We start from the raw sequence: 57,671 nt of genomic DNA on the forward strand, positions 1-57,671 counted from the left end.
AGCCGATAAATTTAAGGGTCGAAAGCGTTCGCCCGCTGTTAATCCAAAGATGACTAATATTATCTCTTCCGGCTCTAAGAGCGTAGATGTTAGCAGGATAGAATCTTTATGCGAGATAAATGTAGCTTGCGACGATCCGACCTCATCAGTCATGAATGCTGTATCCGAGGCTGCTGATGCCATCGTACTGGATTTTACAGCATGGGATGGCAGCGAAAGCGATGTCTATGAACTGTTGAACGATATAACGTCTCTATGCAGGATACCGCTGATATTTAAAAATGCACGTTATGATATATTGGCTTGGCTATTGAGATATTATGGAGGTGTAGCCGGTGTCATAGGGGATGCGGATAGAGCGCTGGTCAATAGATATAAGGCCGTGATAATGTGATGGTGAGATGAGTATGGTAGATGTAGGACAGCTTGACTATATATTGAAGAACGTTGTAAATACGATAAAGCAAAGCCAGCAGCAAATAAATTATATAAACGAAGAGGCGTTGAAAGAATGGAACGAACTACAGCAGCGCTTGGTCGATATACAATGCCAGATAAGGCTTATTATAGATGAAGTGGACAGCCTGGAGAAGTTGCTGCGCAAAAGCCGGCAGCGTCTGGCCCAAGTCAGTAAGAATTTTCAGATATTCAGTGAAGAAGAGGTAAAGGCCGCCTACGATGAAGCTAGTGAACTCCAGTTGAAGCTGGCATTAAAAAGACAGCTCGAAAAGCAGCTTCAGGAGCAGAGAAAGGATATAGAACAGCGGGTAAAAAGGGTTAAAGATACGCTGGAAAAGGCCGATAGAATAAGCAGCCAGATCGCTGCGGCCCTTGCCTTGATAACCAGCGATCTAAGTGATATCGCTAACGAACTGCAGGATATGCAGTTTAAGGAATTTATGAACAACCGCATAATAATGGCTCAAGAAGAGGAGAGGCAGCGCCTGGCCCGGGATATACATGACGGGCCTGCGCAATCCATGAGCAACCTGCTATTAAAAGCAGAGCTGTGCGATAGACTGCTGGATACCGATGTTCGAGCGGCTCATAATGAGCTTTCGGAATTGAAAAATATGATACGCAACAGCCTCAGCGAAATACGCAAGGTTATATTCGATCTTCGTCCCATGTCATTGGACGATCTAGGCCTTATACCCACACTTATGCAATACGTCGAAGATTTTGAGAAAGAAAGCGGTATAACGGTGGATCTGAAGATTAAGGGCAATCATACCGTTGCGTTGAAATCGATTGTAGAAGTGGCAGTTTTCCGTGTGATACAGGAAGCTTTGAATAATGTAAGAAAGCATTCCCATGCTAAGAATGTTCTTATATACCTAGAATTTTTAGATAAAATGCTGAATATAAGGATAAACGATGATGGCGTGGGGTTTGATTCAAAAACCATATTAAAGACAGAGGAGAGGGAACATGCTGCGGGTTTTGGGCTTTACAGTATGAAAGAGAGGGTTACGTTGCTAAACGGTAAATTTGATATAATAACCTCTCCGGGAGAAGGTACGACTATTTTTGCATCTATACCGATAGAAAGGGAGCACAAAACCAATGGATAAAATAAAGGTTATGATAGCAGATGACCACCCGCTTATGCGGCAGGGCCTGGAACGCATATTGTCTTTGGAGCCTGATATAGATGTCATAGCGCAAGCCGCCAACGGCTCTGAGGTTATCGAAAAAACGAAATCCATAATACCAGATGTTATACTTATGGATATAAATATGCCGGTTATGAACGGATTAGAGACTATTAAAGTGCTAAAAAGCAATAAATGTCCGTCTCGCATTATAATGCTTACTGTTCATAATGATAAGCAGTATCTTTTGGAAAGCCTTAAATTAGGGGCTTGTGGATATATCCTAAAGGATGCCGAAGTCGATCAGCTTGTAGAGGCTATACATAAAGCATATCGAGGGCAGCTATATGTACAGACCGAGATGGCCAATCCTGTTTTAAAAGAGGATCAAGCCAGCCCGCTATATGGCTTCAATGTAGGGATACGATATGATGACGACCTGACGCAAAGGGAACGGGAGGTTTTGGCCCTTGTTGCAAAGGGATTGAGCAATGGAGAGATAGCCAAAAAGCTGTTTATAAGTGAGAAAACTGTAAAAAACCATCTTTCCAGCATATTCAGAAAGCTCAATGTATCGGACAGAACCCAAGCCGCGGTATATGCCATAAAACATGGCTATAATTAACTTGAACGATAAGGGGCTATTGAAGCAACGAGATGGATTATTTTACATTTATATTGACTAATAATGTATTGCCTATATTTTTGATAGTAGGCGTCGGAGCGATGCTTAATTATTTCTTTAATTTGGATGTTAGAAGCTTATCGCGATTACACCTATACATAATGGTTCCGGCTTTTATGTTCAATCAGCTCTATAAGACTGAGATTTCAATGCAATTATTAGGCAGCGTTATTCTTTTTATAATTGTATTTTTGTTTTTATTATACATAACAGGCCATGGCGTAGGCAAGCTTCTCAAAGATGGCAAAAGTATGGAAAATGCCTTTGCCAATTCGATTATGTTTTATAACAGCGGCAATTACGGTATACCCTTAATAACGCTGGCATTTAAAAACGATCCCATTGCTATATCTATACAAGTTATAGTGATGATTGCGCAAAATATAAGCAATTTTACTTTGGGAGCATTTCAGGCAAGCGATAAAGGGGATGGATTTAAGCAAACGTTAAAAGGGATAGCAAAGCTGCCGTCTATATATGCGCTCATATTAGCTCTAAGTTTGAGGTTGTTACATATAGATATATGGCAGCCGGTTGCGACATCCTTGGATTATCTGAGTCAAGCTATGATAGCGGTGGCGTTGCTTACCCTCGGCGCCCAATTGATATCCACCAAACTTGATTTTGAATGGAGCGTATTGCTCTCCAATGCTATAAGGCTTATAGGTGGGCCTGCTATAGCTTTGTTAATAATAAAACTGCTTGGCTTTCATGGATTGCTGGCTCAGGTTCTTTTTGTATCGTCAGGGTTGCCTACAGCTGTCAATACAGTAGTATTGTCGTTGGAGTATGATTCTAATCCTGACTTTGCATCAAAGACGGTTTTTTCGGCTACGCTGTTGAGCGCTTTTACTGAAACCATTCTCATATATGTAGCACAAAATTTCATAAAATAGATGTGGCTTATACAATATGGCTAAAAAGAATCGACAAAATTTTGTGAACAATATATATGGCTTAAAGCGGTATATACAGTTATAATAATAGCGTTAAATTATTGTGCCAGCCCGTAATCGATACGGGAAATAAAAAGGACGGAGGGGTCTTAATGGCAAGTGTTGTATTAAAGGACATAAGCAAGGTATACGCTGGCGGTGTTACAGCAGTAAGCCACTTCAATTTGGATATTGAAGACAAAGAGTTTATTGTATTGGTAGGACCGTCTGGCTGTGGCAAGACTACGACTTTAAGAATGATAGCTGGCTTGGAAGAGATCACCGAAGGTGAACTGTATATCGGTGAGCGTCTGGTTAATGATGTAGCCCCTAAGGACCGTGATATAGCCATGGTGTTCCAGAACTATGCTTTGTATCCTCATATGACCGTATATGAGAATATGGCATTTGGTTTAAAACTAAGGAAGACGCCTAAGGCTGAAATAGACAGGCGTGTTAAAGAGGCTGCCAGAATATTGGATATCGAGCATCTGCTAAACCGTAAGCCAAAGGCTTTGTCCGGTGGTCAGAGACAGAGGGTGGCATTAGGCCGTGCTATAGTTCGTGAGCCGCGCGTGTTCTTGATGGACGAACCGTTATCCAACCTTGATGCTAAATTGAGGGTTCAGATGAGAACCGAGCTGACTAAGCTACATCAAAGATTAGGTACGACGTTTGTATATGTTACGCACGATCAGACCGAGGCTATGACTATGGGTAGTAGGATAGTGGTTATGAAAGATGGCTTTATACAGCAGGTCGATTCTCCTCAGAATCTTTACGATTATCCAGCCAATCTGTTTGTTGCCGGTTTCATAGGCAGCCCAGAAATGAATTTTATCGATGTTACGCTTATATCGGAAGGCGGCGCCGTGTACGCTGCGTTCAATGACCATAAGGTAAGGATACCTGAGGGTAAGCTCAAGAAATTGATCGATGATTCATATATAGGCAAAGAGGTAGTATTGGGTATCAGACCGGAAGATTTGCACGATGAAGAGGTATTTATAGACAGCGTGCCCGATGCCGTAGTGACAGCTACCGTCGATGTGGTGGAGCTGTTGGGTGCTGAGACGTTGCTTTATTTGACAGTAGCGGGCAACAATATGATAGCGCGCGTCGATCCTCGCAGCACTGCAAGAGCCGGTGATACGATAAAGATAGCATTGGATCCGAATAGGATACATTTATTTGATAAAGAGACCGAAAAGACCATATTGAATAAATAAGACTTTTTAGCACAAAATAAAAAAAGCAGAAAATATCCCCAAGGATAATTTTTCTGCTTTTTTTATTTACAGGTTTATGATATAATACGCGTAAGGGTGATGTAATGTTAACTAATAAGCAAATGCAGCAGCTTGTCGAGGATGCGGCCTTTAATCTTTCTATACCGATAAGCCTGATAGAAACCGGAGGCAATATCCTGGCGAGCAGCAGAAAGGATCAAATAAGGGCTATAGATGATATCGTGCAGGCAGAAGGCGATATTATAGCCAAGGCTGGGTTTATGGTAAAGGATGGCGTATCTTATTATGCTGTTTCTTTGTCAAACTATAAGCCATTATACATACGCATGGACGGTCAAGGCGAGGTTGTGCGCCGATATTGCTATTTGTTTAAGGCTTTATTAGAACTGTATGATAAAATGCCTGAGCAGCATCTTACAAAGGAGCAGTTCATACATAGGCTTTTGTTGGACCAGGTTCCTCCGGCTGATGTGCCTGTATATCTCGACGATTTTAGAGTGGAACGCAAGCTTAAACGCTGCGTATACCTGATAATGGCCGATGACAAAGAGGACGAGGTGTATAGTGTATTGTCCAAAGCCTTTCCTCGCTCGCATAAAGATATAATAATCCGCATGGATACCAAGAATATAGTGCTTGTAAAAGCTATTGAGGATGAAGAGGATGAGGCTACGACTGCTGACGATCTTATACAGATGGGATTGGCCATATCCGAGAGCATGCTCAATGAGCTTTCTGTAAATGTAATAGTAGGCGTTGGCTCTATAAAAGATGATATCATGCAGATAAGGCAATCATATATCGAGGCGCAAAAAGCCATAGATATAGGCAGAGCTTTCGATAACGGTAAGAAGGGTTTATATGTGTATGATAAACTCTTTATAGAGAAGCTGCTGTTCAATATATCGCCCGAAAAATGCCAGGAGTTTTACGATAGGGTTTTTAAAGGGGAGGAATTTGACTTCTTAAACGAAGCCATGATTCAAACAGTTCAAAAACTCTTTGAAAATAGCCTAAATTTAAGTGAGACGTCCAGGCAATTGTATATACATAGAAATACCTTGGTTTACAGGTTGGACAAGATTCAGAAATATACCGGTTTGGATCTGCGCAATTTCGATGACGCAGTGACATTCAAACTGGGGCTGATGATAGGAAGGTATTTGGGATATATTAAAAATTAAGGGGCTATTTTAGTTGATGATCCGATTGGTTAATGTTTCTAAGGTTTATGATAACGGCGTTACAGCATTGTCGAATGTTAATATAAATATAAAAGCAGGAGATTTTGTATTTTTGGTGGGCCCAAGCGGGGCCGGCAAAACTACTATAATAAAATTGTTGCTAAAAGAAATAGAGCCTACAAGCGGAGATATATTTGTAAACGATAAAAATATTACTGTTTTGAAACGTCGGGAAATACCATATTTTCGCAGGAATATAGGCGTGGTATTCCAGGATTTCCGCTTGTTACCCGACAGGAATGTATACGATAATATAGCTTTTGCTATGCAAGTAGTGGGTACACCTTCGAAAGAGATCAGGCGCAGGGTGCCGCTTATGTTAAGCTTGGTCAATCTCAGCAGTAAAGCTTATGCTTATCCCAACGAGCTTTCGGGCGGTGAGCAGCAGCGGGTGGCATTAGCTCGCGCCATAGCCAATAATCCGCCTGTATTGATAGCTGATGAGCCGACCGGTAATCTGGATCCAGATACCGGATGGGATATAGTCAACCTTTTGAGCGAAATAAACCGCAGAGGTACAACGGTTATAATGGCCACACATGCCAAAGAAATAGTCGATGCGATGCGCAAGCGCGTTATAATCTTAAAGAAAGGAACGGTGATAAGCGATCAGGAAAAAGGGGTGTATTTAGATGAGGTTAAGTAACATAGGCTATTATATTAAAGAGGGATTTAACGGTATTTTTAGGCATAAAGCCATGAGCCTGGCCGCTATTATATCCATCGTTATAGCCCTCTTTATGTTGGGCAGTATTATAGTATTTGGTTTAAATGTGAGTAATATCATAGGCGATATGGAATCAAGTTTGGAAGTAATAATATTTTTGAAGGATGACATGCCTGATCAAGCGATCGAGCAGCTGGATAGTGATCTTAGAAATATGGAAGGCATCGTAGATGTAAGATATATTTCTAAAGCCGATGCTTTTGAAAAGTGGAAAGAGCAGTTTGGAGAACAGAGCGATTATCTGGAGGGCTACACCGCTGAGGATAATCCGCTGCCAAGGTCGTACGAGGTAAGGCTTAAAGAACCGTCTTATGCAGATAACGTGGTGAATGCTCTAAATGGAAGGGAAGGGATAGAGAAGGTTCAATATAATAGCGAAGTCGCCGATACGTTGAACAGATTAGTCACCGCAGTCCGTTGGATGGGCTTGATTATAGTAGGTATATTATTGGTAATCGCTGTAGTTATCATAATGAATACCGTCCGTTTAGCGGTATTCGCCAGGCGCAATGAGATAAATATTATGAAATACATAGGAGCGACCAATTGGTTTATACGCTGGCCTTTCATCATTGAAGGCGCAGTTATAGGCCTGATAGGCTCTGTACTTTCGCTGGCGCTTTTAAAAATACTTTATGATTTTGCTATGGATAAACTGAGCGGTATATTGAACATGGTGAAGCTCATACCAGTAAATGATGCCATGAATATAGCAATGCTTATTATAATGGTTACTGGCATTGTAGCCGGTATAATAGGCAGTGCTGTTTCGATAAGGCGTTATCTAAAAGTTTAAGAAGGAGAGATTTACAGGAGGATTTGAATGATGCGAAGGGTTATAGCTATCCTTATAGCGATGGTCTTAATTTTGGGAGTGACGGTGCCGGCTATGGCTGTCGGGTTGGACGATAAAAAAGAGGAGCTTGAAGATGTAGAGCAAGATATGTTAAGTACACAGGATGCTTTAGAAGATGTGGAATTAAAACAACAGGATGTGAGCATCCAGTTGGAAAAGCTCGATAAACAGCTCGAACAAAAGCAGGCCGAATTGGACAAGGCTAATGCAGATCTGGATGAAACAAAAAAGCAGCTCGAGGAAACCGAAAAAGCATTGGAGCAGGCCATAAAAGAGGCCGAATACCAGCAGCAATTGCTGGATAGCCGCGTGCGTGCCATGTATATGAATGATCAGTCCAGTATTCTAGAGATGATATTATCGGCGCAAAGCGTTAGCGATCTCATAATGCGAGTGGAGATGGCCGCTAAAATAACCCAATGCGATAATGACCTTTTGACACAAATGTGCAAGCTGCAAGATGATATAGCCAAAAAAAAGCAAGCCATTGAAGAACAAAAATTACATATAGAACAACAAAAGCAGCTCATTGTTGAGGAAAAGAAAGGTATAGAAACCAAGCGCGCGGAAAAGAACAAACTTCTGGCTGATTTAGAGCAGCAGAAGGAATCATATGAAAAAGCGCTGAACGAGATGGAAGCACAATCAAAAGAACTCGAGGCTGTCATAAGAAAGCTTCAGGCTGAGGAGGAAGCAAGGCGTAAGGCTCAAGCTCAGAAGAACAGTGGTTCCAGCAGCAGGGGTGGATCTGTGGTGGCTACCGGTCGGTTTACATGGCCTGTACCGGGTTATTCGAGAATATCATCATCGTTTGGGTATAGAGTGCATCCCGTGCTGGGTGTGGGTAAATTACATACAGGTACTGATATAGCGGCGCCGAGCGGTGCAAACGTTGTGGCTGCCGATGGAGGGATGGTCATACAGTCCGGCTGGCTCGGCGCGTATGGCAAGGCCGTGATAATAGATCATGGCAACGGCATATCCACGCTTTATGGACATAATTCGTCGCTTCTGGTAAGCATCGGTCAGGAGGTATCGCAAGGGCAGGTAATAGCTAGAGTCGGCATGACTGGACTGGCCACCGGGCCACACAGCCACTTTGAAGTACGCATTAACGGTACACCGACCAATCCAATGCAATATTTTAAATAATCGATTTTGTCTCCAGCTTGACATAATATCCGATACATTGTAGAATTAACGTAGCATAATACACATATGCTACGTTAATTCTACAATGGGCTTTATACTTTTTCAGGTTAAGAAGATGGAATTGCTGTTGATTGTAAAAATGGAATACGGTATAATATTTAATTAGGAAGGTATTCTTCCGGAAATAAGATCATAAAAGTAACGAGAGAGAAAGTAGATTGATTTTTCGTGTATTTTATCGATGGATTAGGAGGTGTGTATTATAGAATTTAGCTTGTGGGATATCCTATATATAATAGTAGGTTTGGCTATTGGAGTATTAAGTGGCTATTATTACCGCAAAACAATAGCTGAAGCTAAAATCGGTAAAGCGGAAGAAAGGGCTGCGGATATAATAAACGAGGCTAAGAAGGAAGCCGAAGCAGCCAAGAAAGAAGCTTTACTTGAAGCTAAAGACGAGATCCACAAGCTGCGCAATGAATTTGAAAGAGAGAGTCGTGAAAGAAGAAACGAGAATCAGCGTATGGAGCGAAGGTTGCTTCAAAGAGAAGATGCCCTTCAAAAAAAATCTGATAGTTTGGATCGACGTGAGGAAGCCTTAAACAAGCGCCAGAAGGAATTGGATAAGTTGGAAGAAGAGATCGGGCAACTGCATAAAAAGGAATTAGCCGAATTAGAACGGGTGTCGGGTATGACGACCGAGCAGGCCAAAGAAGTGCTGTTAGCTAGCATAAGGGAAGATGTGGAGCATGATGCCGTAACGCTTATAAGGGATATAGAGAACAGGGCCAAAGAAGAGGCTGAGAAAAGGGCAAGGGTCATAGTAGCAGACGCTATACAGCGATGCGCTGCTGATTATGTACCGGAGGTTACGGTTTCAGTGGTTCCGTTGCCTAACGATGAGATGAAAGGCCGTATAATAGGCCGTGAAGGTAGAAATATACGTGCGCTGGAAACGGCTACTGGTATTGATCTCATAATTGATGATACTCCTGAAGCTGTTATATTGTCAGGCTTTGATCCTATAAGGCGTGAAGTTGCTAGGATGACTCTGGAGAAACTTATAGTAGATGGACGGATACATCCGGGACGCATAGAAGAGATGGTAGAGCGCTCCAGGAGAGAATTGGATGCAAAGATCAAAGAAGAGGGTGAACAAGCAGCATTTGATGTAGGGGTGCATAATCTGCATCCTGAGATTATCAAATTGCTTGGCCGCTTAAAGTATAGAACCAGTTATGGTCAAAATGTGTTGAAGCATTCAATAGAAGTAGCTTTATTAGCAGGTGGTATGGCGGCTGAATTAGGAGCGGATGTTGCTATAGCAAAAAGGGCAGGTTTATTGCATGATATAGGCAAAGCTGTCGACCATGAGGTAGAAGGCCCTCATGTTCAGATAGGTATAGATATAGCCAAGAAATACAGGGAAAATCCGGCAATAATACACGCTATAGCAGCCCATCACGGTGATATAGAGGCTAACTCCATAGAAGCGGTGCTTGTGCAAGCCGCTGATGCCATTTCAGCAGCCAGGCCCGGAGCTCGACAAGAAACTATAGAAGCTTATCTGAAGCGCTTGGAAAAACTCGAAGAAATTGCAAATTCATTCGCAGGTGTGGATAAATCATATGCTATACAAGCGGGGCGCGAGGTGCGCATAATAGTAAAACCTGAGATGATAAACGACGCGGAGGCCATGAGGATGGCCCGAGATATAGTCAAACGTATAGAAAAAGAAGTAGAATATCCTGGACAAATAAAAGTTACAGTAATTCGCGAGAGCAGAGTTGTAGAATACGCAAAATAAGGGATGTGCAATACCGCACATCCCTTTTAAAATACCGTTTTAATTTGATAACTGGATAAGAGTAGATATCAAAAGGAGTATGTTCGATGGCAGGAGATTTGCATGTTCACACGACAGCCTCAGATGGCCTTCTTTCACCGTCAAAAATAATAGGAGAAGCGGCCGGACGCGGTTTATCGTTTATAGCGATAACCGATCATGATACCACCGCAGCCATAGAAGAAGCCACGAAAGCAGGGTCTGTTGCAGGTGTAACGGTCATACCAGGTATAGAGCTGAATACTGAATATAAAGGGAAAGAAATGCATATATTGGGTTACTTCATCGATATATATCAAAAATGGTTTCAAGAATTGCTTGTTCATATAAAGGATGCAAGGGAGGCCAGAGCACATAGAATATTGGACAATCTTAAGGCGTATTATGGTATGGATATACCTTGGGATTTAGTGCAGGCAATTGCCGGTTCGGCATCTATAGGCAGACCGCATATAGCCAGGGCTATGCTCCGGTTAGGTCTTATAAAAGATATGGGAGAAGCCTTCAACAATTATATATCACAGGATAGCCCGGCTTACGTGCCGCGGTATAAGATGATTCCAGAAGAGGCTATAGGGTATATAAAAAAATTGGGTGGTGTGGCAGTAGTGGCTCATCCAGGGCTTTTGGCAGACAAAAGCGCTATATTCCATGCTATAGACAATGGCGTGGATGGTCTGGAAGTGTATCATACAAAACACGACGGCAAAGATGAGCAATATCTGAGGGCCATTGCCGATAACTATAGGCTGATAGTTACTGGTGGCAGTGATTGCCATGGTGAACTGGTGGATGGGGATATAACGCTCGGCGCAGTTAAAGTGCCTGATGAGGTAATGTATAAATTGAAAGATTTGCATGTTAAGCGTTCAAAACCTGCATAAATAATTAGAGTATATGGATATTGGGCGGCTTATGTGATATAATTTGAATAATACAGCAACGCTGATATTCATTGTGATTAGAGAAAAGGAGAAATTGTATATGATTTTATCACGAAAAGCCCAAACAATAACCGAATCGGCTACGTTGGCTATAAGCTCCAAGGCCAAGAAAATGAAGTCTGAAGGTATAGACGTAGTGGATTTTGGCGTAGGCGAGCCGGATTTCGATACACCCGAACATATAAAAGCAGCGGCAATAGATGCGATAAAAGAAGGTTACACCAAATATACACCAGCTACCGGCATACCGCAGTTGAAGCAGGCTATAGCGAATAAGCTGCAACGGGACAACGCTCTATCGTATAAGCCATCTGATATAGTAGTATCCAATGGTGCCAAACACGCCCTATTCAATGCATTTTATGCTATCCTAAATCCCGGCGATGAAGTAATTATGCCAGCACCCTGTTGGGTAAGCTATCCGGAGCTAGTTAAATTGGCAGACGGAGTGCCTGTTATGGTATCAGCCGATGAATCGAATGCATTTAAAACATCGGCTGATGTGCTGAGAAAATATATAAATGGCCGGACAAAGGCTATATTGATAAACAGCCCCAATAATCCTACTGGTACCGTATATGCGGAAGAGGAATTAAAGGCTATAGCAGATCTAGCCTGTGAATATGACCTGGTGGTGGTGTCGGATGAGATATATGAGAAGCTCATTTACGATGATGCTAAGCATGTAAGCATAGCGTCGTTTAACGACGATATAAAGGCAAGGACCATTGTGATAAATGGGGTATCCAAAACATATGCCATGACAGGATGGAGGATAGGATATTCTGCTTCAAATGAAGAAATCGCTTCCATTATAGGCAATGTACAAAGTCAGGCCACATCCAACCCGAACTCTATAGCTCAGTATGCCGCCCTAGCGGCATTGCAAGGAACACAGCAGCCAGTAACTATTATGGTGGAGGAATTTAAAAAGCGCAGGGATTATATCTGTCAGCGCATCAACGGAATAGAGGGATTGTCCTGCATGAAGCCCACCGGAGCATTCTACGTTATGATGAATATATCACAATATACAGGACAAAAAATAAATGGATGTGATATAATGGGTTCAATAGATTTCGCGCAAATGTTGCTGGACAAAGTCCATGTTGCAGTTGTGCCCGGTGAACCGTTCGGCGACGATCGCTTTGTACGGCTGTCATATGCCACTTCTATAGAACAAATAGAGAAAGGATTGGCGCGCATAGAACAATGCCTGAAATGAGAGATATATACGAAAATCCGCTTATAACACGCTATGCCAGTAAGGAAATGGCGCAAAATTTCTCCGATGATAAGAAATTCAGAACGTGGCGGAAATTGTGGATAGCGTTGGCTGAAGCAGAAAAAGAGCTTGGCCTTGATATAAGCGACGAACAGATAGCCGAGATGAAAGCCCATCAGGACGATATAAACTATGACGTGGCTGAGGCGCGCGAAAAAGAAGTGAGGCATGATGTCATGGCCCATGTATATGCCTATGGCGTCCAATGCCCCACGGCAAAACCCATCATACATCTCGGGGCTACAAGCTGCTATGTAGGCGATAATACCGATATAATACTCATGAGAGACGGTCTTGATATCATAAAGCGTAAGCTCGTGAACTGTATAAATGTCTTAAGCCGTTTTGCCTTGCAATACAAAGACATGCCCACGCTAGGATTTACGCATTTTCAGCCGGCTCAGCCTACTACCGTCGGAAAAAGGGCGTGCCTTTGGATACAAGATCTGTTGATGGATCTGAACCAGTTGGATTTTATCATGGATAACCTTGTGTTGCGCGGTGCTAAGGGTACTACTGGGACGCAGGCTAGCTTTCTGACACTTTTCGACGGGGATCATGAAAAGGTCAAAATGCTCGATCGACTCATAGCAAAAAAGATGGGCTTTAAAGGTGTGTTTGCAGTTACGGGTCAAACCTACCCCCGAAAGCTGGATTCCAATGTGATTAACGTTTTAAGCGGAATAGCCCAAAGTGCATATAAATTCAGCAACGATATAAGACTGCTGCAGCATCTTAAGGAGATAGAAGAGCCATTCGAAGAAAAACAGATAGGTTCGTCGGCTATGGCATATAAACGCAATCCCATGCGCAGCGAACGTATAGGTTCGTTGGCACGGCATGTGTTGACCATGGCCATGGATCCGGCCATCACGGCTTCTACCCAGTGGCTTGAACGCACGTTGGATGATTCTGCCAACCGACGCATAGTTATACCGCAGTCATTTCTTGCTGTAGACGCTATATTGCTGCTTTATATCAACGTGGCCGACGGCCTTGTGGTATATCCGGCCATGATAGAGCGGCATTTGCGGGAGGAATTGCCTTTTATGGCCACGGAATACATATTGATGGAGGCGGTCAAACGCGGTGGCGACCGTCAGGAGCTTCATGAGCGCATAAGGCGATACTCTGTAGAAGCTGGTAGGCATGTCAAGGTGGAAGGCAAGGCCAACGATCTTGTAAATATGATAGCATCCGACCCGACGTTCTCTTTATCTCGACAAGAGATAGATGCCATAATGGATGCCAAAAACTTTGTGGGCAGAGCGCCGCAGCAGGTCGAGGAATTTATCGGTGAAAATGTTCAATCGGTGCTTGAAGAATATCGCGCCATATTGGGATTGAAAGCTGGAATCGAAGTGTAAAAAATATTTGACATCTTTTTAACAAAGTTGTACAATAAGATAAAGTATTCGGTAGTGATACAAATATGCGCATGCAGTGTACATTTATAGGAGAGGAGTTTCAGATCGATTATGGAAAGGGATAAATTATTGATGACGCCGGGGCCGACCATGATACCGCCAAAGGTGTTACAAGCTATGAGCCGGCAGATTATTCATCATCGCACCAAAGAATTTCAGGCCATATTTACGGAGTTTAATACGAAACTTAAGACGGTGTTCGATACCAAAAACGATGTGCTTACGTTTGCCAGTTCGGGTACGGGTGCGATGGAAGCCTCCGTCGCCAATCTGTTCTCGCCGGGCGATAAGGTACTGGTGGGCACGATAGGTGTATTCGGCGATAGATATGTCAAAATAGCCAAAGCTTATGGTTTGGACGTGGATGTCATATCGATGCCATGGGGACAGGCGCTGGATCCCGAGGATATTAAAAAGCACTTAGAGGAAGACGTGGACAATAAAATAAAGGCTGTTATAGTAACGCATAATGAAACATCCACTGGTGTAACCAATGATCTGGAAGCTATAGGGCAAGTATTAAAAGGGCGTCCGCAGCTTCTTGTTGTAGATGCTATAAGTTCTCTAGGTGGCATACCTCTTAAAACCGATGAATGGGGAATAGATGTGGTAGTCACTGGTTCACAGAAGGCATTGATGGTTCCTCCGGGTTTATCATTTGCCAGCCTGAGTGACCGTGCGTGGGATGCCGTGAAACAGTCCAAGTTGCCGAAATTTTATTTCGATTTTCTGGCGTACAGAGAAAAACTGAACGATAACGATACACCTTATACCCCGGCAGTGACTCTCATAATAGGCACAAACGTAGCTCTCGATATGATACTGGATGATGGCTTGGATAAGGTATATGCGCGCAACCGTAGATTGGCTGAAGCGACCAGAGCTGCGGCCAAAGCCATGGGGCTTGAATTATTCGCCGAGCCAACTCACGCATCTGACATAATCACATCGATTAAAGGGCCAGAGGGCATAGATGTAGAAAAAGTCAGAAAGATAATGAATACTAAATACGATATTATGATAACAGGTGGTCAGGGCAAACTCAAAGGGCAGATATTGCGTATAGGGCATGTAGGGTATGTAGATCAATTCGATCTTTTAAAGACGCTTACGGGGTTGGAATACTCTCTAGCTGAAGTAGGTTATCCAGTGCAGATAGGCAGTGGCGTTACGGCGGCTGAGAAGATATTGAAAGAGGGTGTCTGACATATGCGCATATTAGTACCGGAAAAAATTGAAGAAAACGGTTTGGAGATACTCAAGCAAAAGGCCGATGTGGATGTAAGGCTGGATTTAACCAGGGAACAATTGCTCGAATGTATAGACCAATATGATGCACTCATAGTGAGAAGCGCTACCAAAGTAGATGCAGAGCTTATAAGCCGCGGGATTAATCTTAAGGTGATAGGTAGAGCTGGCACTGGCGTGGACAATATAGATGTCGATGCGGCCACCGAAAGGGGTATAATAGTAGTCAACACACCGGACAGCAATAATATGTCTGCGGCCGAACACTCGATAGCGCTGTTGTTGGCATTATGCCGCAATATACCCCAGGCTTATATGTCCCTTAAAGCGGGCAAATGGGAAAGAAGTAAGTTTAAGGGCGTCGAGCTTTATGATAAAACCGTCGCCGTACTGGGCCTTGGCCGCATAGGTTCTTTAGTGGCTAGTCGTCTCAAAGCCTTTGGCATGAACGTCATAGGCTATGACCCTTACATACCACAGGAGCGTTTCGACAGCATGGGAGTGGAAAAGGTTGATTCTATAAATGAAATTATGCAGAGGGCGGATTTTATAACAGTGCATCTTCCTAAGACAAATGAGACCATGGGCATTATAAGCAAAAAAGAGTTTGATATGGCTAAGAAAGAACTGCGCATAGTCAATTGCGCTCGTGGCGGCATAGTGGATGAAAATGCTTTATACGAAGCACTTAAGGCTAAGCGTATAGCAGGTGCAGCTATAGATGTTTTCACCAACGAGCCGAAAGAAGGTGCCGCCGGAGAAGGATTCAGCCATCCACTGCTCGAATTGGATAACATTGTGTTTACACCGCATCTGGGGGCGTCGACTGTGGAGGCCCAGCGCAATGTTGGGTTGGCTATAGCCCAGCAGGTGTTGAATGCACTAGAAGGCAATGTTGTGGAAGCTGTTAACCTGCACGGCCTCAATATGAAAGCCGCTACGCGCCTTGCTCCGTACCTTAATTTAGCTGAGAAGATGGGCCGCATATACTATCAAGTGGAAAGCCTGCCGGCAGAGCAGATAGAACTTGTATATAGCGGCGATATATCCAAAGAGGATACGAGGATAATAACCCTGTCGTATCTTACCGGCTTACTGCAACCTGTTACCGATGAACGCGTCAATTTTGTCAATATAGAGAAAATTATACATGAGAGAGGTATACAGGTCATCGAAAGCAAAAATTCACATGTGGATTATTTTGTTAACCTTATAACGGTCAATGTTAAAAATAAAGAGCGGATGATGACATTTGCAGGAACTATTTTTGGCAAAGAAGAACCAAGGATAGTCAACTTTGACGGATTTGAAGTCGATTTTATGCCTACAGAGCATATGCTGATGGTGCAAAATATCGACAGGCCGGGTATAATAGGCCAGGTATGTACGATCTTAGGCGATAATAGCATCAATATAGCAAATATGAAGGCCAGCCGCAATACCAAGCATGGCATAAACCTAATGGTGCTCGATGTTGACAGCGATATAAGCGATGAAGTGCTCGCCGCCGTAAAAAGGGTTGATGGCGTATTAAAGGCTAAGGAATTGAATTTGTAAGGGTTTATCGTATAAAAGGCTCGATTAAAAATCGAGCCTTTTTTGAATATTATGGCATAGTATGATATAATCAATTCAGAGAAATTTTTCATGGCATATGCAGTGATAGACATGGGAAATCTATAGTTATAATCCACAAAAGGGAGGCAATATTATGACTATAGATCAACTGTGGAGGCTTTTTGAAGAAACGGGAGATATAGGCTATTATTTGTTTTACAAAGCTTTACAGCATGAGAAAGACGAGGATGAGAACATGCCTATACGTGATGATGTGCCGTTAAACGATATGAATTAGAAGTAAGAAATGGAGTAATACCGATTGAGCCTGATAAAGACAGAGGCAATTGTTTTAAAGCATATGGATTATCTCGAAGCCGATAGGATACTGGTTCTGTTCTCTAAAGAGTTAGGGAAGATTCATGCCATAGCAAAGGGCAGCCGCAGGCCTAAGAGCCGATTTTTAATGGCTAGTGAGATTTTTGTTTTAGCCGATTATATGTTGTATGAGGGTAAAAACCTTTATACAGTAACTCAAAGCGAAGTAAAATGTACGTTCTTTGAGTTGCGCCAAAACATGAATAACCTAGCTTATGCTGCTTATGCTACAAATCTATGCGATGCAGTCATACAAGATGCGGAACCGAATATAAAAGCGTATTACTTGCTTTTAAAAACACTACAATTTCTATCCGAGCCTAATACCGATGCTTCATCCCTTGCGCTTATATTTGCCATAAAGCTCATGGATTTTATAGGGTACAGGCCATTGCTCGATCAGTGCTGCGATTGCGGCAGTGATAATATAAATGGTTCTACGCTGTATTTTAGTCCCATGGCAGGGGGAAGGCTTTGTAGTGACTGTGCTACGAGCAGTAATGACGTTACCGCAGTAAATCAAGGTTTCATGAATACCGTATCTCATATATTATCCATGAAGATAAGCGATATGAACCGCCTTAAAATGAGCGATGTCTTAAAAAAGCAGTTGTGGGATGTCTTTAACCAGTATATTTTATCCAGGATAGATAAGCATATCGTGCCCATGAAGCTATAGAAACAGGCACTTTATATATATGATAAAATAATGTATAATGTTATCAATACGGGCATTAAGCGCGTATAATAAAATGAAATATTTATGTTAACATTGGAGGCGAATATGGGAAGATTATTTGGCACAGATGGCGTAAGAGGCGTCGCTAATACGGAATTGACCTGCGGTTTGGCATTTTCTTTGGGCCAAGCCGGAGCATATGTGCTGGCGGAGGAAAATCCAAGGCCCCGCATAGTGGTAGCCCGCGATACGCGTGTGTCAGGCGATATGCTAGAGGCGGCTTTGGTGGCTGGCATTTGTTCTGTGGGCGGGGAAGCTCTATGTGTGGGAGTCATGCCCACGCCGTCAGTGGCTTATCTTACAAGGCTTTATGGAGCTGATGCGGGCGTAGTGATATCGGCTTCACATAATCCTATGGAATATAACGGTATCAAGTTCTTCAACCGTGATGGCTATAAATTGCCTGATGAATTGGAGGATCGTATAGAATCTATAATATTGGATCAAACGCGGCAAATTCCCATGTGTGCGGGCGATGCCGTAGGGCGCAGGGTGGTGGTACAAAATGCCGCTGAGGACTATGTGAATTTTCTCAAATCCACCGTTCCTATAGACCTCAAAGGATATAAGATAGCTGTCGATTGTGCTAATGGGGCTGCTTATAGAGTAGCACCGCTTCTGCTATCCCAGCTCGGTGCCGAAATGATCTGTTTTTTTAACGATCCAGACGGTACCAATATAAATCGCAATTGCGGCTCCACCCATCCCAAAGCTTTGCAGGATTATGTGTTGGAAAATGAGGTGGATTTGGGATTGGCCTTTGATGGCGACGCCGATCGTTTGATCGCTGTAGATGAAAACGGTGTATTGGTCGACGGCGATAAGATAATGGCTATATGCGGTATAGATATGCATGAACGCGGCACCTTGAAAAAGGATACCGTAGTGGCCACTATTATGAGCAATATAGGTTTGGAAATAGCACTTAAAAATGCCGGTTGCCGTGTAGTCAGGACAGCGGTCGGGGACCGCTATGTGCTGGAGAAGATGCTGCAGGAAGATTATTCATTGGGAGGCGAACAATCGGGCCACGTTATATTTCTGGATCATAATACTACCGGCGATGGTTTAATAACGGCGCTACAGTTGCTGTCGGTCATGGTAAGAAAGAAAAAGAGCTTGGCGCAGCTATCGACTGTAATGAAACAATTCCCCCAGGTATTGGTCAATGCAAAAGTAAGCAATGATAAAAAAGAGGTGTATTTGCAATGCGGCGCCATAGCTGAAGAGATAAATAGGATAGAAAAAAAGTTCAATAGCATGGGACGGGTTGTAATAAGGCCGTCCGGTACCGAACCGCTGGTTAGGGTAATGATAGAAGGGCCTGATATAGACGAGCTGGAGCAGGAGGCCACGCGCTTGGCCGCTATAATAGAAGAATACCTAGCCTGATTTTATTTATATAATTGAGAGGGGTGATGTATTTGTAGAGATTATTTATACGATTCGATATAAAAGCGCCGGAACTCATTTTGAGTTGACGAGGTCAGGGTTTATCGATTTTTCGGCGGGTGCCCTGCGGCATACGGCTGCCGACAAAGGTTCCACAAAAGCAAAAAGCGATTTTTGCTACAAACGGGACTGGGCCAAAATAGAGGTACAGCATTTCTAACAAACATTATCATACCATAAATATACATTTGTTTAGCGTATATATGACGAGTGCGTAATTAAGAATTTAATGGAATAGAAAGGAATAAATATATATGTGTGGAATAGTTGGATATATTGGCCATCAACAGGCTGTACCAATACTGCTGAATGGCTTAAAGAGATTAGAATATAGAGGTTATGATTCCGCCGGAGTAGCTGTCTATCAAGGCGATAGCATAGAGGTGATTAAAGCTAAGGGGCGATTGAATGTATTGGAATCGGCTTTAGCCGGCCGAGAACTTAGAGGTACACTGGGTATAGGACATACCAGATGGGCTACGCATGGCGAGCCGTCTGACGTGAATTCGCATCCGCATACGGATGCATCAGGAGAAATCGCTGTGGTACACAATGGTATCATAGAGAATTATATACGCATCAAGCAATGGCTTCAGGAACAAGGAACAAATTTTGTATCGGATACCGATACTGAGGTTATAGCTCATCTCATACATCATTTTTATGAAGATGACCTCTTATCTGCGGTGCAGCGAGCCGTATCCTACTTGGAAGGTTCATATGCTTTGGCTGTGATGTGCAGGCGTGAACCCGATAAGCTTATAGCGGTGCGCAAAGATAGCCCGCTGATAATCGGCCTTGGTGATGGTGAGAATTTTATAGCATCGGACATACCGGCCATACTTCCTTATACCAGAGAAGTGTATTTTTTGAACGATAAAGAACTAGCTGTCTTAACGTGCGATGGCGTATCTATAAAAGACGAATATGGTCGCGATATAAAACGCGATGTATATCATGTTACATGGGATATAGAGGCTGCGGAAAAGGGCGGCTTCGAACATTTTATGCTTAAAGAAATTCACGAGCAGCCTAAAGCTTTAAGAGATACTATGGCTTCCAGGATAGCGCATGATCTGTCAATAAACCTGCATGATTTGGACGACATAGATATAGAAAAAGCGGGTAAGCTTTTTATAGTGGCTTGCGGTACGGCATATCATGCCGGTGTTGTGGGCAAATACCTTATAGAACGTATGGCGCGTTTACCTGTGGAAGTGGATATAGCATCTGAATTCAGATACAGACAACCCATAATATCAAAGGGCGATCTGGCCATCGTTATAAGCCAATCGGGCGAAACGGCCGATACGTTGGCTGCGCTTCGAGAGCTTAAACGCCAGGGTGCTACCGTCATAGCTATTGCCAATGTAGTGGGCAGCACCATAACGCGTGAGGCGAATAAAGTGTTATATACGTGGGCCGGACCCGAGATAGCTGTAGCCTCCACCAAAGCGTATACAACACAACTATTGGTTATAACCATGATAGCATTGTATATGGCTAAACGCAGGGGTGCTATGAAACAGCGGAACATAGATGATATTGTAAGTGACATAATAAAGCTGCCCGATAAAGCACAAAGCATATTGAATGGCAAAGAAGCGGTGCAGCACTATGCGGCACAACATTTCTCCGCACACAGCATATTTTTCATAGGACGTGGATTGGACTACGCATTGGCTATGGAAGGCTCGCTTAAGCTCAAGGAAATATCGTATATACATTCAGAGGCATATGCTGCCGGCGAGTTAAAGCATGGCACCATAGCCCTCATAGAACCGGGTACGTTAGTGGTGGCACTGGCTACTCAACCAGAGCTTTTTGATAAAATGCTCAGCAATATCAAAGAGGTAAAAGCCAGGGGAGCGGTGGTTATGGCTGTGGTACAAGAAGGAAATACAGCAATAGAGGATGTCGCCGATTACGTTATCTACTTGCCGGATACAAGTTCGTGGCTTGTGCCGATGTTGGGCGTCATACCACTTCAGTTATTTGCCTATTATACGGCGTTATACAAAGGGTGCGACGTTGACAAACCGAGGAATCTGGCTAAAAGTGTGACTGTGGAATAAAGAATTTATAATAAGTGTCTCGTAAGGCGTTTGTAGGAATGAATTTACAAATATTTACGGGGCACTTTTGTATGGTCGCAAATATGGGTGTTGACATATTGGGATTACAGATGTAATATTATAATAGTAGACTACATATGTAAGAAGGTAATGTATATGAGTAATTTTCCTAATATATCTGATGCTGAGTGGAGGATAATGAAGGTCTTATGGAGAAAATCTCCTCTGACATCTACGGAGATAATTGACTCTTTGAGAGGCGATACCGAGTGGAGTCCTAAAACAATCCATACACTTATCGGCAGATTGGTTAAAAAGAAAGCGATAGGGGTTAAGCGTGAGTCTCCGCTTAATAAGTATTTCCCTTTGGTTACCCAAAAAGAGTGCAGAATGGTAGAAACAAAATCCTTTGTTCAAAAAGTATATGACGGCTCATTGCAATTGCTGGTAAAAAGCTTTATTAAAGACGAAAATTTATCTGCGGAGGAAATAGCCGAACTGAGGCGTATACTGGATGAAAAGGATGGTGATAGATAAATGAATTTAGTAACGTTGTTTACTATGGTGCTTTCCTTATCATTTAGAGGGAGTATACTTTCAATATTGATTATTTTAGTTAAATGGACTTTCAAAAGTAAATTGAATGCTAATTGGCATTATTATATCTGGCTTTTACTTATAATTAGGCTTGTTATACCATATGCTCCCGAAAGCCCTATGAGTATCTTTAATTTATTGCCTTCTGTTTTGCAAAGCACTGAGATACCCGGAAATGTCAATAGAGTATCTGATATAGACGATGAACTTATTATGCCTCAGAACGTCGATATAAACACCGGTAATGTACAGAATGAGATGATTAGAAATGAAAATATTACTGGAAATAGTGATAATGTTTGGCTTGACCATGACCTGTTATTAAGTGTAATATGGCTTATCGGTGTAGCGGGAATGTTGCTTTATATTTTGATTGCGAATATCGCATTCCGGTTAAAAATTAATGGTGCTCCGCACTGTAAAGACGAAGGAACTTTAAGAAGACTTGACGATTGTGAAAGGGAAATGAATATTCGCACGATTATTCCGATTATATATAATAAAAATGTGAAAACACCTTCAATTTTCGGACTATTAAAACCTAAATTGTTATTATCTAGTGAAACTATGGATAATTTATCGGGAGACGAACAAAGATATATTTTTTTACATGAACTTGCACACTTGAAGAGAAAGGATAACTTAATTAACCTGATAACAATGCTGGTGCAGAGCCTGCACTGGTTCAACCCTATTGTATGGTATGCTTTTTATAAGATACGTGAGGATTGTGAGGTGGCATGCGATGCCTATGTTTTATCCCGATTAAAACCAACGGAATATAAAAAGTACGGGGAAACGATCATTAGGCTGATAAATATAATCTCTAAATCCTATTGGCATCCTGTTACTACCGGTATGACAAATAATAAATCAGGTTTAAAAAGTAGAATTAAAATGGTGGTTAAATTCAAAAAGAATTCTTGGAAATGGTCTGTTATAGCAGTTGCAGTAGCAATAGTGGTAGCTCTTATAGGATTGACCGATCCAAAAAGCACTACAAGTGTTAATGATAAAAACAATACCAGTATTCTATCAAAAAATGATATTGACTTTAACAAAGATTTATATAACGAGAGCCTCAACGTAATAATGACTGACGGCAGATATTATGAGGAGACAGAACCCGGCCCGTACATGGGTTCGAATTGGGAAGGTAAGTACGATATTCAACTAATAGATAGCAGAGGAAATATATTATCTAAACTTGATCTTAACAAAGCATTTAATGAAGAAAAATTAACTTTTCAGAGCGTTTTCAATATAGAATTTGATGATTATAATAACGATAGCAATATCGATTTTACAATTGGACAATATGCTTCGAGTAACGGTAATATCTATAGACTGTTTACGATATTGCCTACCGGTGAAATAAAGGCACTGCCGATAAGAGGACAGTCAGAGATTTTTAGCAGCGGCGGTAATAGGTATTCTAAAAAATTCGAGAAAATAGATACAGCTACTTTTAAAAATCGGTACTACGATAATAAAACTGGGGAAATGGTTGAAACTTATTATTCATGGGCAGATAGTGAAAATCAGTTTGTTATAAAGCCTGTTAGCACGGATATATCTCCCATTCAAACCGATTTTCCTTTGAAAGTTGCGGTAGATACGCAGTGTATAGTGGATTTAAACGGTGATGGCAGCGGCGACAGTGTATATTATAGCGTCGATAATAGTTCTTTTATGGTAAACGGTGCGGAATATATTGATAAATTAAAAGAAATGGATATTTATATAGAAAATCCAAATCGAGAGTGGTATTGCATTGTTGATATAGATAAATCGGATAAATCTAAAGAAATAGCATTATTGGACGAAGGGCCAAGCAATGACCCACGGAGTCATTTCTTTAGATTTACCGGAAATAAAGTTGAATATGCTGGCTCAATAACGGATTTTCCATATACATCTACCTGTAAATTTAATGGGGACGGTACTATTGTCGCTAGATATAGGCTGTCTATACTTGAAACATGGTGGGCACCTGCCACGTGGGAATTAGATAGAAATGGCTATCTACAACAAACGCATCAAGATATATATTATCCATATAGCTATGAATCCCAAGATTCTTCATTCGTACCTGTATTGCGTAAAGATCTCATGCTATATACCGAGCCGGACCTTAAGGCCGGCCGGGTGATGGCAATGGCCGGGAGCAAAGTGAATTTTAAGGCTACGGATAATGTACATTGGGTGTGTCTAAGTACGGGGAACGGAGCAGAAGGGTGGTTTTATGTGGAAGGATACAGCGCTATATTGGTTGGTGAAGAAAAAGTGGAGGCCACATCAATATTCGAAAACTTGAATTTTGCTGATTAGGAGCAACTGCACGAAGCATAATATACTATCGATATGTACACAATACATACTATAAGTTTTGCATGAGGGATCAGTTTGTGCAATTTTGGTGCAAAATACTGCTAAATTTTGTAGAATAATGCCGTTTGCTATTGATTTTCTCTGTAGTACACTGTATTCGATAATTTATTTTCGTTAAATGTTATAAAGTGAAGGGTTTAGATGCCATGGATAGTATAATTGTGAATAGAGCCAAGGCTCTTTTAGATTATCTATATGCTGTGATTAAGGTGGGCCAAAAGATCCATACTAAAATCGATGAATATGGCGATTTCGTGTTATATATGGATAAATTGCCAGATCATGAAGGTATAGAATTGCTGAACGTTTCGGAAGACAACGCAGCTTGTATAAACGCTATAATAAAAGTGAGCCAAAAACAGGTCAAACGCTAACGAATTTTTGATCCACTAAAGACTAGAAATCCTGTATTATAGACATGAAAAACTTATGATACAGGAGGCTAAGGAGTGTGACAATTGAAGTGGATCTATATCAAGAAATTCGTCAGCTTTATGCTGTAGAGCATTGCTCGCAAAGGGAGATTGCCAGGCGTTTGGGTATCTCACGCAATACTGTCAAAAAGTATTGCCAAGGTGCATGTATGCCAGGGCAACGCAAACCTTACCAAGGAAGGATTGCCCCGGTACTAACCACGGAAGTAATCGAGTTTATCCACTCCTGCTTGGAACAGGATAAACAAGAGAACGTCAAAAAGCAGCAGCATACGGCAAAAAGGATTTATGACCGTTTGGTAGAGGAAAAAGGGTTTATGGGCGGAGAGTCCACTGTAAGGCAGTACGTCCAGCAACTGCGGCAAAACGTCAATAACGCCTATATCCCTTTATCCTTTGAGCCCGGTGAAGCGGTCCAAGTGGATTGGGGAGCGGCTAAGGTATATATAAAAGGCGTAAAACAAACCGTACATTTGTTCTGTATGCGCTTGTGCTTTAGCTGCGATATCTTTGTCATGGCTTTTACCAGGGAAAATGAAGAATCTTTCCTGGAAGGCCATAGAGCCGGTTTTGAATACTTCGGCGGCGTAGCAAGAAAGGAGATATTCGACAATTCCCGGCTTGCTGTAAAAGAAGGCTGGGGTACCCATGTAGTTAAAGAACAGCAGCGCTTTATGGCATTGAAGGCCCATTATGCCTTTGCAACTGAGTACTGCAACCTGGCAGAGGGGCATGAAAAAGGACTGGTAGAAGGCCTGGTAGGATATATACGTCGCAATGTACTGGTACCTCTTGTGCACGTCGATAGCATAGAAGAGCTAAATCAGATAATACTGGATAGATGCATAAAGTACCGCTCGCATACCATAAGGGGCCGTTCCCAAACAGTGGGTAAAGGCTATGAGACCGAACGAGCCAGCTTGATACCGTTGCCCTTATATCCCTTTGATACTGCCATTCAGGTTACTGCCGGTGTAAATGAATTTGGCATAGTGCGTTTTGACGGCAGCCAGTATTCGGTCCCTCTTCATTTGGTGGGCAAGAATGTTACCGTCAAAGGATACGGCACAACGGTCAGGATATATTATCATAATGAGGATGTGGCTGCCTATCCTAGGAGCTATACGGCAAATACTGTTCAGTATCAGTTGAGCCATTACATTGACCTTTTGGAGAAGCGTCCCAGAGCGGTGTTGAATGCTAAACCAGTTAAGCAAGCCAATATACCTCAGGAAATACTGCGATGGGGACAAAGATTGCCGGCAGGTAACCGCGATATGGTGAAACTGCTCAGGCTGGTGGTAGACTATGGCACAGAACGCATACTAAAAGAGATCAAAGCATTGGATATATCATCGCCTACCATTGAGCTTTTAAGGAGCAGATTAACCGATAGCGACGATAATGGTGCCGTGGATAATGTTATACCCTTTCCGAATGATGTATCGGTTAAAGAGGTATCGTTAAACGCTTATGACGTGCTCTTGGCAGGAGGTGATAAGAACCATGAGTGAGATAAATCCCAAAAAGGAACTTATACGCCTATATGCCAAGCAGCTTCGCCTGCCTACCATAGCCAAATACGAACCGATTATGCGTCACGCCACAGAGGACGGCATGGGCTATGAGGATTTCTTATGCGAGTTATTGGCCAACGAGGTGGCTACACGACAGGAAAATCAGCTAAAGCGCAGGATTAAAGCAGCAGGCTTTCCACTCGCTAAATCGCTGGATGAGTTTGATTTCAAAGCGTTGGAGCATGTCGAAGAAGCACTGGTCTGGCAGCTGGCTACAGGTGATTTTGTAGCAAATCGGGAGAATGTCATCATGATAGGCAACCCGGGTACCGGCAAAACCCACTTGGCCATCGGCTTAGGCATGAGAATATGCAAAGCCGGATACAAGGTGAGATTTTACACAGCGGCCCAGTTGGCTAACGAGCTGGCCGAAGCTCAGGAGTACCATCGCTTGAGCAAGATAGAGAAGCAACTGTCTAAAATTGATCTTCTCATACTTGACGAGCTTTCCTACCTGAGCTTCAATAAGCACCATTCGGAGCTTTTGTTTCAGGTTTTATCCGAACGCTCAGAGAGAGCCAGCGTAATGATAACCACTAACTTAGAGTTCTCCCGTTGGGTAGAATTTTTTCAAGATACCGTACTGACAGCAGCGCTGGTAGACCGCTTAACCTTTAGGGCTCACATACTCAATATGAACGGTACATCATACCGGTTCAAGCAGCAAGCAGCAGCCCAGCGAGGATAGAGTCAGAGTCTAGCACTCGGGAGTCGCCGGTCTCTCTTGACAAGACCACCCAAATGGATAGGCAAAAATACCGAGGGCAACGGAAGGGAAGCAAAAATCCAAACAGCCCAACCCTCGCCTAAAATATTATATCCCTTTGGGACCCGGTCTTGTCAAGCGCCGGTAAAAAGCGTGAGCATAAAGACTTGGCGGGTTAGGCCTTGGGGAATTTATCCCTCCCGCTTTTTACCTGACCGGCTCCCCCGATGAAATCGTAGAACTCGATTGGTTAGCCTGCCTCGGGCTGAAAAAGAGAAGCAAAATGAGCTATTTTGCAAGATTTGCTTTTAAATCCTGCAAAGGTGGCTCAAAATTTCGCTAGCGCGTGGCTCACGAATTCGTTAGCGAAGGTGGCTCAAAATTTCATTAGCGAGTGGCTCAAAATTTCGTTGACGATCGCAAGCTTGGCTTAAAGTCCGCAGACAGAATATACAGCCACCTCCAGATGTACCGAATAAATTAAAAGGATGGGTTGAGCTATCAGAAGATCCACGTCAGATCCCTATCAAAGCTGATGAGTGCCAGATACAAGAAGAATGCATTGCATTTGAAGCGGATGAGCAACGCGTTGCCGCATGGGATGCTTATATAAATCAATGGAATGAATGGGCCGAAAGGATAAGGCCACAATATATCGTTCAGGACCTTTTCATGAGGCTTTTCAATTTAAGGGAACGTCTAAAATACGATGAAGAACTAGAGCTGGCATGGGGCCAAGGCGTGGTCCTATGGAAGCACGGCGTACATGATATCAAATATCCGTTGATAATTCAGAAAATGATTCTCGATTATGATCCTATTAACGGTGTTATGAGCGTAATACCCGATGAGGATGCTGATTCAAGGTTAGAAACTGATATTTTTACCGATATGAACATACCGGATCTGTCACCTGTTCAAGAGCATTTTGAGCAAATAGATTACAATCCCGCGGATAGCGGGACATATTTGGATATATTAAAAGAAGCAGGAGGCGTCATATCCGCTGACTTTTGCATATATAACGCGGAAGAAATTCAAGATGAGGCTGCCGGCAAAAAGCTTTGCATTGTGGATGAGAGCGTATTGTTTGTACGCCGGCGCCAAGTCGATTCCCTGCTGAGGGATATAGACGGATTAAAGAACGCCCTTACGGAGGATAAATTGGCTCAAGCCGGTGCATGGAAAGCAATATTGGGTGTTTCGGGAAATAAGCCGTCGGTATATGAGCAGAGAGAGCGGGATGAATGGAGCTGTCTTATAGATAAAAACATATTGTTTCCGCTTCCGGCTAACCTCGAGCAGATTCAGATCATAGATCGATTGGAACATGCTGACGGCGTAGTGGTGTGGGGCCCGCCGGGGACCGGCAAAAGCCATACCATAGCCAATCTCATTTGTCACTTTATGGCTCAAGGTAAGAAAGTGCTCGTTACATCACAAAAAGAACAAGCGTTGACGGTTTTACACAATAAAATACCCGAGGCCCTAAGGCCTTTATGTATTAGCGTGTTGAGCCACGCCAACGATAGCAAGGAGCAGCTCAACAAAGCTGTTTCTACGATTATAGAAATGGTGACGCAATCGGATATAAATATTTTACAGGCTGATATAAAACGCTTGGAGGAACAGATAGATCAGGACAAAGAAGAAATGATATCGATCCAGCGTCAAATGCAGAAGTTGGCAGGAATACAGGTCAGAATGGTGCAGTCGGATGATGGGCGTTTGCTTTTACCTTCGGACCTTGCCAAAGTACTTAAATTGCAGGAGGATATGCATAACTGGCTGGATAATATGCCGGATTATGAAGTGATACCTGTGGTTGAAAGCGGTAAGGAGGCTGTAAAAATCGTTTCGCAACCGCCGCTTGATGGAGAGGAGATGAAACGCTTCAGGAAATCCCGCAGAGCTATAATAGATCATATAGATGATTTATCGTATGAATTTCCGGATACCAAGGATCTGTTGGATAGGGTTTCTTTCGGCAAGATGGTCGAGCACCTGCATAAGTTATCGGCTATGGATGCGGATGTGGACGGTTATATTCCCGGGGTTGTTTTCACCGATGAATCTGCAGATGGCATCGAAACCGCATTGAATGCCATAAAAGATGCTATGGATGTTTATAACCGCATAAATGCCGATTGGCAGAAAACCTTATTGGATATTATGAGAAAATCTCCTCTGGACAGAGAAAAAATACTTAAATCCGCTCAATTATTGAAGCAGCATATGGTTAACCTGGAGGATTTGTATTCCAAACTGAATTTATTGGATAACGTGACATGGGACCGTTCGATATTATTGGAAGAAACGGCGCAGTTTGTAGATGAGGCTTTGAATAATGTCAGAAGCGGTAAAAAAGCCGTTGGGCTGTTAGAGCTGAATATGAAGAAAAAACGGGCTTTGAAGGGCGTACTGGTAAACGGCCGTATTCCTTGTTCGGAAGGCGAATGGGACTCAGCAAATAATTTTATAAGGCTTATTGTAGCTGCAAAAGAGGCATCCAATGCATGGAACAATTTTGCTGCCAACAGCGGTATTGTCGAGCCTGACAACAAACAGGACATAGATATTCAAGATGTAAAACCTATAATGGAAACCATCAGGCGTTTGCTGGATGTTGTGGAATACGACAGCGCCTGCATACCTAAAGCAAAACAGTGCCTTAACGCTATCATGAAAAACATCGGACCTGTTTCGGACGAGCGATTGGAGGACTTATATAAAGCATTATCCATAAAGATGGCGCAGCAGCAGTATAGTGCGGCCGTAAGTGGCTTAAAAAGGCAAAAGGACGTGCTCGGCCGAGTCATCGATAAAGGTTGTGCTCATGCAGTAGTTACGGATATGCTCAGTTGCTTGGATAAAACATATGAGTGCGACGATAAAACGGTCGAGATATGGGGTAACGGCTATCAGTTTATAAAATTAATAGAGAGCTTAAAGGACGATTATGATAGGTTTATGGCGTCCTGGCGGCGTTTGGATGCTAAAGCGCCTAAGTGGGCTCAGCGATGGTTGCAAAAGGATGTGAATGAGAATGATCTCTGTCCAGCTTATTGGATGACATCGTGGAGCAATAATGCCATAAAGCACTATTTATACGATATAAACTTTGAGAACAGGAAAATGAAAGATCTCGAAGATAAACAGGAACAATTGATCAAGGCTTTGAGAGGCGATAAAGAACAGTTGATATTGAATAAGACTACTTTAGGGCTTATGTTGGGTACGACAGAAGAGAGCTTGAAGGCTTTGGAACGCTGGCATTTGGCGGTTAGGAAGCTAGGCAAAGGTACAGGTAAATTGGCCTGGAGGAAAAAACAAATGGTACAGCACGAAATGCTTCAGGCCAAGGATGCTGTGCCGGTGTGGATAATGCCCGTTTATAAGGTATCTGAAACATTGCCGTCTGATTTTGCCAATTTCGATGTGGTTATAGTCGACGAAGCCAGCCAATGCGATATTAAATCGCTATTGGCTTTAGCCAGAGGCAAAAAAGTGATCATAGTGGGTGATCCGGAACAGATCAGCCCTGACGCCGTGGGCAAGAGCGTTATAGACGTTCAGAGATTGATGCAGCAATATTTGTCGGATATATCCATCAGGGATTATATGGATTTGACCACCAGCCTTTTCGACATAGCCAAGATTACATTTGCGGGCCAAGGGATGCTTATGCTCAGAGAACATTTCAGATGTATGCCTGAAATCATCGGATTTTCGAACAGGTTGTGTTACAATGACAGGATAATACCATTGAGGAATGTGCTGCCGGGCAAGCGCCTGGAGCCGGTATTGGCCGATGTTTATATACCCGGCGGATACAGGGCGGATACACAGGATATAAACAAGCCGGAAGCCGATGCTATATGCGAGAGACTATGTGATATGGTGCATGACCCCAGATATAAAGGTAAGACATTTGGCGTAATATCATTGACGGGCAATGCCCAGGCAAAGTATATTTGGGATAAGATAAACGATTATCTGACACCCGAGGAGCAGGAGGCGTGCAGCCTGAGAATGGGCGACGCATATGCATTCCAGGGGGATGAGCGGGATGTCATGATATTGTCCATGGTGGTGGGGGCCAATGATGCCAAGCGCCTCGTAGCTCTAACCAAGGACCAGTACAGGCAGCGGTTCAATGTGGCGGTAAGCCGCGCGAAGGACCAATTGATCCTGTTCCATTCAGTAGAGCTGGAGGACTTAAAGGAAACTGATCTGCGCTATGAGCTTTTGTCGTATGTGCAAAACGGCATGTGGAGCCAACAGAACGCGGAACGCGGCAGAGATCTATTGGAATCGCCGTTTGAAGAGGCTGTATACGATTGGCTGACGGCGAGAAATTATAGGGTAACACCGCAGGTTAAAGTCGGCAATTACCGTATAGATATGGTCGTAAATGGCGAATACAACCGGTTGGCAATAGAGTGCGATGGTGCCAGATGGCATACGCCTGACCGTTGGTGGCAGGATCGCTTGCGTCAAAGGCAGATGGAGAGAACCGGATGGGTATTCTGGCGTGTATGGGGGAGCGAATTCTATCAAGATCCCGACGCGGCTATGAGCACTATAATACCGTTGCTCGATAGATTAGATATAAAGCCGGCGGATCAGTGGCAGCATACTGAAACTTATGAAAGTTATCGTGATACTGTTTCCCAATTTTCAGGATTAAGCGACCAGTCGATGGCGTTCAGATATGCTATATTACATGTGCTCAAAAATGGCAGCAAAGGCGAGGACCTTTTGCCCGATGAAGTGTTAAGAGCGATGAATGTAGACAAGAGAGGCCTTGAGAGGCAGAGGATTAAAAACGAGATCAAGCAAGAGGTGGCAAGGCTTAAAGCGGATGGCATGATAGAAGAATACAGGACGCAGAAAAGTAAACGCTTGAAACTATCTGATACCATAGCGGCTATGGTAAACGAGGCATATTAATATACATGCCTTCATTACGGAAACTATGCAAAAAGTCCTTTTAATATGGACGGTTTTGGTATATAATATTAACATCAATTAAATTGGACAAAAGTGGAGGGTGGAGTAAAAATAATGACGACTAACAAGACCATTGTATTACAGGATGTTTTCCTCAACCAGGTGCGCAAGGAACGCATACCGGTTACGATATATCTTACTAATGGATTCCAATTACGGGGATTGGTTAAAGGGTTTGACAGTTTTACAGTTATATTGGATAACGAGGGTAGGCAGATGCTGGTCTATAAGCATGCTATATCGACCATTACTCCCGCGCGAAGCGTGAGCTTTGCCCCGAACTATAATAATCCGAGTATGCAGGCTAATTATTCGCCTGTGGCTCAGCCAACCGATGAAAAGGAAGAATAAGCATGCGGCTTACAGTATTGGGCAGATACGGTCCGTTTCCAGCCGCCGACGGTGCTTGCTCCGGTTATCTGGTGGAAGTCGACGATACATGCATACTGTTGGACTGTGGGAACGGCGTTATTTCACGCTTGCTTACATATAAACGTCTCCAGGATATCGATGCTGTAATACTCACGCACTTACATAGCGATCATGTATCGGATATGATGGTATTGAGGTATGCTATAGATATTTTAAAAAAGCGAGGTCAATGGAACAGACTAATTAAGGTATATTCACCATCCTCGCCGGCGAGCGTATGGCAAGATCTTCAGTTTAACAACGTATTTGAATTGTGTGATATAAAGCCAGGGATGGAAACGGATATAGGTGGCGTAAAGATTTCACTTTCGCCTATGGTGCACCCAGTGCCCAGTTTTGCTGTTAAGTTGGAGGATAGTGCTGGCCATAAGCTGGTATATTCGGGCGATACATCGCAGGGCGATGATCTGGTCGGCTTTGCTAAGGGCTGTGATATGCTTTTATGTGATGGCGGGTTGCTTACATCGGAGAAAACTTCGCCTAATGTACCGCATCTTACAGCTGTTGAGGCAGGTATGGTGGCTGCTTACGCTGATGCTAAGGCGTTTTTACTTACGCATTTATGGTTCGAGCATGATGAGGAGCTTTACTTGAAAGAAGCTAGGCAGCATTATCCCGCTGCTGAGGTGGCTCGGGAAAGATACACATATAATATATAACTTGAAATCATAGGGGGAAGAAAGGTGAGGTTTAAGAGACCTGCCATACTCGTATGCCTGTGTTATATAGGCGGCTTATTGCTGGGTTACATAGTTCCTTATGTGTCGAGTACAATCGTATGGGCGGCTGCTGTTATCATGTTGTTAATGGCGGCCGCATTTTTTATGAAGCGGTCAAATATGGCTGTTATATCGGCCATATGCATCTTATTTGCGTTATTTGGTCTGATGAAATTCCAGTACAGCTTTCATGTTGTGAGCGATGGTTTGGAGCTGTTAGAAGGTAAAGACGTCTCGCTGGCAGGGACAATTATAAATATATTTTCAGATGATAAATCCAAGGCTGCTTATGCGCTGGCTGTTGATAATAGCCAAGCCAAAGTGCGTTTAACAATATACCATGATGATGAACAACCGTCATACCGTTGCGGCGACCGCATAATGGTAAAGGGTGAACTTCGGCTACCATCCGGTCAGCGTAATCCCGGAGGTTTCGACTATAAAGCATACCTTAAGGGGCAGGGCATATACCATATAATGTCGGCCAATAGCCGTGATGTTTCATATTTAGGTTCTAAAGGTGTTCATTCCATATCGGATCTTTTCATGAACATTAAGCAGCGCCTTACAGATAGCGTAGACGGATTTATGCCATATCCCGAAAATACATTGCTAAAAGGCATTCTATTCGGATATACGGCCGATATGCCCGATATGATAAGCGAGGCTTACAGTGCTACCGGCATGGCTCATATACTAGCCGTTTCAGGCATGAATGTGGCTTTCATACCGCTTATCATTTACTTTATAATTAAGCCTTTCAATAGCAAACCACGTTTCGCGGATGGCATAGCTATTGCTGCAATATGGGTATATGCCGTAATATCCGATCTTTCCCCATCGGTATTGCGGGCCGCCATAATGCTGTCCGTATTATTGGGAGGCAGGCTGCTGAATAGAAAAGCAGATACGCTAAATAGCCTGTCCATAGCTGCTATTATAATCCTCATCATAAACCCGCTGGACATATACAATATCGGTTTTATGCTGTCCTTTGCTGCTACAGCATCTCTCTTGAGCATATATAAACCAATAGAAGATTTTTTGGCGAGGTTTATGCCAAAGGCTTTGGCCGAGATATGTGCGGCTACATTAGCGCCGCAAATCGCTACCTTGCCCATCATAGCGTATTATTTCAATCAGATACCCACATTGTCGTTGCTGGCCAATATAGCCATAATACCTTTCAATGGTTTTATATTTTTAGCAGGACTGGTATTATCAGCGTTGGGGGCACTTCTACCCGTCGTGGCATCTACAATAGCTTACCCCTTATACATTATATTGCGATCGGTCAATATATTTACGTTAGCGATGGCCGGTATACCGTGGGTAGCTATAAATGTACCATCGCCTTCGATTCCGCTCATAGTCGCTTATTACATAACTATATGCGCTGTTTTTTTATGGCGGCGCATGAGTAGACGGCAGGTAACATCGATTGCAGTTGCTTTGGTATTTATCATAGCTATAGAGGCGTTTACTGTATGGGCAAACGATAACAGGCTAAAAGTGGTATTTTTGGATGTGGGACAGGGCGACAGTATCCTTATAACCACACCGTCGCATAAAAATATACTTATAGACGGAGGCAACCGCGTGGATTATATGGAAGATGGATTTGATGCCGGCCAAAGTATAGTGCTGCCCTATCTTAAACATAACGGCATAATGCATTTGGATTTGATCGCGTATTCTCATCCGGATTCGGATCATATGGGCGGGTTAGTGTCTGTAATGAACGAATTAAGGGTGGACACCGTCCTATATAGCATATACGATGAAAAATTTTTAAGCACCGCTCTTAACAAAGGTGCACGCGTTGTAAAGCTGGCACAAGGCGATCGAATCGAGGTGGATGATGGTATCGTATTCGAGGTGTTGTATCCACTGGCCCAACCATCTTTTGATGGTGGCAATAACGATTCATTGGTGTTAAAATTAAAATACAAGAATTTTTCATTATTATTGCCGGGAGATATAGAATCTGATGCTGAAAATGAATTGATCCAAGATGCGGATTTAGAAAGCGCTGTTATAAAGGTGCCTCATCATGGTAGCGATACATCGAGTACTGATGGCTTTATAGCCGCTGTAAAGCCAGACGTAGCGGTTGTATCGGTGGGTAATAATAATTTTGGACAGCCGAGCGATAATGTTATACGGCGATACTACGATGCTGGCGCACAGGTATATCGGACTGATAAACATGGAGCTGTTAGCATAGTTACCGATGGTTGGAATATGAGCGTTGAAACGGTGATCGAAAGGTGATGATAGCATATGGATCATACAGAGTTTTTTAATAACTTAAAGGCTGGAGATATAGCGCGGCTTTATCTATTTTACGGCCAGGAGGAGTACGTAAAAGAGCAAGCGCTCGCACAACTAAAGGATACATTGCTCGATGGGGCTGTGCGCGATATGAATATGACCGTCCTGGATGGGGAAACTGCCAGTGTAGATGATGTGTTGGCTTGCGCGGATACGCTCCCTTTATTTGGCGGAAGAAGGCTTGTGGTAATCCGCAACTATGCGCCGCTCATGGGGCGTGGGGCGGATACGGTGGACCGCAAGCGCTTGGTCGATTACATTGCTCACATACCAGAGCATCTGTGCCTGGTATTCGTCTGCCGAGGAGATATACGTAAGAATACAGCGCTTTTTAAGGCTATAGGGAAATATGGGGCGGTTGTGGATTTTGCCCAGCTTAAGGATAAGGAACTTATATTATGGATACGGACGGCTTTTAAACGACTGGGTAAAGCCATCTCGTCTCAAGATGCACAATATATGGCTATGATGGCCGGCAGCGAACTGGAGACGCTGGTGCATGAGATACATAAAGTAGCGGATTATGCAGGCGAAGCCCGTGTAATATGCGCGCAAGATATAGATGCGGTGGTTACGCGCATATCATCGGCCAATATATTCAAAATGGTCGATGCTATCGGACAAAAAGATGTGGATAAGGCGCTATACCATATGAACGAGTTGTTGGAATCCGGACAATCTCCCATAGGCATGTTATCTATGATAGCTAGGCAATTCAGGATATTGTTGCAATGCAGGCTTTTGCTGGATAAAGGATACAGTGCCAGGGAAATATCATCTCAATTAAAACTGCCGATTTTTGCGGTTAACAGCTATATAAACCAGCTCAAAGAATTCGATAAGCGGCAAATCGTTGAGGCATTGAGACATTGTCTGCAAAGCGATTTGGATATGAAGTCAACATCCTTTAATCAAGCTATGATCTTAGAAAGATTGGTATTGAGCTTGAAAAATAATGGTATATAGGGTATGATATAAGCGTATAATTTGAGAGGGTGGGTAGATAATATGAGCAATGATGAACAAAAAACCATGAAATTTAATATCGAAGACGATAACAGTGCGCAGGCTAAAGCCGTACTGATGCAGGTATTTGCTGCGCTTGAAGAGAAGGGGTATGATCCGATAGTGCAGATGGTAGGTTATTTTATATCCGGCGATCCGAGTTATATAACCAGCCATAATAATGCCAGAGCGCTTATACATAAGCTGGACAGAGATGAACTGCTCAGCGAATTGCTTAGATTTTATATAGACGCTCATGAAGGCCAATAATCCTATCATGCGAATATTAGGGCTTGATGTAGGGGACAATACGATAGGTATAGCGATCAGTGACGAATTGGGCTGGACGGCTCAGGGGCTGGAGACATGGAGGCGCAAGCAACCGGAGGCCGATATGCAGCATATAGTTGATATATGTCAAAAGTCAGGGGTTCAGTGCATAGTGATAGGACTGCCTAAGAACATGAATGGCAGTATAGGGCCTCAAGGCAAAAAGGTGATAGCATTTAAACAAAGGTTGGCTGATTATATGGCTGATGACATCGATATAGTGTTGTGGGATGAGAGGCTGAGTACGGTAGCCGCCCAGCGTTCGTTGATAGAAGCCGATGTCAGCCGGGCAAAGCGCAAAAAGGTCATAGATAAAATGGCGGCCGTGTATATATTGCAAGGATATTTGGATAGTTTGCGCATAACCAAAAATAAAGATTGACAGGTAGATTACTTTAGTATAAAATGGCATCAAATTGATGAATGGAGGTACCGTTATGGTTGACGAAGAAAATATCGTAACCCTTATAGATGAGGATGATAATGAGGTCCAATTCGAGCATATACTTACATTGGAAATCGATAATAAAGAATATGTTCTGTTGTCTCCGCTGGAGCCTATGGAGGACCTTGGCCAAGATGAGGCCATAGTATTGAGGATAGAACAAGATGAAAATGGCGAGGATATATACGTTTCTATAGACGACGAGGATGAAATGCAAGCAGTTTATGATGCTTATATGGAAATTATATCCGACGAAGAAGACGAGGATGAAGATTTCTATGATGACGATGAGGACGAAGATGATGATAAATGAAATAGCCTGATGATAAATGGCATATCGAAACGATGTGCCATTTATTTTTTATTCATACTATTGACAATGATTATCATTATGATTATACTATAAATAGAAATTGATAATAATTATCAATATAAATGCAGAGGGAGGGTTTATGTCAATGGATAAAAAAGCGAATAATAAAAGTTGTCATACAAGCGGCAATGAGCACATTGAAGGGCTACCCAAGATAGCGTTGGTAGGTACCCCCAATGTGGGCAAAAGCGTAATATTTAACCGCTTGACTGGTAAATATGTTACGGTGTCCAATTACCCTGGTACTACCGTAGAGATTTCAAGAGGGAAAGGACGCATAGGAGACTGCGAATTTGAAATAATAGATACGCCGGGTATGTACTCGCTGATGCCTATAACTGAAGAAGAAAGGGTGGCCAGAAGGCTCCTTTTGGAAGAAAAACCGGATGTGGTATTGCATATTGTAGATGCTAAAAATATAAAACGCATGCTTTCATTTACTTTGCAGCTTATAGAAGCCGGTCTACCGGTGATCCTCGTGCTGAATGTTATGGATGAGGCCGAAAGGTTAGGTATAAAAATAGATGCTTACAAGTTGAGGCAGAAGTTAGGCATACCTGTTGTAGTTACCTCTGCGGCGTTGAATAAAGGGATAAAAGAGTTGAAGCAGGAGGTAACGGATTATGTCGTCAGTATTGCAGCCTGAGGTAGTAAAATATGACGAAACGATAGAAAAGGCTATAGAGGATATAATAGACTCGCTCAAAGGAGAGTATAATATATCAAAACGCTCTATAGCCGTTTTGTTGCTTCAGGGCGATGATGAAATTAAGCATATGGTAAGTAGACGTGAAGGCGATGGATGGCAGCGAATATCAGATATCATAAGCGAGGCACAGAAGGCCTATAACGAACCTTTAAGCTATATAATGGCCATGGAAAGGCAAAAACTCGCTTGGGCTATAACCGATGATATAGTTAAGGAGGATAAAGCGACTGATAAAAGTATAAACGAGCGCTTAAGCCGCCTTACTATGAGTCCAATTACAGGTATTCCGATATTGTTAATTGTATTATATTTCGGTTTATATCAATTCGTCGGCGTATTCGGAGCTGGCGTGGTGGTGGACTTTATAGAAGGTACAATATTTGAGCAATATATAAATCCATGGATAAACGGTTTGCTGATCCAATATGTGCCGTGGCCGGCACTTCGCGATTTGATAGGCATGGATTATGGCATCGTTACGTTGGGTTTAAGATATGCTGTAGCTATAATCTTACCCATTGTGGGCACGTTTTTCTTCATGTTTTCCATAATAGAGGATTCCGGCTATTTACCTAGGATAGCCATGTTACTGGATAGGGTATTTAAAAAAATAGGACTCAACGGCAGAGCAGTGATACCGATGACGCTGGGTTTTGGATGCGATACAATGGCCACATTGGTAACCAGAACGTTAGAAACAACACGCGAGAGGGTCATAGCTACACTGTTGCTTGCCCTGGCTATACCATGTTCCGCGCAGTTGGGAGTTGTATTGGGGCTTTTGTCGGGTCATACAGCAGCACTTGTAACATGGGTCGTAGTTGTTATAGGGGTATTGCTGCTGATCGGATACCTGGCAGCCAAAGTAATACCGGGAGAACGTCCGGCGTTCTTTATGGAAGTGCCGCCGTTGCGCTGGCCCAGCCTATCTAACGTATGGATGAAGACCTATACACGCATGCAATGGTACTTTATAGAAGTAATGCCGTTGTTTATACTTGCTAGCGTTATCATATGGTTGGGAAACCTAACCGGTTTATTTGGCCTTATAATAAGCTGGCTGGAGCCGTTGATGCATGCTCTTGGTTTACCGTCAGAGGCTGCTGAAGCGTTCTTATTCGGTTTCTTTAGACGCGATTATGGTGCGGGAGGATTGTATGACCTACAAAAGGCTGGATTGTTAAACGGCAGACAATTGGCGGTAGCGGCTTCTACTTTGACGCTGTTTGTGCCATGTATAGCGCAGTTTTCTATTATGTGGAAGGAGCGTGGGGCAAAGACTACATTAGGCATGGTGGCTTTTATTTTTCCTTTTGCTTTTGCCGTTGGCTATGTACTCAATAAGATACTTATATTGCTGGGGGTGTCATAATATGAGTAAAACGTTAAAATGTCCGTTTTGTGGTTATGAATTTGAAATGGCTGAGGCTGAAAAGGGATGTAAAGGGTGCCCTTTCAGCCGCACATGTCATAAAATAAAATGCCCGAATTGCGGTTATGAAATGGCTGAATCGATAAAGCTGCCGAAGTTTTTGAGAAAAGCAGCGATGATAAAAAACGAGTCAAGGGGACATTGCTTATGAGAAGTGTAGCAGATATGAAAACGGGGCAAAAAGCCACTATTATGGCGTTGGACATGAACAATCAGGATACTGTACGCAAGTTGATGGCCCTAGGCATAGTGGTGGGCAGTGACGTAAAATTAGTGCAGAGCTTTCCTTCCTATGTTATAAAGGTGGGCTATACTCAAATAGCTATAGATAAAGACATAGCATCCAGTATATTTGTTAATTGAAAAGGTCTGGCCTCTATTGACTTATATATAATTTGTGCATATACTATACTATGTTATTTCTAATTGAGAAGAAGGTGCGCGATTATGGATAATATAACAACGTTAAAGGAGCAATTGCAACAGAAGGGTTATAAATTTACCACGCAAAGGCGAGCTACGCTGGATGCCATAGTGGAAAATGAAGGTAAGCATATGACCCCTGAAGAGATATATGAGCAGGTTAAAAAGAAATATCCGGAGATAGGATTGGCCACTATATACAGAACGCTTCAATTGCTAGAAGAAATGGATGTTATATATAGACTGGATTTTGACGATGGCAAGACGCGCTATGAGTTAAATCACCATAACGAGGATCATCAACATCATCATTTGATATGCATTAAATGCGGTAAGGTTATAGAGGTTAAAGAGGATTTCTTAGAACGCCTAGAAAAACTTATAGAGGTCGATTATGATTTTGATATAACCGACCATATGTTAAAATTCTTCGGCTATTGCAGCGAATGCCGTAATAGCCAGAATGAAAATGAATGAGTAAGCGGGAGGATATCCCGCTTACTCATTTGTATGGCATGAAACAGGCAATTTTTCTGTGATACGTTCGGCTATATCCATATATATCTTTGCTGAATTATCGCCTTCCTTCAATACCGTAGGTACGCCGTTATCGCTATCCTGTCGTATCTCAATATCCAGCGGTATTTGGCCTAGAATTTCTGTATTTAATATCTTAGCTATTGCTTCGGTTTCACCTTGACCGAAAATGTAGTGTTTGGCTGAACAGTTAGGACATATAAAGTATGACATATTTTCTATTATACCAAGTATGTCCACTTTGACTTTTTCAGCCATATTGCCCAAACGCCCCGCTACATGGGCGGCTGAAGATTGCGGTGTTGTTACTAACAGTAACTTTGAAGTGGGTATTCGTTGTAATACGCTGAGCGGTACATCACCTGTGCCCGGTGGCAGGTCTAAAACCAAGTAATCCAGATCACCCCAATAGACATCGCTGAAGAACTGTTCCAGGATACCCCCTAGTATGGGTCCACGCCATATCAGAGCTACATCTTCTTCGGACATGAAATTACCCATGGATATCGTCTTAATTCCGTGGGCTTCTATAGGCATTATAGTATGCTCGTCGATGGCAGTGGCCTGCTTGCCTTTGGTACCTAGCAGCCTGGGTATGCTATAGCCGAGTATATCGGTATCTATAAGCCCGACCTTGTATCCTAGCTTATGCAGTGCCAATGCCAGATTTGCGGTTATGGTTGACTTGCCTACGCCGCCTTTGCCACTGCCCACTGCTATTACATGAGTATTCTCAAACAATACCTCACGCTTCTGCCCGAATCGCTTGCTAAGAGCTTGTCTCTCATCGTTTGTCATCTCACCTATATTAACTTTAACACTATTAACGCCAGGCAATGCCGAAATGGCAGCCATTACATCGTCGCGTATTTTGTTCTGCAACGGACACCCCTTTATGGTTAAGTGTATATCGACGACAACCTGTCCATCGCTTATATCTATATTATGGACCATACCCAGATCCACAATATCTTTACCTATCTCCGGGTCTATTACCTTCCTCAAAGCATCCAATATCTGTTCTTTTGTAACCATAAAATCCTCCTGCGATTTAGTTTTCATCATTATACCACTTTCTTATTCTGACGTGTATTGTTAGTTTGTATAATCGCGATTCGTAATATGTGATAAAAGAAGTGTAAGTACGCAATTATTATGTGGTATAAGGCTTGAGATATATACTTCGCTACGGCTGGGAAGCTGGATCACTACACAATCAAAGATTGCTGTGGTCCTACGCTTCAAAAGCCCACTCAGCATATATGTCAAGCCCGTAGCAAACGTAGGCTTTATGTCGTCGCATACGCTGAATTTACTATATTATGAATCGCAGTTATATAACATGAGGGTATATCATAACTTTCCAACTCTATGCTTCTTCATGAATTCCATAAAGCATAGCCAATCGTAACGGCTGTGAAAATGCGTTCCTGTACGCATGTGGAAACCAACGGTGCCGTCGTGAAATATATCGCCTGCGTCAGGCAATCTGTCAGGATGTATAAATCCTTTCTTGCCAAGCAGCTTGTAAACATCATCTGCCGCTACATAAGATAGATATTGTTTATTCGGATCAGCCCATGTATCCTCTATAGCTGTTCCTGCGCTTACATAGCGAGGAGCAATAGCTGCTACGAGAAAATGCTGATCAAAGGGCATTTGTGTTTCTCGCTCCGCATAATTCCTATAGTTCGGACAGAACCAATATGGGAATTTATCGGTGATTTGTTTTACTCGTTCCCCTTCTTTCTCCCGCGTGATGGCGTCACCTGAACAGCCAGCATCGTTGGGGAAGGTAAAAGTAAATCGTTCATCATACGCTCCCGTTATTAATGCAGTTTTGCCAAGACGGGAATGGCCCATTATCGCTATATTATTGCGGTCAATGTCGTTTCGCGTTTCTAGATAGTCCATTACTCTGGAAGCTGCCCATGACCACATCATTAGCTTGCCGGTATCATTGCCTGCGCGTTGTCCATCTTTTTTCAATAAACCTGCCAGTCTTCCGGTAAAATAGTCTTCCCGATCGGCGGCTACGTCATTATAGCAAAATGTTGCGAGTGCAAAGCCTTCGTCAGTGATTTCCTCAAGTGGCAGATAGCGATCTGGTATATCGGGACGGAAGGCTATATATACGATAAGCATGGGATTTTTCACAAACTTCGGAATAAAAATATGCAGAGGGAAACAAAAGATATGTTCATTTAACTTTACAGAGAGCATGAGATGCTGTTCTATTACTTTGCCAGCATAAGCTGCTTCATCGACTTCTTGTATCGTGGCTGATACTGCTGATGGCTCGGGAGGACGTAACCCGTATTCCTCGTCGCACAGTAAAGAAAGTATTTCTTTTCGTCTTTTATACCAGTCTTGCGCTGTCCTCACCAGCGTTCCATCCGCAAACTCCAATAATTTGGGCAACTGAAGGTGTTTAATCATTTCTTGCAGCATTGGGGGAATACCTCCTTTGATACTGAATTTTATGCATAATATAGCATATAGCTTATAACCTGTCAATTTCGGAATCAAACGAATTCCGAACTTTAAAGTTGGTATAAGAAAATAGAGTCTCAAGAACCGCAAAAAGAAGGCAATTCTAGAATTAAGATGAAATGAAAAAGTAAAGTCCACTTTGTAGAAATGAGTTCCACTAACAGAGAGAAAAAATAATTTCCAAAAAACTTTATCCAAGTCTATTAGGGGGCTTAATAGTGGACACAAATGGGTGGAAGATCTAGCAAGGCTGCTCGCTGACACAAACAGGCAAAGAGAAGAGCTGATAAACAATGGTGTGTCAAAATTCAGTCCAGAAGCACTTTCAGAGTTCTTCGATAAATTCAACAGCATTATGCTTGATGCATATAGGGAAAATGAGGAGGCCAACTCGAAGTATTTATGCCCAGGATGAAAAAACACTGATACTGCGAATATTAGACTTCAAGAATGAATACCTTGCATGGGTGGTGAACTTTGATATCCCCTTCACTAATAATCTCAGTGAGCATAGTCTACGGGGCGCAAAAACCAAAATGAAGGTATCCGGGCAGTTTCAAAATGTTAAAATGGCATCATTCTATGCCAATATTAAAACCTATATTGAAACATGTTACAGGAACGGAATCAATGAGTTCTATGCACTGCTTCGGCTTTGCAGAGGGGATCCGTTCAAACTGGAAGAAATTCTGAATGATGGGGAATAAGGCTAGAAATTAGCCTTATTCCCCATACCCTTTTTTAAAGGGCTGTGAATAGTAACAGTTTATAGTAACTTTAAAAAATTTTTCATGGAAATACTTGCATTTATAAGAGATATGGTGTATACTAATCATGAAAAGCAAAAGAAGCCAAGGACTTTTTAGATTCTTGGTTAAATAGAGAAATGGCTTAAATAATTTGTAAAAAATAAATTAAATAAAGCATCATAGGTTATTAGTATATTAATACTTTTGACACTATAAACTATTAGAAGGAAATATTATATGAAAAAAGTAATATTTACCGTGTTATGTATGGCTGTGGCATTGATATTGTGTGTCTCATTTTCGTCTACTGCTACTGCTTTAGCGGCAAATAATGTAAATTATAGTCCGGAAGACAATGTTATTGAAACTCCATTGCCAGGCAAGGTTACTGTAAAAAATCTGCCTTCAAAAAATCTGCCTTCAGTATCTCCAAATAGTTTATTATATAGTTACAGCATAAGAAACATTAGTAAGCAAATTTTCAACTTATTTTATCCTCTTACAAATTACGCTACAGGATATTGCAATTTGACTTATTCGAGATCGGTAGCGTTTACTGTTGACGCTAATATTTCTACCTCAGTAGGAGTATCTGCAGATATTGTACAGGCAAGTATTGGCTCTAATGTAGGTGTTTCTAACACGGTTACAGCATCAGAAAGTGTTTCCTATGAGATTCCAAGCGGATATAAAGGAAGAATAGTAATAAGATATTCCCAGAATTATTATACATTTACTTGTGTCAAAAGAAACAGAGTGACAGGAAGTGAAACGACTGGTCCTGGTTCTGCTACTACAGGCGCCTATGATCCTTACTATGCAAGACAATTAATTGCTATATCCTAAAAGCCTCAAAAACTAACTAGCTTACTACGATCTTAATCTTTGACTCAGGAGCAAGTGGAGTAAAGGAAATGTATCCATTTATTCAGCAGCTCATAAGTCAGATAATTATCCATAATAGGACAGCAATAAATTGGGTAACTTACATATTCAGGTAAAGCTTTTTCTCCTAAGCTAGATTGGATAGATTGAATATACTGTCATGACGAGAAAGCTTTATCTGATGCACCGACAAAAAGAGAACATATAATAGTCTCAAAAGGAGGATATAATGATAAATATGGGAAAAAAGAACCTGGTGATATCGCTGTGTGTGTGTATAATGGTAATATTTCTATTTTCAGCATGTTCAAATCAAAGTAACGTAAATCTAAACAAAGATAATAGTAATACTAAAGCACCTATTCAGTCTCCCAATGCTAATCTATTAAGTGTTTACGAGATAAATGATTCAAATCTAAGAACAATTATGTCACTCAGAGATTACATTGTTTCTATAGCTTATAATACAAATAGTACAGTAAATATCAATAATACAATTGGAGTTTACGGTAGTATCGCAGTAGACGGATCTGCGAGCGATGTTGCGGATGCGCTAAAAGGTAGGTTTAATAAAATTGTTTTATATAGTGGTGATACTATTTTTTTAACATCGACATCATACTCCGTGGAAACATATAAAGGAGAGAATGGTTTTAACTTTGTTTTGAATTTATCTGCGGGGGAATTGGCAAATAAAGTAATAGATACGGCTAAAGAAATTCAAATTACTAAAGTTAAGTTTCAATTACAGGGTGACGATAGCTTTGAGTTAGTACCGGAATGCTATTACATAACCCCTTATACGGAATTAAAAAATGGAGTCAGTATTATTGAGTCGCCAACAGCACCAATGACTCATTTGGATACCAATACTTCATTTAGAGTTTCATATGTTTTTATGACATATAATCCGGTCTTCAATGAAAATTTTAAGGCTAATATTTTATATCCAAGTTCTTTTAGCAATTATCTAAGAGTAAGCGATATTATAGTTTCAGAAAACAACGATATGAAAAATGAGTTGTTGAAATCCTTATCTACCGATTTAACGGCTAAACAAAAGCAAGCTTTAAAAGTTTACGATATTGGTGTTACATATCAAAAGAAAACAAACAATCACATTGTGATACAGCCTTTATTGAAATTAGATATCACTAATCATGAACAGCAAATAAGCCCATTTTGCGCAATGTCTTTTTATTGATGTATATGAAATATATTTTGGAGGGTCTATGGCATCCATAGAACAGGGTGATACCATATGGGATTATCAATTTCAGCAGCATGAAACACTCATTGTTGTTTGGGGTTATAATTCCAATTCAAAATATCTTTCATATTCCATTGAAGTTTCAAGTGCCACTGCTGAGCCGAAGATAATAAAAAAGGATATAGCAAGAGAGAGCTATATCCTTGACATATATGTACTTGATACTAAATATAACGGTACTGCTAATCTTGGACTCATTAAAAGGACAGGAGAATAAAAAGAATACGACATTAAATATTATAATTTCTACATCAAATGAATTACGAACTGCAATTCGTAATATATGACTGAAACTGGTGATATAAAACGATGAAAATGATATAAAGCCGGAGAACGCCTTGAAATATTGCGTAGGCGTACTCAATGAGTGCAGCGTAGAGCAAGCGTAGGTCGGGCATGGACGCCCGATCAGCCGGCACTGAACATGGACGCGAATTGCCGGCGTTAGCTTGCTCAAGCGAAACGAATTGTAAGTACGCAATCATTACGTGACATAAGGCTTGACATATATACTGAGCGGGCTTTTGAAGCGTAGGACCACAGCAATCTTTGATTGCGTAGTGGTCCAGCTTCACAGCCGTAGCGAGGTATATATGTCAAGCCTGTAGCGGGCGTAGGATTTATATTATTGCACGCGCTGAATTTGTCATATTACGAATCGCAGATTACGAAATTACTACTGTCAATAGTCAGCGAAAATGTCATAGTAAATGGCTGATATTTATTCAACGAAAATTTCATAGCGATGTATGGATTTACTATAATTGGAACATTAAATATAGATTATATTACAGTAAGCTGGTTATATAACTTTAGCAACTTACATTAATATGATATGAGAACATATATTACCACCAGATGAGCAAAAAAGATAATACTATCTTAAGGCTTACTGCTTTGCTAAATTCTAGCTGCTCCATTCCCGTGCGTCAAGGGTAAAATAAACAAGCTCCGCTTGCCCTTGACGCACGTTCATTTCGCAGCTATTATATAATTAGGCTGTAAGCCTTAATACTGGCTAGTGCCAGGCGCGTGAGGAATTATACAGAGCCTCTAAAATCTCTCTGTCTGATTCCTCATACCAATATGATGGCGCCTTCTGCCAACCTTGTTTCCAAGGATGAGTGGGAGAAGGCTTATAAGGCTTAGCTGTGCTCGATGAACTTGCCTTATTAGCTTTCTGAGCTTTCTTAGGCGGTTCATCGAGCTTTTTCACAGCATATATATTATTGCCATACTGCACCCGTATACCTATCCTAGGGCTGGTAAGAACCGTTATCTTAGCTCTAGGAACGATAGGTGCAACGGTTTTGCCATCATCACATACAACTTGATAATATTGGCTGTGTAGAGAAAATACGCCGCCATTATCAACTTTTCTAGATAACTTAACACAAAGTATATTATCTAAGTCGATATCCGGCGGTAATTCTCTAAAAGCAGGCTCGGGATCTTGAGGCTCTATGGCGAACCTTTTATTATATCTCTCCAGGAACTTAGGCAAAAACTCATTGGCCTTTTCCATAGAATCAATGCCATAAATCCTCAATTCTGCCCTGAGCCTATCCTGCAAAGTATTCCATAGCCTCTCTACGCGGCCCTTAGCCTGAGGGGACCTGGCATTAATGATAGATATACCCAATGTACTCATAGCCATTTGGAACTGGGTTTCATTTACCACTTTACCCTCAAGCTGCTCCTCGATAGAGATTTTACCCTTATTAGGAGAAGCAAATATAGTATGCTTATCGGCATATAGAGATATAGGGATACCGTATTGGCCAATGATGGTACGCATGAGCTCAAAATAGCCATTCATGCACTCGTTTTCAGTAAAATAGAGCGCGAGGACCTGACCGGTGGCATCGTCTATGGCACCGTGGAGAGCCATATTACCTACAGAAGGAATCCATTCAAAAGAGGTGCAATCGATTTGCACCAACATGCCAGCCTGAGGCATACGTTCCCTTCTAGCATGAATCTTACGAGGGCGTCTATGCTTTCTAGGGCTTTGAATACCGGCATTATCAAGGATTCTATAAACCGAGGAATTACTAAGAATAATACCCTTATCATCCTCAAGCAAATCTCTAAAATGAGAGAAATTCGTATCAAAATACTTTTCCTTCCTCAAAGTGAGGATATGGTTTACTAGCTCATCGCTTAAAGCATTAGCAGGTTTACGGCCTCTGTTCTTATGAATAACGAAAGACGCACCTTGTTCTTTAACCCCCTTCTTAAGTCTAAATATTTGACGAACACTGAGGTCTAAAACCTGCGCAGCTTCACTTGCGGTTAACGTCCCATCGATGACTTTATTAATAACAACAAGTTTTTGCATTTCGCTCTCTGTCATACAATACTGTTCCTCTCTCCTCATAATGACATTATCGCAGAATAATTTTACTATGACAATATCATAGAATAATAACAGATTACGAAATTACTACTTGATAAATCATAAAAATAGTGTATAATAATAGACGAGAGAGAAGTATCATATGGGGTTATAGCTCAGCTGGTTAGAGCGCCACGTTGACATCGTGGAGGTCACAGGTTCGATCCCTGTTAATCCCACCAATACTTCTTTTTTTATTATCAGAGATTAGAGGAGAGAATAACTTGACTGACATACGAGTGAGATTTGCACCAAGTCCTACCGGATATTTACATATAGGCGGTGCCAGAACTGCTCTTTTTAATTGGTTGTTTGCCCGCCATAACAACGGCAGGTTTATATTGCGTATAGAAGATACCGACAGAGGACGCCTTAAGGCGGATTCGGTAGAACAGATAATAAGCAGTATGAAATGGCTAGGTTTAGACTGGGATGAAGGTCCTGATGTGGGAGGGGATTATGGTCCATACTTTCAGTCACAGCGTTTAGATCTTTATTCAAAAGAAATACGAAGGTTGTTGGACGAAGATAAAGCTTATTACTGCTATTGTACTCAGGAAGAATTGGAGCAACGACGCCAGCAGGCTATAAAAGAGGGTAAAGCGTCGCGCTATGACGGGCGCTGCCGCAATCTTGCCGTTGGGGAGCAGCAGTCTTTGCAGAAACAGGGGCGCAAGCCGGTAGTAAGATTAAAAGTGCCCTCTGAAGGGGTGACAGTGGTCGAGGATGTGATACGAGGTACCGTTACATTTGACAATGCATTGCTGGATGATTTTATAATACAAAAATCGGACGGTATGCCGACGTATAATTTCGTATGCGCTGTAGACGACCATGCTATGGAAATAAGCCATGTTATAAGGGCGGAGGAACATTTATCTAATACACCCAAGCAATTACTGGTATACCAGGCGTTAGGGTATGATGCACCGGTGTTTGCACACGTTCCTATGATTCTGGCGCCGGACAGAAGCAAATTGAGCAAACGCCACGGTGCCACTTCAGTAGAAGAATTTCGCGATCAAGGCTATTTACCTGAAGCTATAGTAAATTATTTAGCATTATTAGGATGGTCTCCGGAAGGCGGTCAGGAAATGATATCCATGGAGGAATGCGTAAAGCAGTTTGATCTGGCCAAGGTATCTAAGAATGCTGCCATATATGATACCAAAAAACTTACGTGGCTAAATGGCAATTATATACGTTCCATCGACATAGACCGCCTTGTGGATCTATCTATACCGTTTATGTGGCAAAAAGGCTTATTGCCAGAGCAAATATCGCCTGATATGCGCGATTATCTAAAGCGCGTAGTAGCTGCTGTCAGAGAAAGAACCCGTACACTGGTGGAACTGGCTGATGCCTGTTCATACTTTTTGACAAACGATTTTGAGTTTGATGTTGCCGGCGTGAAAAAATATTTTTTAAAAGAAGGAGTAGCTGAACTGCTGCAAAAAGGTCGGTTGGTATTGCAAAGCCTGGATAAATTCGATGCGGCTTCTACTGAAGCGGCCTATAGGGCGCTGATAGACGAACTTGGTATAAAAGGAGCGGATATCATTCATCCCACAAGGCTCGCTATATCAGGGCGCACAGTAGGGCCAGGGCTTTTCGACATAATGGAACTGTTGGGTAAGGAAAGAACATTGGATCGCATGGCTCGCGCTATAGAATATATAAAAAAGTTGGCATAGCCTATTGCATTTTGCATTGGCTTATGCTAAAATAACAATTGCTGATGCGTTGCGGGATTGTGTAACGGTAGCACTCATGACTCTGGATCATGCTGTCTAGGTTCGAATCCTAGTCCCGCAGCCATAAAATATGGCCCTATGGTCTAGCGGCCTAGGACGCCGCCCTCTCACGGCGGTAACAGGGGTTCGAATCCCCTTAGGGCTACCATTCGTTTATCTGTAAGCGGCTTCTTTTTGCAAAAATATGCTAGCAAAAGGAAGCCGTTTGCTTTTCTATAAGTTTGCAAACATGCCATTGCCGGGCATTTAGATGATAATTCCATCGGCTTGACATAAATGCTTCAAACGTTATAAAATAATATTGTAGCCATAGAAGCATAATAAGAAACAAGGATATGAAAGGAAAGGTACTTTTTAATATGAAGAATGACTAATTTGGAATATATATTGAATCTTATATCTATACGTATTTCGCATGTGCGTTATACGCAAATATCAATATTATGTGTTCCAGATTGGTTGTTTTTCGGTTTTAGTTTACATGTATCTTTATATCGCAAAAAGAGCTTTTGTTGAATATAAGCCCCCACAATTTATAGTACTAGTCAGCCAGAATGATTCTTTATACTAAGGAGCGCTCCTGCGTATAAGAATAGTGTATTGTCGCAATGTGGCTTTTATATGGCTGCAAACCGAAATCGAAGTTGACAAACCTCTCTGGAATAAGATTAGGGAGGTTTTTTATGTTATTGCTACATGCACAAAATGTTAAAAAATACTATGGCGATAGGCTCATATTGGAATTTGATGATCTGAAAGTATACGATGGCGATAGGATAGGCATAGTAGGACTCAACGGAGCAGGCAAGACTACGCTTATGGAAATACTTACTGGTAATATAATTCCTGATGAGGGGAATGTAAGACGCTTTACTGATTTAGCATATATAAAGCAATTCGGGACAACCGATGATAAGGCGGATGGTTATATGGCGAAGGAATTTGGCATCAAAGATAAAGACATCCGCTATTTGAGCGGTGGAGAACGAACGAGATTAAAGATTGCCAATCAACTGAACAAAACTGCTGGCCTGCTGTTTGCCGACGAGCCAACATCTAACCTGGATATAGACGGCATATCGCTTATAGAGAAAAAACTCATGGCATATAATGGTGCTTTGCTTTTAATATCACATGACCGTGAATTGCTCGATAAGCTATGCAACAGTATCCTAGAGATTGAAAATGGCAAAGTAAAATGTTACTTGGGTAATTATAGTAGCTATAAACAGCAGAAGGATGCCGAGAGGGAGAGACAGGAATTCGAATATGAGCAGTATGTGAATGAAAAGAAAAAACTTGAGACAACGATAAATGCTCTGAGCAATAAAGCAGGGAGTATAAAAAACGCTCCAAAAAGGATGGGCAATTCCGAAGCGCGATTGCATAAAAGAAACGCAACTGAGACGCAGGAAAAGCTGCATAAATCAGTTAAGGCTATGCAGACACGTCTTGAAAAATTAGATATTAAAGATAAGCCTAGGGCATTGGAAAGTATAAAAATAGAATTTAATCCTGTTGGCCGTCCAGGAAGCAAGATCCTTATCAAGGGAGAAGATATTAGTTTGAATTTTGGGAACCGAGTATTATTCAATAAGTTGAATTTTGAAGTGGCTAATGGTTCCAAAACAGCTCTAATTGGTAAGAACGGCGTGGGTAAGACTACACTCATAAAGATGATAATATCAGGACATCCAAAGATAAAAGTTGCTGCTGGAGTGCAGATGGCATATTTTAGCCAAGAGATGGAAATGTTGGATCCGAATCAGACCATTTTAGAAAATGTTATGAAAGGAAGCCGTTGTTCGCAATGGATGGCAAGGACAATTTTAGCTCGGTTATTATTTAAGAGAGATGATGTATATAAAAAAGTAGCTGTATTAAGCGGCGGAGAAAGGGTCAAATTATCAATCGCAAAATTGCTTTTGTCCGATGCCAACCTACTCATATTAGACGAACCGACTAATTACCTGGATCTATTTTCAATGGAGGCATTGCAATCGGTACTCAAAGAGTATGAAGGCACAATGCTGTTTACATCACATGACAGGCGGTTTGTGGATAGCATAGCGGATAGAATAATTATTATCGACAATGGGACGGCTAAAATGTTTGATGGCAATTATACGGAGTACTTGAATGAATCGGAACGAGCTATGTCCAGCAAAAACACAGAGGGAAATATAAAGCGTCAAGAGGAAGAGTTGATATTGCGGATGAGGCTGGCATCGATAGCTGGGAAGCTTTCTAAGCCTGGGAAAAACGATAATGTCGAGCAACTGGATGCTGAGTTTAAACGCATAGTTTCGCAATTAAAGGATCTCGATGGTAAAACATTATAACTGTTACCACGCCGGCGTTGCATGGTCACATGTGTTCATGTTTGTGCCATAAAAAATGATTGTAAGGTACTTGAATGTAAATAAAAGTTCATGTATAATATAAAAGGATTGAGAAGTTCCGCCATCTATGCTAATGCATAGGTGGCGGATATATGATTCTATATAATCGGGATGTGGCGCAGCTTGGTAGCGCGCATGGTTCGGGACCATGAGGTCGCAGGTTCGAATCCTGTCATCCCGACCACTTTGCATTAGATAGCGGTTTACAAGACTTATTCGAAGTATAAAAAACCATATGGTCGCATTGGGTGTCGGTTTCCGTTCAGGTGGCTACAATACATACGTAAATCATACAACCACACTACTATAAGCCATTCAGTCGAAAGGTAGATGGTTTTTTTGTTGCCTACCAAAACGAGGTGAGAGTGATAATATCGAAATATAGTAGCATCGGTGAATTTGTGGAAGAATTAAAAAGCTTTTACGATATCAAATTTGAATATAACGGCAGGGCATATTCTATATGTCCTATAAATGGTGTCTACGTTGCCGGAGAAGCAAACGGAGATGACCAAACGTTCAAAACAATAGAGGGCTTAATCAATAATTTTAAGCTGGACGGTAAACCGCTTAAAAATGTGATATTAGAAGTAAAAATATTAGTCCGATAATTAAAGCTATTATCAATGGATTACCAGAAAGCTTCTCCACTTGTAGCAAGGATAAGCCAGTGAGAGGTTATGATATAGAGTTATCTGAGCAAGAAGGTGAAATAGCTACAGTGATAGACGAACAAATAGATGAAATTATTTGGGAGAAACCTTAGTGTCAAAGTCCTAGCGTTGACAATGAGCTTGAGAGATGGTATAACAGCATTGGAGCGAGATATATAAATAGACCGTCATCAAACTGAGAGAAGGGCTGGGATTAATACGACTATAGGACCTGCACCTATGTGCTATGACTGTAAACACTTTATAAAAAGTGAAAACACGTGCAAGACGTTCCCTAACGGCATTCCATATGCTATATTTCTGGAATATTATGACCATAGGAAGCCATATGATGGTGACAATGGTGTATTATTTGCTCCGAAAAGTAAAGATTCCCTAGAACGCGTAAAGTTTATATATGGTGATGCTTAAAGTAACGTTAGTGTGGGGTGAACTGAAATGCTGTTTGGATATGAACTTGACGCTTTACTACGACATAGAGAGAACAGAAGTCAAGTGGCCGATATATTAACTGTTTTAGAATCCGATTTGATTAACGACCAGCTTCTTGAATACAGAGCAGAGCTTATTAATAGATTGCTTGATATTGGAGAAGATAGCCTGTACGGTAAAGTCAAAAAAAGAGAAGAAGAAATTAGAAAAAGTGTTGAGAGATTTACCTAAGCCTTTAAGATATCAAATCCGTACAATTTGCATAGCTTTATGATCGATATATAGTTTTATTTTTATATGAACTACCTAAAATAAGATCGTTTTTAAAAAATTGCATGCAAACCCACGTTCATATATAATATATTTGAGCTAAGCAAGTAATGTTTGTAGGTATTTGCAAACATTTTGCTAACGTAGCTAATATAAATGAAAGGAGTAGAATCCCGGGGCTGCGCAAAACCGATATTATGAGTTAGGTATTGTGTTTTTTGGCCGGGAGAATATAATGGATTTTAATGAATTAGGAACGGATCTAGGTAATTTATATAAGCTTTCAGATGCAAAAACTCGTTCAATAAGCCCGGAAAATTTTACGGGAGAAAAAGGCAAAGGAGGTATGGCGTTTGACGGTACTGGGATAAACGCCGCCAGAGATTTAGGCCGAGGCTGGAAAATATCTCCCTCTATTAAGATAGGACCAGGTGAAACGTTTTTGCTGGCCGATATAGGAGGGCCTGGAGCTATACAACATATATGGATGACGGTCACAGGTCAGTGGAGATTTAGCATATTAAGGATTTATTGGGATGATCAAGATATTCCGTCTGTTGAATGTCCTGTGGGAGATTTTTTTGCATGCGGATGGAATAAATATGCCCAAATTTCATCGCTGGCAGTATGCGTGAATCCTGGAAGCGCTTTTAACTGCTACTGGGTTATGCCGTTTCGCAAGCATTGTAAAATAACTATAACCAATATAGATGAAGAAGATACGATGGTCTATTACCAGATAGATTATGCGCTTGCCGATGTGCCCGATGATAGTGCTTACTTTCATGCTCAGTTCAGAAGAGTTAACCCCCTCCCTTATAAGCAAGTGTATACCATTTTAGATGGTGTTATCGGTAAGGGACAGTACGTAGGTACATATATGGCATGGGGAGTAAACAATACCGGATGGTGGGGAGAAGGCGAGATTAAGTTCTATATGGATGGAGATAAAGAATTTCCCACAATATGCGGTACAGGTACAGAGGATTACTTTTGCGGCTCCTACAATTTCGATGTGGGCAAGGAAAATGGGGGATACAGAGAGTTTATAACACCGTATTCGGGGCTGGCTCAGGTTATACGACCGGACGGCTTGTATTCATCGCAGACGCGATTTAGCCTATATCGGTGGCATATAACAGATCCCATACGTTTCAATCAAGACTTACGCGTCACTATTCAAGCATTAGGCTGGAGGTCTGGCGGAAGATATCTACCGCTTCAGGACGACATGGCTTCGGTAGCTTACTGGTACCAGACTCTACCTACTGTTCCGTTCCCGTCGCTGCCCGATAAAGATTATTTAGAGATAATATAATAATAGGCTTAATAGTTCTATTAACTATGTAATCCATTTCGTGACTATTCAGGTACCGTTGCGCATAGGCGAGGCTAATCAGTTATCAAGCCGGCAGAAACTACTGTAAAACTCGCTTTTTCATGCTATAATATAAGCAAAAGATATTTGACTGGGAGTGCAGAGTATGGAGAGCGAATCGTATGCAAAGAACGAAATATCTTTAAATAATTGGTATGTGTTATTTGTAATGACCGGTCAGGAAGATAATGTACGCAAGAGGTTGGAGTACAGCTTTGGATCGGAAACGATAAAGCCTTTATTACCGCGGCGTATACTCATAGAGCGCAAAGGCGGTAAAGTACATGAGAGGGTGCGTACGTTATTCCCATGATATGTATTTATCCATACCTCTGTTATCGACGATATTTATTTTAATATAAAGCGGATTCCGGGAGTTATAAAGCTGCTAAAAGATAATACATATCCCATATCTGTAGCACCTCATGAAATGCAACCGCTGTTGGCATTAACCAAAGCGTCTGAGATTATAGGCCTTTCTACCTGTTCCTTGACAGATGGACGCATAATTGTCTTAAATGGTCCACTTAAAGGATATGAAGGCATCATAGTAAGCGTTGATAAACGCAAAGGAAGGGCTAAAGTGAGGATGAATATAATGGGATATGAACGCCTGGTTGACCTAGGGCTCAATATAATAGGGCTGGTATAGTGCGATTAGGCGAGCTATATCGAGCTAGTATTAGCAATCAAGACCTAATCACATATTATGACCGTAGAAGGAGATTGGCAGCGCAAAAACGGATATGATATAATACACACTACAAGTACATTTGTACTCCGAATGCGTACAAAGGGGTGCTGCAAAATGGTGGAGAAAAACATATACTTTTTGGTAGATAGCGCTGTATTGCCCAAAGTTTTCACAGATGTGGTAGAAGCTAAAAAATTGCTGCAAAGCGGTAAAGCCAAAACCATAAATGAAGCCGTTAATAGTGTGGGTATAAGCCGCAGTGCGTTCTATAAATATAAAGATGCTGTTTTCCAATTTACTGAGGGTAGCCGAGGTAAGATAATAACTATAGCATTGACGTTGGATCATACGCCCGGCGTTTTGTCAAACGTACTCAATGTTATAGCGAAAATGGGGGCCAATGTGCTTACCATAAATCAAAATATACCTATACATGGTATAGCCAACGTAACTATGGCTGTGGATACTAAACAGCTTAAAGCCGAGAGCGATAGGCTTATTTCAGAGCTGGAAGGACTTCATGGTGTTGAGAAAATAGAGCTGTTAGCAGAAGAATAAATTACTTAGGGTCAAAGAGAGGTAATGTATATGGCATATGTGGCCGTAATGGGACATGGAACAGTTGGGTCAGGCGTAGTAGAAGTGCTACGCAAAAATAAAGATAGTATAGAAAAGAAGGCTGGCGAGAGCATAATATTGAAGAAAATATTGGATAGAAGGTCGTTTCCAGATCTACCGTATAGCGATCTTTTTACCACTGATGCCGAAGAGATATTAAACGATGATGAGATACAGGTTATTGTAGAAGTAATGGGCGGTGTTGAGCCGGCATACACCTATGTTAAACGCGCGCTCAGCAGCGGCAAGCATGTGGTAACATCCAACAAGGAACTTGTGGCTGAACATGGCGCAGAGTTGCTTCGGTTGGCTAGGGACCGCGATGTGAATTTCTTTTTTGAGGCTAGTGTAGGCGGCGGCATACCGATAATACGTCCTCTTAATCAGTGCCTGGCAGCTAATGAAATATCCGAGATCATCGGCATATTAAACGGTACTACCAATTATATATTGACGCAGATGCGCTTGCATGGTAAAACGTTTGAGCAGGCTTTAAAGGATGCTCAAGAAAAAGGATATGCCGAAAGCGATCCATCAAATGATATCGATGGTTATGATGCTGCTCGTAAAATAGCCATACTTGCTTCTATAGCGTTTAATAGAGCGGTTAGTTACAGAGATGTGTATACGGAAGGCATATCTACTATAACGCGGTTGGACATGATCTATGCCGATGAAATGGACTATGCTATAAAGTTGATAGCAATGTGCAAGGATATGGGAGATAAGCTCATGGCCAGGGTATCGCCACTTATGATCCCCAAGAGCAGTCCTCTGGCCACCGTAGATGATGCTTTTAACG

53 protein-coding genes and 4 tRNA genes (2 of these 57 only partly in view) are annotated in these 57,671 nt (G+C 41.9%); 54 read left to right on the forward strand and 3 right to left on the reverse strand.

The genetic code is table 11. The annotated features are described in order from the left end of the window. The 37 genes from MAHAU_RS03200 to MAHAU_RS03375 all read left to right on the forward strand — a co-directional run. On the forward strand, positions 1–394 hold the 3' end of the coding sequence (locus MAHAU_RS03200; protein WP_013780287.1) for a homocysteine S-methyltransferase family protein. It extends 848 nt beyond the left edge of the window; 394 of the gene's 1,242 nt are visible here — the last part of the coding sequence; the start codon falls outside the window, past its left edge; its stop codon occupies positions 392–394. Positions 395–407: 13 nt separating this feature from the next. After that, positions 408–1,574, forward strand: a complete 1,167-nt coding sequence (locus tag MAHAU_RS03205; protein ID WP_013780288.1) for a sensor histidine kinase — start codon at positions 408–410, stop codon at positions 1,572–1,574. Continuing rightward, on the forward strand, positions 1,567–2,220 hold the full coding sequence (locus MAHAU_RS03210) for a response regulator (RefSeq protein WP_013780289.1): 654 nt from the start codon (positions 1,567–1,569) through the stop codon (positions 2,218–2,220). Before MAHAU_RS03205 ends, MAHAU_RS03210 begins: the two co-directional genes overlap by 8 nt. A 32-nt stretch (positions 2,221–2,252) precedes the next feature. After that, positions 2,253–3,176: an AEC family transporter gene (locus tag MAHAU_RS03215; protein WP_013780290.1), complete on the forward strand. Its 924-nt coding sequence runs from the start codon at positions 2,253–2,255 to the stop codon at positions 3,174–3,176. A gap of 152 nt (positions 3,177–3,328) precedes the next feature. Next, positions 3,329–4,444: an ABC transporter ATP-binding protein gene (locus MAHAU_RS03220; RefSeq protein WP_013780291.1), complete on the forward strand. Its 1,116-nt coding sequence runs from the start codon at positions 3,329–3,331 to the stop codon at positions 4,442–4,444. Between the two features lie 104 nt (positions 4,445–4,548). Next, positions 4,549–5,649: a PucR family transcriptional regulator gene (locus MAHAU_RS14875; protein WP_013780292.1), complete on the forward strand. Its 1,101-nt coding sequence runs from the start codon at positions 4,549–4,551 to the stop codon at positions 5,647–5,649. A 16-nt stretch (positions 5,650–5,665) separates the two neighbouring features. Next, positions 5,666–6,355: a cell division ATP-binding protein FtsE gene (gene ftsE, locus MAHAU_RS03230; RefSeq protein WP_013780293.1), complete on the forward strand. Its 690-nt coding sequence runs from the start codon at positions 5,666–5,668 to the stop codon at positions 6,353–6,355. After that, a complete protein-coding gene (ftsX, locus tag MAHAU_RS03235; RefSeq protein ID WP_013780294.1) occupies positions 6,342–7,232 on the forward strand; it encodes a permease-like cell division protein FtsX in 891 nt (296 codons plus the stop codon). The genes ftsE and ftsX overlap by 14 nt, the downstream gene beginning before the upstream one ends. 27 nt (positions 7,233–7,259) lie before the next feature. Next, on the forward strand, positions 7,260–8,444 hold the full coding sequence (locus MAHAU_RS14880) for a murein hydrolase activator EnvC family protein (protein ID WP_013780295.1): 1,185 nt from the start codon (positions 7,260–7,262) through the stop codon (positions 8,442–8,444). Between the two features lie 253 nt (positions 8,445–8,697). Beyond that, positions 8,698–10,251 carry a ribonuclease Y gene (gene rny, locus MAHAU_RS03245; protein ID WP_013780296.1) on the forward strand — a complete coding sequence of 518 codons (1,554 nt, stop codon included), beginning with the start codon at positions 8,698–8,700 and terminating at the stop codon, positions 10,249–10,251. An 86-nt stretch (positions 10,252–10,337) separates the two neighbouring features. After that, positions 10,338–11,174, forward strand: a complete 837-nt coding sequence (locus MAHAU_RS03250) for a PHP domain-containing protein (protein WP_013780297.1) — start codon at positions 10,338–10,340, stop codon at positions 11,172–11,174. A 100-nt stretch (positions 11,175–11,274) separates the two neighbouring features. After that, positions 11,275–12,459, forward strand: coding sequence for a pyridoxal phosphate-dependent aminotransferase (locus tag MAHAU_RS03255; protein WP_013780298.1), 1,185 nt, complete (start codon positions 11,275–11,277; stop codon positions 12,457–12,459). Then, entirely contained in the window at positions 12,456–13,886 is a 1,431-nt protein-coding gene (gene purB / locus MAHAU_RS03260; protein ID WP_013780299.1) for an adenylosuccinate lyase, read from the forward strand. The genes MAHAU_RS03255 and purB overlap by 4 nt, the downstream gene beginning before the upstream one ends. A gap of 111 nt (positions 13,887–13,997) precedes the next feature. Next, positions 13,998–15,152, forward strand: a complete 1,155-nt coding sequence (locus MAHAU_RS03265; protein WP_013780300.1) for a pyridoxal-phosphate-dependent aminotransferase family protein — start codon at positions 13,998–14,000, stop codon at positions 15,150–15,152. 3 nt (positions 15,153–15,155) lie between these two features. Further along, the gene (gene serA, locus MAHAU_RS03270) at positions 15,156–16,751 is read left to right on the forward strand and encodes a phosphoglycerate dehydrogenase (protein WP_013780301.1); all 1,596 of its coding nucleotides are present in this window, start codon (positions 15,156–15,158) and stop codon (positions 16,749–16,751) included. A 154-nt stretch (positions 16,752–16,905) separates the two neighbouring features. Beyond that, positions 16,906–17,049, forward strand: coding sequence for a YqzL family protein (locus MAHAU_RS15310; protein ID WP_013780302.1), 144 nt, complete (start codon positions 16,906–16,908; stop codon positions 17,047–17,049). Between the two features lie 24 nt (positions 17,050–17,073). Next, positions 17,074–17,808: a DNA repair protein RecO gene (recO, locus tag MAHAU_RS03275; RefSeq protein ID WP_013780303.1), complete on the forward strand. Its 735-nt coding sequence runs from the start codon at positions 17,074–17,076 to the stop codon at positions 17,806–17,808. Between the two features lie 105 nt (positions 17,809–17,913). Further along, positions 17,914–19,260, forward strand: coding sequence for a phosphoglucosamine mutase (gene glmM, locus MAHAU_RS03280; RefSeq protein ID WP_013780304.1), 1,347 nt, complete (start codon positions 17,914–17,916; stop codon positions 19,258–19,260). A 314-nt stretch (positions 19,261–19,574) separates the two neighbouring features. Beyond that, positions 19,575–21,395: a glutamine--fructose-6-phosphate transaminase (isomerizing) gene (gene glmS, locus MAHAU_RS03285; protein WP_013780305.1), complete on the forward strand. Its 1,821-nt coding sequence runs from the start codon at positions 19,575–19,577 to the stop codon at positions 21,393–21,395. 156 nt (positions 21,396–21,551) lie between these two features. Beyond that, complete coding sequence (locus MAHAU_RS03290) at positions 21,552–21,932, forward strand: BlaI/MecI/CopY family transcriptional regulator (protein ID WP_013780306.1); 381 nt, start codon at positions 21,552–21,554, stop codon at positions 21,930–21,932. After that, entirely contained in the window at positions 21,933–24,323 is a 2,391-nt protein-coding gene (locus MAHAU_RS14885; RefSeq protein WP_013780307.1) for a M56 family metallopeptidase, read from the forward strand. It abuts the gene before it with no gap. 206 nt (positions 24,324–24,529) lie between these two features. Then, positions 24,530–24,757, forward strand: a complete 228-nt coding sequence (locus tag MAHAU_RS03300) for a hypothetical protein (protein ID WP_013780308.1) — start codon at positions 24,530–24,532, stop codon at positions 24,755–24,757. A 77-nt stretch (positions 24,758–24,834) separates the two neighbouring features. Next, entirely contained in the window at positions 24,835–26,331 is a 1,497-nt protein-coding gene (gene istA / locus MAHAU_RS03305; protein ID WP_013780108.1) for an IS21 family transposase, read from the forward strand. Beyond that, positions 26,324–27,082, forward strand: a complete 759-nt coding sequence (gene istB / locus MAHAU_RS03310) for an IS21-like element helper ATPase IstB (RefSeq protein WP_013780107.1) — start codon at positions 26,324–26,326, stop codon at positions 27,080–27,082. Before istA ends, istB begins: the two co-directional genes overlap by 8 nt. A 690-nt stretch (positions 27,083–27,772) precedes the next feature. Further along, the gene (locus MAHAU_RS03315) at positions 27,773–32,053 is read left to right on the forward strand and encodes an AAA domain-containing protein (RefSeq protein WP_041643812.1); all 4,281 of its coding nucleotides are present in this window, start codon (positions 27,773–27,775) and stop codon (positions 32,051–32,053) included. A 114-nt stretch (positions 32,054–32,167) separates the two neighbouring features. After that, on the forward strand, positions 32,168–32,464 hold the full coding sequence (gene hfq / locus MAHAU_RS03320; RefSeq protein ID WP_013780310.1) for an RNA chaperone Hfq: 297 nt from the start codon (positions 32,168–32,170) through the stop codon (positions 32,462–32,464). A gap of 2 nt (positions 32,465–32,466) precedes the next feature. Beyond that, on the forward strand, positions 32,467–33,204 hold the full coding sequence (locus tag MAHAU_RS03325) for an MBL fold metallo-hydrolase (RefSeq protein WP_013780311.1): 738 nt from the start codon (positions 32,467–32,469) through the stop codon (positions 33,202–33,204). A gap of 24 nt (positions 33,205–33,228) precedes the next feature. Then, a complete protein-coding gene (locus MAHAU_RS03330) occupies positions 33,229–35,538 on the forward strand; it encodes a DNA internalization-related competence protein ComEC/Rec2 (protein ID WP_013780312.1) in 2,310 nt (769 codons plus the stop codon). A gap of 9 nt (positions 35,539–35,547) precedes the next feature. Then, the gene (holA, locus tag MAHAU_RS03335) at positions 35,548–36,564 is read left to right on the forward strand and encodes a DNA polymerase III subunit delta (RefSeq protein WP_013780313.1); all 1,017 of its coding nucleotides are present in this window, start codon (positions 35,548–35,550) and stop codon (positions 36,562–36,564) included. Positions 36,565–36,606: 42 nt separating this feature from the next. Further along, on the forward strand, positions 36,607–36,873 hold the full coding sequence (locus MAHAU_RS03340; protein ID WP_013780314.1) for an IreB family regulatory phosphoprotein: 267 nt from the start codon (positions 36,607–36,609) through the stop codon (positions 36,871–36,873). Between the two features lie 7 nt (positions 36,874–36,880). Continuing rightward, the gene (gene ruvX / locus MAHAU_RS03345) at positions 36,881–37,315 is read left to right on the forward strand and encodes a Holliday junction resolvase RuvX (protein WP_013780315.1); all 435 of its coding nucleotides are present in this window, start codon (positions 36,881–36,883) and stop codon (positions 37,313–37,315) included. 55 nt (positions 37,316–37,370) lie between these two features. Continuing rightward, positions 37,371–37,691, forward strand: a complete 321-nt coding sequence (locus MAHAU_RS03350) for a DUF1292 domain-containing protein (RefSeq protein ID WP_013780316.1) — start codon at positions 37,371–37,373, stop codon at positions 37,689–37,691. A gap of 145 nt (positions 37,692–37,836) precedes the next feature. Next, complete coding sequence (locus MAHAU_RS03355; protein ID WP_013780317.1) at positions 37,837–38,397, forward strand: FeoB small GTPase domain-containing protein; 561 nt, start codon at positions 37,837–37,839, stop codon at positions 38,395–38,397. Continuing rightward, positions 38,375–39,832: a ferrous iron transporter B gene (locus MAHAU_RS03360; RefSeq protein WP_013780318.1), complete on the forward strand. Its 1,458-nt coding sequence runs from the start codon at positions 38,375–38,377 to the stop codon at positions 39,830–39,832. Before MAHAU_RS03355 ends, MAHAU_RS03360 begins: the two co-directional genes overlap by 23 nt. 1 nt (position 39,833) lies before the next feature. Further along, complete coding sequence (locus tag MAHAU_RS03365) at positions 39,834–40,043, forward strand: hypothetical protein (protein ID WP_013780319.1); 210 nt, start codon at positions 39,834–39,836, stop codon at positions 40,041–40,043. After that, positions 40,040–40,255 (forward strand): FeoA family protein, encoded by a 216-nt coding sequence (locus MAHAU_RS03370; RefSeq protein ID WP_013780320.1) that lies wholly within the window; start codon positions 40,040–40,042, stop codon positions 40,253–40,255. Before MAHAU_RS03365 ends, MAHAU_RS03370 begins: the two co-directional genes overlap by 4 nt. A gap of 84 nt (positions 40,256–40,339) precedes the next feature. Beyond that, a complete protein-coding gene (locus tag MAHAU_RS03375) occupies positions 40,340–40,792 on the forward strand; it encodes a Fur family transcriptional regulator (protein WP_013780321.1) in 453 nt (150 codons plus the stop codon). Between the two features lie 21 nt (positions 40,793–40,813). On the opposite strand, the gene MAHAU_RS03380 is transcribed toward MAHAU_RS03375, so the two are convergent. Together MAHAU_RS03380 and MAHAU_RS03385 are read right to left on the reverse strand one after the other, a co-directional pair. After that, a complete protein-coding gene (locus tag MAHAU_RS03380; protein WP_013780322.1) occupies positions 40,814–41,887 on the reverse strand; it encodes an Mrp/NBP35 family ATP-binding protein in 1,074 nt (357 codons plus the stop codon). A 318-nt stretch (positions 41,888–42,205) separates the two neighbouring features. Then, positions 42,206–43,303, reverse strand: coding sequence for a glucuronyl esterase domain-containing protein (locus MAHAU_RS03385; RefSeq protein ID WP_013780323.1), 1,098 nt, complete (start codon positions 43,301–43,303; stop codon positions 42,206–42,208). Positions 43,304–43,577: 274 nt separating this feature from the next. Between MAHAU_RS03385 and MAHAU_RS15530 the strand changes: the two genes are divergently transcribed. The 4 genes from MAHAU_RS15530 to MAHAU_RS03405 all read left to right on the forward strand — a co-directional run bounded on the left by MAHAU_RS15530 (position 43,578) and on the right by MAHAU_RS03405 (position 46,466). After that, positions 43,578–43,760 carry a hypothetical protein gene (locus MAHAU_RS15530; protein ID WP_148258376.1) on the forward strand — a complete coding sequence of 61 codons (183 nt, stop codon included), beginning with the start codon at positions 43,578–43,580 and terminating at the stop codon, positions 43,758–43,760. 571 nt (positions 43,761–44,331) lie between these two features. Next, entirely contained in the window at positions 44,332–44,940 is a 609-nt protein-coding gene (locus MAHAU_RS03395; RefSeq protein WP_013780324.1) for a hypothetical protein, read from the forward strand. A gap of 277 nt (positions 44,941–45,217) precedes the next feature. Beyond that, positions 45,218–46,183 carry a hypothetical protein gene (locus tag MAHAU_RS03400; protein WP_148258377.1) on the forward strand — a complete coding sequence of 322 codons (966 nt, stop codon included), beginning with the start codon at positions 45,218–45,220 and terminating at the stop codon, positions 46,181–46,183. Between the two features lie 28 nt (positions 46,184–46,211). Next, a complete protein-coding gene (locus MAHAU_RS03405) occupies positions 46,212–46,466 on the forward strand; it encodes a hypothetical protein (protein WP_013780326.1) in 255 nt (84 codons plus the stop codon). An 801-nt stretch (positions 46,467–47,267) separates the two neighbouring features. Here MAHAU_RS03405 and MAHAU_RS03410 read toward each other — a convergent pair. Continuing rightward, the gene (locus MAHAU_RS03410) at positions 47,268–48,605 is read right to left on the reverse strand and encodes an ISNCY family transposase (protein WP_013779793.1); all 1,338 of its coding nucleotides are present in this window, start codon (positions 48,603–48,605) and stop codon (positions 47,268–47,270) included. Between the two features lie 147 nt (positions 48,606–48,752). Here MAHAU_RS03410 and MAHAU_RS03415 point away from each other — a divergent pair. The 13 genes from MAHAU_RS03415 to MAHAU_RS03475 form a co-directional block, all read left to right on the forward strand. Next, a tRNA-Val gene (locus tag MAHAU_RS03415) sits at positions 48,753–48,829 on the forward strand. A gap of 42 nt (positions 48,830–48,871) precedes the next feature. Beyond that, complete coding sequence (gene gltX / locus MAHAU_RS03420; RefSeq protein WP_013780327.1) at positions 48,872–50,341, forward strand: glutamate--tRNA ligase; 1,470 nt, start codon at positions 48,872–48,874, stop codon at positions 50,339–50,341. 50 nt (positions 50,342–50,391) lie between these two features. Further along, positions 50,392–50,465: transfer RNA gene (locus MAHAU_RS03425), tRNA-Gln, on the forward strand. 8 nt (positions 50,466–50,473) lie between these two features. Then, positions 50,474–50,549 (forward strand) — tRNA-Glu (locus MAHAU_RS03430). A 535-nt stretch (positions 50,550–51,084) separates the two neighbouring features. Continuing rightward, positions 51,085–52,743 carry a ribosomal protection-like ABC-F family protein gene (gene abc-f, locus MAHAU_RS03435; RefSeq protein WP_013780328.1) on the forward strand — a complete coding sequence of 553 codons (1,659 nt, stop codon included), beginning with the start codon at positions 51,085–51,087 and terminating at the stop codon, positions 52,741–52,743. Between the two features lie 167 nt (positions 52,744–52,910). After that, positions 52,911–52,987: transfer RNA gene (locus MAHAU_RS03440), tRNA-Pro, on the forward strand. A 181-nt stretch (positions 52,988–53,168) separates the two neighbouring features. Continuing rightward, a complete protein-coding gene (locus MAHAU_RS03445) occupies positions 53,169–53,414 on the forward strand; it encodes a hypothetical protein (protein ID WP_013780329.1) in 246 nt (81 codons plus the stop codon). 501 nt (positions 53,415–53,915) lie between these two features. Further along, positions 53,916–54,140, forward strand: coding sequence for a hypothetical protein (locus tag MAHAU_RS03455; protein ID WP_013780331.1), 225 nt, complete (start codon positions 53,916–53,918; stop codon positions 54,138–54,140). Positions 54,141–54,414: 274 nt separating this feature from the next. Next, positions 54,415–55,497, forward strand: coding sequence for a glycoside hydrolase family 172 protein (locus MAHAU_RS03460; protein ID WP_013780332.1), 1,083 nt, complete (start codon positions 54,415–54,417; stop codon positions 55,495–55,497). Positions 55,498–55,663: 166 nt separating this feature from the next. Beyond that, on the forward strand, positions 55,664–55,870 hold the full coding sequence (locus tag MAHAU_RS14890; RefSeq protein WP_049783333.1) for a transcription termination/antitermination NusG family protein: 207 nt from the start codon (positions 55,664–55,666) through the stop codon (positions 55,868–55,870). A gap of 117 nt (positions 55,871–55,987) precedes the next feature. After that, positions 55,988–56,209: a KOW motif-containing protein gene (locus MAHAU_RS14895; RefSeq protein WP_049783334.1), complete on the forward strand. Its 222-nt coding sequence runs from the start codon at positions 55,988–55,990 to the stop codon at positions 56,207–56,209. Positions 56,210–56,365: 156 nt separating this feature from the next. Continuing rightward, positions 56,366–56,809: an ACT domain-containing protein gene (locus tag MAHAU_RS03470; RefSeq protein WP_041643816.1), complete on the forward strand. Its 444-nt coding sequence runs from the start codon at positions 56,366–56,368 to the stop codon at positions 56,807–56,809. A gap of 30 nt (positions 56,810–56,839) precedes the next feature. Continuing rightward, on the forward strand, positions 56,840–57,671 hold the 5' portion of the coding sequence (locus MAHAU_RS03475) for a homoserine dehydrogenase (RefSeq protein ID WP_013780334.1). Its footprint extends 422 nt past the window's final position; only the first 832 of its 1,254 coding nucleotides appear in the window; it begins with the start codon at positions 56,840–56,842; its stop codon lies off the right edge, out of view.

The sequence above is a fragment of the Mahella australiensis 50-1 BON genome (assembly GCF_000213255.1).
Classification (GTDB): Bacteria; Bacillota; Clostridia; order Mahellales; family Mahellaceae; genus Mahella; species Mahella australiensis.

Bases quoted from the DNA above. Each gene is read 5' to 3' on its own strand.
- MAHAU_RS03205 (WP_013780288.1), top strand. From the start codon at position 408: ATGGTAGATGTAGGACAGCTTGACTATATATTGAAGAACGTTGTAAAT.
- MAHAU_RS03210 (WP_013780289.1), top strand. From the start codon at position 1,567: ATGGATAAAATAAAGGTTATGATAGCAGATGACCACCCGCTTATGCGG.
- MAHAU_RS03215 (WP_013780290.1), top strand. From the start codon at position 2,253: ATGGATTATTTTACATTTATATTGACTAATAATGTATTGCCTATATTT.
- MAHAU_RS03220 (WP_013780291.1), top strand. From the start codon at position 3,329: ATGGCAAGTGTTGTATTAAAGGACATAAGCAAGGTATACGCTGGCGGT.
- MAHAU_RS14875 (WP_013780292.1), top strand. From the start codon at position 4,549: ATGTTAACTAATAAGCAAATGCAGCAGCTTGTCGAGGATGCGGCCTTT.
- ftsE (WP_013780293.1), top strand. From the start codon at position 5,666: ATGATCCGATTGGTTAATGTTTCTAAGGTTTATGATAACGGCGTTACA.
- ftsX (WP_013780294.1), top strand. From the start codon at position 6,342: ATGAGGTTAAGTAACATAGGCTATTATATTAAAGAGGGATTTAACGGT.
- MAHAU_RS14880 (WP_013780295.1), top strand. From the start codon at position 7,260: ATGATGCGAAGGGTTATAGCTATCCTTATAGCGATGGTCTTAATTTTG.
- MAHAU_RS03250 (WP_013780297.1), top strand. From the start codon at position 10,338: ATGGCAGGAGATTTGCATGTTCACACGACAGCCTCAGATGGCCTTCTT.
- MAHAU_RS03255 (WP_013780298.1), top strand. From the start codon at position 11,275: ATGATTTTATCACGAAAAGCCCAAACAATAACCGAATCGGCTACGTTG.
- purB (WP_013780299.1), top strand. From the start codon at position 12,456: ATGAGAGATATATACGAAAATCCGCTTATAACACGCTATGCCAGTAAG.
- MAHAU_RS03265 (WP_013780300.1), top strand. From the start codon at position 13,998: ATGGAAAGGGATAAATTATTGATGACGCCGGGGCCGACCATGATACCG.
- serA (WP_013780301.1), top strand. From the start codon at position 15,156: ATGCGCATATTAGTACCGGAAAAAATTGAAGAAAACGGTTTGGAGATA.
- MAHAU_RS15310 (WP_013780302.1), top strand. From the start codon at position 16,906: ATGACTATAGATCAACTGTGGAGGCTTTTTGAAGAAACGGGAGATATA.
- glmM (WP_013780304.1), top strand. From the start codon at position 17,914: ATGGGAAGATTATTTGGCACAGATGGCGTAAGAGGCGTCGCTAATACG.
- glmS (WP_013780305.1), top strand. From the start codon at position 19,575: ATGTGTGGAATAGTTGGATATATTGGCCATCAACAGGCTGTACCAATA.
- MAHAU_RS03290 (WP_013780306.1), top strand. From the start codon at position 21,552: ATGAGTAATTTTCCTAATATATCTGATGCTGAGTGGAGGATAATGAAG.
- MAHAU_RS14885 (WP_013780307.1), top strand. From the start codon at position 21,933: ATGAATTTAGTAACGTTGTTTACTATGGTGCTTTCCTTATCATTTAGA.
- MAHAU_RS03300 (WP_013780308.1), top strand. From the start codon at position 24,530: ATGGATAGTATAATTGTGAATAGAGCCAAGGCTCTTTTAGATTATCTA.
- istB (WP_013780107.1), top strand. From the start codon at position 26,324: ATGAGTGAGATAAATCCCAAAAAGGAACTTATACGCCTATATGCCAAG.
- MAHAU_RS03315 (WP_041643812.1), top strand. From the start codon at position 27,773: ATGAGGCTTTTCAATTTAAGGGAACGTCTAAAATACGATGAAGAACTA.
- hfq (WP_013780310.1), top strand. From the start codon at position 32,168: ATGACGACTAACAAGACCATTGTATTACAGGATGTTTTCCTCAACCAG.
- MAHAU_RS03325 (WP_013780311.1), top strand. From the start codon at position 32,467: ATGCGGCTTACAGTATTGGGCAGATACGGTCCGTTTCCAGCCGCCGAC.
- holA (WP_013780313.1), top strand. From the start codon at position 35,548: ATGGATCATACAGAGTTTTTTAATAACTTAAAGGCTGGAGATATAGCG.
- MAHAU_RS03340 (WP_013780314.1), top strand. From the start codon at position 36,607: ATGAGCAATGATGAACAAAAAACCATGAAATTTAATATCGAAGACGAT.
- ruvX (WP_013780315.1), top strand. From the start codon at position 36,881: ATGCGAATATTAGGGCTTGATGTAGGGGACAATACGATAGGTATAGCG.
- MAHAU_RS03350 (WP_013780316.1), top strand. From the start codon at position 37,371: ATGGTTGACGAAGAAAATATCGTAACCCTTATAGATGAGGATGATAAT.
- MAHAU_RS03355 (WP_013780317.1), top strand. From the start codon at position 37,837: ATGGATAAAAAAGCGAATAATAAAAGTTGTCATACAAGCGGCAATGAG.
- MAHAU_RS03360 (WP_013780318.1), top strand. From the start codon at position 38,375: ATGTCGTCAGTATTGCAGCCTGAGGTAGTAAAATATGACGAAACGATA.
- MAHAU_RS03365 (WP_013780319.1), top strand. From the start codon at position 39,834: ATGAGTAAAACGTTAAAATGTCCGTTTTGTGGTTATGAATTTGAAATG.
- MAHAU_RS03370 (WP_013780320.1), top strand. From the start codon at position 40,040: ATGAGAAGTGTAGCAGATATGAAAACGGGGCAAAAAGCCACTATTATG.
- MAHAU_RS03375 (WP_013780321.1), top strand. From the start codon at position 40,340: ATGGATAATATAACAACGTTAAAGGAGCAATTGCAACAGAAGGGTTAT.
- MAHAU_RS03380 (WP_013780322.1), bottom strand. From the start codon at position 41,887: ATGGTTACAAAAGAACAGATATTGGATGCTTTGAGGAAGGTAATAGAC.
- MAHAU_RS03385 (WP_013780323.1), bottom strand. From the start codon at position 43,303: ATGCTGCAAGAAATGATTAAACACCTTCAGTTGCCCAAATTATTGGAG.
- MAHAU_RS03395 (WP_013780324.1), top strand. From the start codon at position 44,332: ATGAAAAAAGTAATATTTACCGTGTTATGTATGGCTGTGGCATTGATA.
- MAHAU_RS03400 (WP_148258377.1), top strand. From the start codon at position 45,218: ATGGGAAAAAAGAACCTGGTGATATCGCTGTGTGTGTGTATAATGGTA.
- MAHAU_RS03405 (WP_013780326.1), top strand. From the start codon at position 46,212: ATGGCATCCATAGAACAGGGTGATACCATATGGGATTATCAATTTCAG.
- MAHAU_RS03410 (WP_013779793.1), bottom strand. From the start codon at position 48,605: ATGACAGAGAGCGAAATGCAAAAACTTGTTGTTATTAATAAAGTCATC.
- abc-f (WP_013780328.1), top strand. From the start codon at position 51,085: ATGTTATTGCTACATGCACAAAATGTTAAAAAATACTATGGCGATAGG.
- MAHAU_RS03455 (WP_013780331.1), top strand. From the start codon at position 53,916: ATGCTGTTTGGATATGAACTTGACGCTTTACTACGACATAGAGAGAAC.
- MAHAU_RS03460 (WP_013780332.1), top strand. From the start codon at position 54,415: ATGGATTTTAATGAATTAGGAACGGATCTAGGTAATTTATATAAGCTT.
- MAHAU_RS14890 (WP_049783333.1), top strand. From the start codon at position 55,664: ATGGAGAGCGAATCGTATGCAAAGAACGAAATATCTTTAAATAATTGG.
- MAHAU_RS14895 (WP_049783334.1), top strand. From the start codon at position 55,988: ATGCAACCGCTGTTGGCATTAACCAAAGCGTCTGAGATTATAGGCCTT.
- MAHAU_RS03470 (WP_041643816.1), top strand. From the start codon at position 56,366: ATGGTGGAGAAAAACATATACTTTTTGGTAGATAGCGCTGTATTGCCC.